Here is a 57671-nt window from a genome sequence, read left to right as displayed (position 1 = left end):
CCAGTCGCGACGCACGAGGTGATCGAGGATGCGGTGCACCGTCGAACGGGGCAACCCGGAGCGACAGGTGACCTCTTCGAGAGTGAGTGCGCCGCGGCTGTCGAAGGCCTCCAGGATGAGGGTCATCCGATCGACCATCGATGGTGGAAGTTCTCGTTTCGACGAGGTTCCGACGGGCTCGAGCGCGGAGTCGACGGCGGTCAACTGCACCTCCATAAGTCCTGGCCACGACCCTGCGCGCCTCATGAAACTGGAATCTGTTCCAGAACGTTAGCAGTAACAGAGGTCACACCGGAAGGGGTACACACAGACTGTAGGTACTCCGGAGTCAGTTTCCTGGCGAGAGCGAATTCCTACGAGTCTGGTCGGAATCGTGCGGACAGGTTATTGTCGGGACCGTGAGCAAGACGTACGAGCGCGCGAGCCGGTCGCCGCACCGTCGTGCCCAACTCTCGTGTATCCGCGGGTGCCTGGCCCGCTGACCGCCGCACCCGTTCCTGCCCTCTCCACACCGCCGTACGGTGATGTCGTGTGCGGGGCCCGAAGGTCAGCATGTCGACGATCAGAACACATCCCGAATCCGGAGCAGAGCCATGAGCGACACCACCCCTGAAGCAACCGATCCCAGCGCGAACTGGAGCTTCGAGACCAAGCAGATCCACGTGGGACAGCCTGCCGGCGGCGACACGAAGGCCCGGGCCCTGCCCATCTACCAGACCACCAGCTACACCTTCGACAACACCGATCACGCCGCGGCGCTGTTCGGTCTCGCCGAACCGGGCAACATCTACACCCGCATCATGAACCCGACGCAGGACGCGGTCGAGCAGCGCATCGCTGCCCTCGAAGGTGGCGTCGCCGCCCTCCTCCTCGCGTCCGGACAGGCCGCCGAGACCTTCGCGATCCTCAACCTGGCGCAGGCCGGCGATCACGTCGTGTCGAGCCCGTATCTCTACGGCGGCACGTACAACCTGTTCCACTACACGCTGCCCAAGCTCGGCATCGAGGTCACCTTCGTCCAGGATCCCGACAACCTCGACCAGTGGCGCGAGGCCGTCCGCGACAACACCCGCGCGTTCTTCGGCGAGACGATCGCCAACCCGAAGAACCACATCCTCGACCTGCCCGGCATCTCGGGTGTCGCCCACGAGAACGGGCTACCGCTGATCGTCGACAACACGGTCGCGACCCCCTACCTGCTCCGCCCGCTCGAGCACGGTGCCGACATCGTCGTGCACTCGGCCACCAAGTACCTCGGCGGCCACGGCACGGCCATCGCCGGTGTCATCGTCGACGGCGGCACGTTCGACTGGACGCAGGGCCGCCACGTCGGTTTCACGACCCCCGACCCGAGCTACCACGGTGTCGTCTTCGCCGACCTCGGCGCTCCGGCCTACGCACTCAAGGCGCGCGTGCAACTGCTGCGCGACATGGGCGCGGCGGTCTCCCCGTTCAACGCCTTCCTCATCTCGCAGGGCATCGAGACGCTGAGTCTGCGCATCGAGCGGCACGTGGAGAACGCACAGAAGGTCGCCGAGTTCCTCGAGGGACGCCCGGAGGTCACCTCCGTCGCCTACGCCGGCCTGAAGTCCTCGCCGTGGTACGACCGCGCCCAGCAGCTCACCCCGCGCGGCGCCGGTGCGATCGTGGTGTTCGAGCTCTCCGGCGGCATCGACGCCGGCAAGCGCTTCGTCAACGCGCTGACCCTGCACAGCCACGTCGCGAACATCGGCGACGTCCGTTCGCTGGTCATCCACCCCGCGTCGACCACCCACTCGCAGCTCACCGGCGAGGAGCAGATCGCCGCGGGTGTCACCCCGGGTCTCGTGCGACTCGCCGTGGGCATCGAGAACATCGACGACATCCTTGCCGACATCACCACCGGTCTCGAGGCTGCCGGCAGCTGATTCCGGCACATCGACAACGNAGTCGTTGCGTGCGAGCGCCTGCGCGATCCGCTCGGCCTGCGTGCTGCTCTCGAGCAACTGCCTGACCAGCCACAGACGCAGGACACGAGTGACTGCGGCGGCGAGATGGACCGCCACACCGATCAGAGTGACAGCCACGAAGCCGAGAGCGAGCAACTGGTAGGACAGCAGGTCACGGGTATCGGAGAGGGTCAGCGACGCAATGTAGACGACGAAGATCGCGATGGCGCCGATCACCATCAGGGCCAGGCCGACGATGCGGGCCTTTCCTCCCGAATCCGGACGGGGAGCGTCGAGACCCAGCGCTGCAACGTCCTTCTTGAACTGTTCACGTCGCTCGTCGGCGAGTGCGGTCATGGTCATCCTCCTAGATAGGTGGTGGAAAGTTCTTCTTCGATCTCCGCCGGATCGCCCGTGCGCACCACCCGGCCCTGCAACATCAGCGCGGCACTGGTGGCGATCGGGAGCACCGCTCGCGCGAACTGTTCGGCTACGAGAATCGACACCCCCTCGGCGGCGAGTTCGCCGACGATGTCGTAGATCCGGGAGACGATGCGCGGCGCCAGACCCATCGACAGTTCGTCGAGCAACAGCACCGTGGGATGGGTACCGAGCGCCCGCGACAGCGCAAGCATCTGCTGTTCGCCGCCGGACATCGAACCGGCCAGCTGTGATCGGCGCTCACCGAGAACGGGGAATCGCGTGTACGCCACCTCTTCGAGGTCTGCGAGAGGAACACCGGTGCCGGTTCCGATCCACAGGTTCTCGCGGACGGTGAGGTTGGGGAAGATGCCGCGTCCCTCGGGAATCGAGCACACCCCCAGACGTGCGAATTCCGCTGCGGACACACCGTTGACGACACGGCCGGCCAGCCGGAACTCACCCGACGAGACCGGATGGATACCCGAGCACACGCGCAGGGTCGTCGTCTTACCTCCGCCGTTGGGCCCGAGCAGGGCGACCACCGCGCCCGGTTCGAGTATGAGATCCACGCTGTGCAGCACCTCGATCGCACCGTATCCGGCCCGGACACCCGACAGTTCGAGCAACGGTTCGACGCTCATACCGCTTCCTCCTCGGTGCCGATGTAGGCGTTGATCACTGCCGGATCGTTCTTGATCTCGTCCGGGACGCCACTGGCCAGCACCGCGCCGTAGTCGAGCACGTGAATCCGGGAGCAGATCTTCATCACGAGCGGAATGTCGTGCTCGACGAGGCAGATCGCGAGATCCGAATCGGCCAGATCGCGGAGCAGGGCGGCGAACGCCTCCGTTTCCTGTTCCGTTTGCCCGGAGGCGGGTTCGTCGAGCAGCAGCACCCGCGGCGAGGTCATCAACGCGCGGGCGACCTCCACGACGCGGGCGCGGCCGGTGGGTACGTCCGAGACGTCGGTGCTCGCGATATCGGCCAGGCCGGTCAGCTCGAGGAGCCGGTCGACTTCCTCGTCCAGATCGATCTTGTTGCGTCCGTTGGCATTGTGGATGTCCCCGGCCACTCGGAGGTTGTCGCGCACGGACAGCGACACGAACAACTCGAGACGCTGGAACGTGCGGGCCATACCCATGCGGGCCCGCTTGTAGGGCGGTAGCGACGTGATGTCACGACCATCGAGGAAGACCTTGCCTACCGTCGGCCGTTGCAGGCCGGTGATCGTGTTGAACAGGGTCGTCTTCCCGGCCCCGTTGGGTCCGATCAGGCCCGTCACCGTTCCCGGTTCGATTCCGAGGCTCACGTCCTTGACCGCGACGTGTCCGCCGAATCGGACTGTGATTCCGCGTGTTTCCAGAATGGGTGTCTCAGCCATGAGGAATCAGTTCCTTCTCCGACCCGGTGGCACGTGCGGCCAGAAGTTCGTCGATGCCGAGTTCACGGTCGATCTCGTCCCGTGCCTGCTCGTTGTAGGGCTCGTCGATTCCGATCCGTTCGGGAACCAGCGGCGCGCGACGTTGCGCTTCCTCTGCGCCGAGCACAGCTTCGGGCATCAGCCACTGTCCCACGACCGGAAGCATGAACACCGTCGCGATGGTGATCGACGCGAACCACCAGTTGTCGAGCGCGCCGACGAGCGCGAGCAGGTAGGACACGAGCACCACCGCGGCACCCCCGACCAGCACGGGCTCCGCGTTCTTCAGGTGACGGTAGCCCTCCACCATCTGGTGGACGCTGCCGCTCGGGTTGGCCGCGACGCCGATACCGATGAGCGCGGGGCTCACTGCGGCGACGTGACCGAGGAAGGTCCACATTCCGGCCAGTTCCGGCTGTCCCGCAGCGAGATCGGAGAACGAAACCATGATGACGGCGAAGCCGATACCCGACATCAGACCACCGAACAGCGCACCGGAGACGTAACCGATACCGGCCACGACGGTGAGCATCAGCAGCGACAAGCTCACCATGATCGAGAAGCTTTCGTTCGACACCGAGCCCATCGCACTCGACATGAACAGCCCTCCCAGTCCGGCGATGCCCGCCGACAGGGTGAAGACTCCGAGCTTCAGACGCACCAGGCTCTGGCCGAGCATCGCCGCCGCGGCGGGGCTGTCCTTCATCGCTGCGAGCCGGCGGCCGTAGCCGCTGTTGCGCAGGGCGATGAGGCCCACGCCGAGAACGGCGAAGATCACCGTCACCGTCATGAGGAAGGCCGTCTCGTTCCGCAGGTCGAGTGGGCCGACCTTCAACGGCGGGATCGCGATGTTGCCGTCGGTGAACAGCGAGAACCTGATGCCGAACAGCTCGTGCTGGGCGGTGTCGCGCAGCACCATGTTCGACAGGAACACACCGAACGCCATCGTGGCCAGGGCGAGATAGAGGCCGCGCAACCGCAGGGCCGGAAGCGCAATGAGCCCGCCGATCACGGCCGTGACGGCGACGCCGAGCGCCACGCCCCACAGGTTCAGGTGGGCAGCCAGTCCGCTCCCGGAGATACCGAAGTGGAACGCCACGATCGTCGCGATGGCACCGAAAGATACCGGCGCGAGGTTCATCTCGCCCGCGTATCCGGTCAGCAGGGTCAGCGACAACGCGATGATCGCGAAGGCCATGCCGATCGTGAGGGTCGTGACCGCCGACGTCACCATGAGCAGGCGGATGGCATAGACGATGACGACGAGCGCGACCGCCCAGGCGATCGCCTTGCGCACCGACGGCACGTGGTAGCGCTCCCGGGTACGGGTGACGGCACCGCGCAACCGATCCTGCGGCAGTACGACGAGAACCACGAACAGCGCGATCATCGGCAGGGACACCCGCAGATTCGACGTCCACGTCCACGCGGTCGGGAAGTAGGCGAGCACGTATGTGGCTGCCAGGCCGAGGAACAGCGCACCGGCGAAGGTGCGCGGAATGCTGCGCAGCCGGCCGAACATCGCCGCCGCGAACGCGTCGATGACGAGCAGGGTCAGCATGTTCGCTTCGAGGGTGCCACCGTTGATCGGTGTCACGAGGACACCTGCCAGCACCGCGAGGGTCGAACCCATCATCCAGGACAGCGCGGCGAGCCGGTCGGGGTCGTGCCCGTTCAGGCGCAGCAGATCGGGATCATCGACCACACCTCGCATCGCCACTCCGACGCGGGTGCGCACGAACATGATTCGCAGTCCCACGGCGATGAGCACCGCGGCGGCGAGACAGATCAATTCGTGGTAGCGAATGGTGACGCCGAAGAGGTCGATCCTTGCCTGGTCGCCGAAGAACATCGTCATGGTGCGTGCGGTCTCCGGATGCCAGAACCAGTGCGACACCGAGACCATGCCGAGCAGGATCGACACGGTGACGACGATTTTGGTGACCTCGGCGGTGTCACGCATGCCGCGCATGATCACGACGTAGAGCAACAGGCCCGTCATCGGGCCGAGGACGCCGAGGACGAGAAGCAACGCGACGGGTGTGGGCAGCCCCCAGCCGTAGCGCAGTTGCCAGTAGGCGAACGCACCGAGCATCGCCTGTGCGCCGTGCGCGAAGTTGAAGATGCCGGACGTGTTGTAGGTGAGAACGAGGCCCGATGCAGCGATCGCGTAAACCGATCCGAGCACCAACCCCACGATCGTGAAGGTCAGAAAGGTGTCCATACGAGTACCTCTGGTCGGGGTGCCGGCGAGTGCGTGTCAGGCCTCGCCGGCACCGGGCGCTCGGATCAGACGGTCGGTCTGATGATGTTCGGGTTCAGGTATTTCGTCGCGACGCGGTCGGGTCCGAGTTCGGTGCCCCACGTGCTCGGATCGGTTGCGACGCGGTAGCGGTCGTCGCACTTGAAGGTGCCGGCCTCCGTGGGGAACGCCTGGGTGTATTCGGCGCCGGTGAGCCTCACGACGAGCCCGCAGGTTGCCGGCATGTTGTTCCCGGGATCGGTGACGGCGTGCAGCCCGCCTCCGTCCCACTCGTCGATTCGGGACAGTTCGTCGATGACGCACTGACGGGACAGGTCCGATCCGCAGGCGTCCGCAGCGGTCGCCCACAACAGGAACGAAGAGGTGGCCTGCATGCCGAGCAGCGCGGTCTTGCCGTCCTGCTCGGTGACCAGCTCGACGTACTTCTTCACGGCCGGTACGGCATCAGCGTTCTCGATCATCTGGAAGGTCATGCCGGCGTGGAGGTTGTCGAGCAGACCGCTCTCCCCGTTCCACGCCTGGGCGGCGTTGCCGTACCAGGTGGCCTCACCGAGCAGGATCGGGTCGATGCCGACCTGGTCGAGTGCCTTCACGAAGTTGAACTCGGCCGGCACCGGAGAACGGGACGTCCACAGGCCCTTGACGTCGCACTGCTTGAACTTCTCGGCGAAGGGCGCGTAACTCGACTCGCCCTCGTAGTTGAGCGTGACACCGCAGTTCTTCAGCGTGAAGCCGGCGGCCTCGGCGATGGACCGGATCTTGGTGCTCGCCGAGATGATCGTGGGCATCGTGCTGTCGATGACGTCGAACTCGCCGACCAGGTCCGGGTACATCTCGGCGATCTGGAACCACTGCGAGCCGTTCGCGTAGTCGACCGGGAACGGGACGCCCTGGTAGGTCATTGGACCGTTGGCCGCGTCGGGGGACACGGTGAAGGCGGGGACAGCGGCGAGATTGCACGCGACCCGAGTCTGCTCGGACGTCTGGTCCATGGCGAAGCCGTGACCGACCATCATGAACTCGCTCGCACACGCGTTCTGCATCACGGCGTTGGCCTGCGTCATCGCAGCGTCGTAGTGGGTACCGACGATCGTGCGACCGTTGATGCCACCCTGGGCATTGCACCAGTCGATCATCGCGGAGACGGCGTCACCGATCTCTTTGTTGAGTCCGGGACTTTTCGAGTAGCCCCGGTCGTCGCCGTATCCGATGCGGATCTCGGTATCCGACACTCCCTGGTCGGTGCTTCCTGCCGCATCCCCCGGCCCGCACGGAGACACGAGGGTTCCGAACGATTCCTCGGCCGTGGGGGCCGCCGCTGCGGCGGCTGCCGCCGGAGCGAGGGCGCCCGCCGACGGGTCGGCGCCGCGGTCCGACGCACAAGCGGACGTCGCCACTACGACGGCGAACAGACCCGCCATCGATTTCGAGGCAGCGCTGAGTTTCACGACGATGGACTCCTTGGTCTCGGTCTGGGCTGAAGCGCAATTCCGGGGCGTCGGACGGTAGGCCGGGTGTCGCGAAGGTAGCCACCCCACAGAGTGAGACCTGGGCCACTCTCACTCACCGGGACAAATCTGTGACAGTGAACACAGCGCCTAGGGTTCGATGCACTACATCACCCGAAACAGTTCTCCGATCCCCCTGTGTACGCCCTACTGCGCGACGAAACCGTGCGGGACCGAGAAAGGCGAATCCTTGACAGCACAAGCAGATCTGCAGCAGATGTTGCAGATGGTCGTTTCCCAGCTCACCGGCCCCGGTGGCCGATTCGAAATCGTCGAAGAGGACGTGCGCGGCAACCGGATGCAGGTCATGCGCAACCGCGACCGCCGCATCGGTGACCTCGTCGCCGCGTCCCGGCAATGGGGCGACCGCGACTACCTCGTGACGGCCGATCGCCGCCTCTCGTTCAGCGCGCACGCCGACGCCGTCGCCGCCCTGGCGACCGTCCTGCGCGACGAGCACGGCGTGAAGAAGGGCGACCGCGTCGCGCTTCTCGCGGCCAACTCCCCCGAATGGATCATCACCTTCTGGGCCGCTCAGTGCCTGGGTGCAATTGCAGTGGGCCTGAACTCCTGGTGGACGCCGCCCGAGATCGCGTACGGCGTGAACCTGGTGCGGCCCAAGGTGATCGTCGCCGACGCCAAACGCGCCGCGTTGCTGGCGAGAGCGGGGGTCTCCGGGTTCGATCTGCTCACCACCGAGCAGGACGTGCCCCGGATCGTGGCCGCGGCGTCCGGCGCCGAACTGCCGTCGGCGGACGTGGAGGAGGACGATCCCGCGGTCATCCTGTTCACGAGCGGTACCAGTGGGCGTCCCAAGGGGGCACTGCACTCCCACCGCAACGTGCTCGCCGTCGTCGACTATCACCGATACTCCGACGCGCTGGTTGCCGCGATGCAGCAGCGCCCCTATGACGACTCGGTGCCCAACGACAACCGGTATCTCCTGACCTCACCGTTGTTCCACATCGCGAGCCTGCACAACCTTGCGGTGCCGCGACTCGCAACGGGAAGCGCCGCTGTCATGACGGAAGGCGGGTTCGACGTCGACAAGGTCTTCACGCTCATCGAGCGCGAGAGGGTGACCAACTGGGGTGCGGTGCCGACGATGGCTTCGCGCATGCTCGAGCACGAGAACACCGACAAGTACGACCTCGGCTCGCTCACTGCGTTCGCGCTGGCTTCTGCTCCGTCCTCCCCCGAGTTCAAGCAACGCCTGCAGGCGAAGTTCCCCTTCGCGCGACAGGCTCTGGTGGACAGCTATGGGCTGACCGAGTGCAGCACCGCGATCGCCATGGCGACGGCCCCGGAAATCGAGGCCTTCCCCGGAACCCTCGGCTCCCCCATCATCACGGTGAGCATGGAGATCCGCGATCCGTTCGGCGAACGGGTGCCCGACGGCACCGAGGGTGAGATCTGCGTCCGCAGTCCCTACGTAATGCTCGGCTACTGGGAGGATCCGGCCGCAACGGACGCGGCCATCACCCCGGAGGGATGGTTGCGTACCGGCGACTACGGCGCGATCGAGAACGGACGTCTGCGGCTCACGGGCCGACGGTCCGATCTCATCCTGCGCGGCGGCGAGAACGTCTATCCCACGGAGATCGAACAGTGCCTCGACGAGCACCCCGGCGTCGTCGAGAGCGCCGTGATCGGCGTGGACCACGAGGATCTGGGACAGGAGATCGCCGCCGTCGTCGTGCTGCGACCCGGCAGCACGATCACCGAGGACGAGTTGCGAGCCTTCTGCGCCGAGCGACTGGCCTACTACAAGGTCCCTACCGTCTGGCGGATCACGCAGGATCTGCTCCCCCGCAACGCGACCGGCAAGATCGTCCGACGCTCGATCACCGTCTGACCGGCGAACCCGTCGATCACTCGCCGAGCCCGAACAGCGACGTGGCGTTGTCGCGGCACACCGCGCGGATCCACTCGCTGTCGGGCGCGACGCGCTCGAGCACCTCGAGCTGGTGCAGATAGTCGTACGGAATGTTCGGAAAATCCGTGCCGAGCAGGATCTTCCGACGCAGCGCGTCGAGACGCGGCAGCTGATCCCTCGGGAAGGGTGTGTCCTCCTCGACGAAATCGGTGAACGCCATCGTCGTGTCGAGATACACCCGCTCGTACTGTTCCGCGAGGTCGAGGAACTCGCGGTACTCGGGCAGACCCATGTGCGCGACGATCACCGTCAGCTGCGGGTACCGGCGCATGAGTTCCTGCATCGGAGCCGGACCGGTGTACGTGCCGGGCGCCGGGCCCGACCCGCAGTGCACGACGATGGGCACGCCCGAGTCCTCGAGCAGGCCCCACACGTCGTCGAGGAGCGGATCGAGCGGCGAGTAATCGCCGACCTGGATGTGGGATTTGAACACGCGCGCGCCCGCCTCGATCGCCGACGCGACGTACTCCTTCGCCTCGGCCTCCGGGTAGAAGGTGGCGGTGTGGAGACAGTCGGGGGTCCGGGCCGCGAAGTCAGCCGCCCACGAGTTGAGCCACGCCGCCATCTCCGGCTTGTGCGGGTACAGCATGGCGGTGAACCGGCGTACCCCGAAGTCGCGGAGACGCGCGACGCGTTCCTCCTCGTCGTGCCGGTAGGTGATCGGCCAGGGCCGTCCGACGAGCGGGCCTGCGGAGTCGAAGTACGCCCAGACCTTGTCCATGACCTGGCGGGGCATGAAGTGCGTGTGGACGTCGATCAGGTGATCGAGACCGTGGGTGCTCCGAAAGCGTGCGACCGACTCGACTTCGTTCATGCCGCGACCCTATCCGGCGACCCTCAGCAGGGGTGACGTGAGTAGTTGATATTCGCTCCGGGAGATCGTTGTCACATACCCCCAGCAGGACAAAGGTTTGCCTTACCAATACTATGTGAAACTTGAATTACCGATCCGCGAGCGTCTTGGCACATGTCAGCACGCCGTCCGACCCTTCCTCGGAGTCACCCGTGAAACTGAATCTCAAGCGCCTGCTCCTCGCACCGGCCCTCGCCGGGGCGCTCGTCCTGACCGCCTGCGGTGACAGCGGTATCGACAGCGCCGACGCCGAGAACGGCGCGACCGTCACCATCGAGACCAACAACGGTGAGATGGAAGTTCCTACGGACCCCGAGCGTGTGGTGGCCCTCGACAACAAGTCGTTCGAGATGCTGCGCGATTGGGGCATCACGCCCGTCGCCCTGCCGAAGACCCTCCTCCCCAACACGGGCTTCGACGAGTGGCGTGAGGACGACTCCATCCTCGATGTCGGCACGCACCGCGAGCCGAAGCTCGAACTGGTCAGCGAGGCCGAGCCGGATCTGATCATCGGTGGTTCGCGCTTCACCGAGTTCACCGGAGAACTGTCGAAGATCGCGCCGGTCGTCGACGTCTCCGCGCTGGACGATTCCGAGGGCGGCTACATCCAGGGACTGAAGGATCAGGCCCTCGCGCTCGGGCAGATCTTCGAGAAGGAAGCCGAGGCCGAGGAGATCGTCGCCGAGCTCGAGGCTGCCACCGAAGCTGCCCAGGACGCCACGAACGGTGAGAGCGTCTTCCTCGCGGTCGTCGCGGGCGGCAAGATCGACAACGGTGCAGGCCGTATCGGTCGCCTCCTCGAGGGCGTGAACCTGAAGGACGTCTTCGCCGGCGACGCCGGTGATGTCCACGGCGATTCCGGTCTCGCTCCCGAGACCATCGCGCAGGCGAACCCCGACTGGATGATCGTCCTGGACCGCGACTCCGCCACCGCCGTGCCGGGCGAGGAAGCCCCGCAGCCGGCCGCCGCGGTGATCGACGCGCAGGAAGCGTTCGCCAACACCACCTTCGCCACGAAGGACCAGATCATCTACCTGGACGGCGACTTCTACAAGCGTGAGGGCATCGAGTCCTACACCGAAGCGTTCCAGCAGATCACCGACGCGTTCGAAGCTGCGAACCAGTCGGCACAGTAAGTCCCTGTTGTTCGACGCTCCACAGCAGCCTGCCCCGACCCGAATCACGGGCCGGGGCAGGCTGCGTGTGTGAGCGCACCTTCTCCGGATCCGAGCCCCCATGACGAAGAACAAAGTGCTGCTGCCGGTGATCTCGGTGGTCGTTCTGGCACTGACCGTGGCGTCCCTGATGGTCGGCGGCTACGACATCACCCTCGAATCGCTGATCCACGACCCGGCGGCCCGCGAGATGTTCTTCATCTCCCGCGTGCCGCGAACCCTCGCCCTGATCTTCGCGGCCGTCGCGATGAGCATCTCGGGCGTGATCATGCAGTTGATCACCCAGAACAAGTTCGTCGAACCGACCACCGCGGGCACCGCGCAGTGGGCCGGTCTCGGCCTGCTGGCCACATTGATCGTCGTTCCCGACGCGTCGCCGATGGTCAAGATGGTGATCTCGGTGATCTTCGCGTTCGCGGGAACGATGGTGTTCATCGTCGTCCTGCGCCGGATCGCGCTGAAGTCGTCGATCATCGTGCCGCTCGTCGGCATCATGCTCGGTGCCGTGGTCGGCTCGATCACCACTTTCCTCGCCGGCAACTTCGACCTGCTGCAGTCGATGTCGGCGTGGCGTTCGGGTGGCTTCAGCAGCGTGGTTCGCGGCTTCTACGAACCGCTGTGGGCGGTGCTCGCCGTCGCCGTCCTCGCCTATCTCCTCGCCGACCGGTTCACCATCGCCGGTCTCGGTAGAGACCTCGCCACCAACGTGGGGCTGAAGTACGAGCAGGTCGTCTTCCTCGGCGTCATGCTCGTCGCGATCGCCACCGGCGTCACTACCGTGGTGGTGGGCTTCATCCCGTTCCTCGGCCTGATCGTCCCGAATCTCGTGTCGATGATGCTCGGCGACGACATGCACAAGAACCTGCCCTGGGTCGCCGTCATCGGCGCCGGACTACTTCTCGCGTGCGATCTCGTCGGCCGCACGATCGTCGCCCCCATGGAGATTCCCGCGTCCGTCGTCCTCGGCGTCGTCGGCGCCGTCGTCTTCATCACTCTCGTTCTGAGGCAGCGTCGTCATGTCAGTGCTTGATTCCGTACGCGCCCGGGCCGTCCCGACCGGCAAGGGTGAGCGCCGTCGCCTGTCGCCGGGAGTGCGCCTGGCCATCGTCGCCGCGATCGCCGCCGTAGCGGTCGCCTGCTATCTGTTCCTGTTCATCCGCGGCTCGTTCGACTTCACCTTCCCTCGCCGGCTCACCGTCCTGGGAGCCATGGTGGTCGCGGCGTTCGCGCACGGCATGGGGACCGTCGTGTTCCACACGGTCACCGACAACCGCATCCTCACGCCGTCCATCATCGGGTTCGATTCCCTGTACACGCTGATGCAGACGCTGACGGTCTTCTTCTTCGGAGCCACCGCGATCGCGACCTCCGAAGGCATCCCGAAGCTCGTCCTCCAGACCGGGCTCATGGTGGCACTGGCGACGCTGCTCTATCGCTGGTTGTTCTCCGGCCGTTTCGGCAGCCTGTTCCTGATGCTGCTCGTCGGCGTCGTACTCGGAATGGCGTTCGACAGTCTCTCGACGTTCATCCAGCGGGTGCTCTCCCCCACCGAGTACGACATGCTCTCGGTCGAGCTGATGGGTCGCCTGTCGTCCGTACCCGGCGACTATCTGCCCCTCGCATTCGGCATCTGCATCGTCGTGGGGGTGATCCTGTGGCGCCGTCGCCACCGTCTCGATGCGCTGCTGCTCGGCCGCGACACCGCAACCAACATCGGTGTCGCCTACAAGCGCGAGTTGACGCTGATGCTCGTCCTCATCGCGCTGCTCGTGGCGTTCGCGACCGCATTGGCCGGGCCCATGACCTTCTTCGGCTTCCTCGTCGCCACCCTCGCCTACCAGATCGCCGGTTCGTACAAGCACCAGTACGTCATGCCCATGGCGTTCCTGCTCGGCGTGATCACCCTCGCCTTCGGCCAGTTCTTCATGCAGCACGTCTTCTACGCGGGCGGGTTCCTGACGGTGATCATCGAGTTCGTCGGCGGCATCCTGTTCCTGTTCATGCTCCTGAGAAAGGGAACGCTGTGATCGAGTTCCACGACGTCTCGATGTCGTACCAGGACAAGCGGGTCCTCGGACCCGTCTCCGGCACGATCCGCGAGGGCGGCATCACCTCCCTGATCGGACCGAACGGTGCCGGCAAGTCGACGCTCATGACGATCATCGGCCGACTGCTGCAACCCACCAGCGGCACCGTCACCGTGGGCGGACTCGACGTGCATTCCACGAAGACCCGGGAGCTGGCCAAGCATCTGTCGATCCTGCGGCAGGAGAACCACATCACCGCGCGCCTGACGGTCCGCGAACTGGTCGGCTTCGGTCGATTCCCGCACTGCCAGGGCAGACTCACCGCGGAAGACGTGCGGCACGTCGACGAGGCGATGGAATTCCTCAACCTCACCGACCTCGCAGACCGCTTCCTCGACCAGCTCTCCGGCGGTCAGCGGCAGCGCACCTTCGTGGCGATGGTGCTGGCACAGGACACCAAGTACGTGCTGCTCGACGAGCCGCTCAACAACCTCGACATGAAGCACGCCGTGCTGATGATGCGTCAGCTGCGGCGGGCAGCGGACGAACTGGGCAAGACGATCGTGCTCGTCATCCACGACGTGAACATCGCCGCCGCGTACTCCGATCACATCATCGCGTTGCGCGACGGCCTGATCGTCACCAGCGGCACGTCCGACGAGATCATGCGGGACGAGATCCTCACCGACGTGTTCGATACCCCCGTGACCGTCCACGCGATCAACGGGCAACCCACCGCGGTCTACGCGCGCTGAGCGGAACTTCGCTCAGAACAAGGTCAATTCGGCGTCGTCGGCGCACTTCGGCGGCTTGTGCGCGACCACGGGCGTGCTCGGCACCTCGATCGGTCCGGGCTGCGCCGCGATCTCGCGGGCGGCCTGGCCGGCGAGCGTGTCGGCCATCTCGTTGAAGTGGTTGCCGACGTGGCCGCGCACCCAGCGGAACCGCACCGGACCGGTGCGGTCGGTGAGCTCGCGGTCGATGGCGCGCACGAGTTCGAGGTTCTTCACCGGCGCGCCGGTGGCCGTCTTCCAACCCTTGCGCTTCCATCCGGGCAGCCATTCGGAGGCGCACTTGATCGCGTACTGCGAATCGGATTCGATGATCATCGGCTCGGCGCCGGGATGCGCGCGCAGTGCCTCGAGCACCGCCCGGAGCTCGGCGATCTGATTCGTGCCCGAACGCTCACCGCCCGACGCGCTGGGCCCCTCGTGATTGACCCACGCCCACCCGATGGCGCCACCGGGATTGCGAAGGCAGGATCCGTCGGTGCTCACGATGATCATGCGCCCGACCATAGCCGCACCCTCCGACACCACGAAAGTCGGCTCGAGCGCACAGAGTCGCGAAAGTCGGCTCCAGCGCACAGAGTACGGTAGGACGGTGACCGTGTCCGACGAGCGAGGCCGTCGCATCGCGAGCGTGGCGGACGAAGCACCCCTCGACACCCGCGTGCGCGTGCCGTGGCCGGTCGACGTGGTGCGCACCCTGCGCCCGCTGCAGCGCGGGCCGTGGGATCCGTGTCATCGCGTCGTCGCCGGCGCCGTCTGGCGTACCTCCCGGATGAACACCGGTGCCGTGACGTACCGACTCACCCAGGACGGTCCGCACGGCGCGCGGTGTCTGGCGTGGGGTCCGGGCGCATCCGAGTTGGTCGATCGGCTTCCGGCGCTGCTCGGCGCCGACGACGACCCATCCGGCTTCGTACCCGAGCATCCCCTGCTCGTCGAGGCGCACCGACGCATGCCTGCCCTGCGCATCACCCGCACGGGCCGGGTGCTCGAATCCCTGGTGCCGGCCATCCTGGAACAGCGGGTGCACGGGGTGGCGGCGTTCGCGTCCTGGCGTCGTCTCGTCACGTGGTTCGGCGATCCGGCGCCCGGTCCGGCCCCGGAGGGCATGCGCGTGCCGCCCTCCGCGGCGACCTGGCGGACCGTGCCGTCCTGGGAGTTCCATCGGGCGAACGTCGACCCCGGCCGCGCACGCACTGTGGTGCGGTGCGCGCAGGTCGCCGACTCCCTCGAGCGCCTCGTGCATGAACCGGCCGCCGACGCCCGACGGAAGTTGCGGGTCGTGCCGGGGGTGGGCGTGTGGACGGCCGCGGAGGTCGCCCAGCGCGCGTTCGGCGACACCGATGCGCTTTCCGTCGGCGACTATCACCTCGCGAAGGTCGTCGGATGGGCGCTGCTCGGTAAGCCCCTCGACGATCCCGGCATGATCGAATACCTCGAACCCCTGCGCCCGCAACGCTATCGGGCGGTTCGACTGATCGTGGAGTCCGGTGGGTACGCGCAGGTTCCGAAACGCGGCCCTCGCACCCCCATCACCGACCACCGTCGGCGGTGACGGGGTCTCGATCCACAGGGCCCGTAATCGTAGACTCGGTCACATGTCCGCCACCCACGACGCGGCCGGCCCCGATCGGCTCGGACACCTCCCGAGCTATCTGATGACCCTGGCGGCGCGACACGTGCATCGCGTCGTGTTCGACCGCCTCGATTCCGCCGATGCCCGAGGTCACCACTACCGGATCCTGGCCGCCCTCGAGGTACACGGTCCGTCCAGTCAGATCGACCTCGCCCGTCGCTGCGGACTCGATCGCAGCGACGTCGCCGCCGCCGTCGACGCACTCGTCGACCGGCGTTTCGTCGAACGAGCACCCGACCCGACCGATCGGCGACGCAACATCATCACCCTCCCCCAGCGCGGGCGCCGGCGACTGTTCGATCTCGACCGGATGCTCACCTCGGCGCAGGACGAGGCGTTCGCTCCCCTCGACGCGGCCGAACGCGCACAGCTCACCGCCATGCTGACCAGAATTGTCGAGTATCACACCAGGCCTGCGCCGATTTCCGCGCAGCAGTCGTAGGCTTGTAGAGGTGCATCCGGCGGAGATCCAGCCGTGAGCACGATCTACGAAAGGACCATCGGCGTGCAGGCCAAACCTTGCCGAGAATCGCGAGTCGTCAAGACCAGCAGGGTGTTTCCCAACGACGTCAACGACCACAACACGTTGTTCGGCGGGAAGCTGATGAGCGACATCGACATGACCGCGTCGATCTCGGCGACCCGTCACAGTCGTGCCTCGGTTGTGACGGCGTCGACCGATTCCGTGGCCTTCCTCGAACCCGTCCGTCCGTCCGATTCGGTGTGCCTCGAGTCGTTCGTGACGTGGACCGGACGTAGCTCGATGGAGGTCTTCGTCAAGGTCACCGCCGAAGATCTGCGCAGCGGGGAGCGGCGCATCGCCGCCACCGCCTTCCTCACCTTCGTCGCCGTCGACGACGGCGGTCGAACCATGCAGGTCCCACCGGTGCTACCCGAATCCGACGAGGAACGCAAGCTGAACGAGTCCGGTGACGAGCGGGCGGAGCACCGCCGCATGCACCGCGCGCAGAGTCAGGAGATGGCGAAGTATCTCACCACGAGCCGGCCGTGGTAGGTGCCTTCACCCGGTGAAGGTCCGTCAACGGCCCGTCGCGAAGGCCGGCGAGCAGCCTCGTGAGGTAGATCGGGCAGTGGGACACTGCGCGGACGACATTCGCAGCATCCTCGGGTGGTATGGCGTCGAGTCGCCGGCTCGCGTTCCGGAGGATCGGTCGTTGGAGCCGTGCCCAGGCCCGCTCACCGAGCACCCGCGCCGCTGCCGCCAACGGAAACTGCGCAATGAACGACAAGCCGATACGGAACTCCCTCCATGACAAACGTTTCCGACCGCGACTCGGACTGACAGCAGCCGGCGAACGTGCACGGCCATGGCGTTCGAGTTCGAACCCGACCTGTCCACGGAGGGAGTTCCCGACGATGTGGCAGGTGCCCCAGCCCGATGCGTAGAGTTCACGCTCGATACCGTCGGCGATTCCGCGGACCCGACCTCATGCACCCTGACACGTTCCCGACGACGAGAAAGGAGCATCGTGACCGAGTATTGGAATCACAACACGGTCTTCCACTCGGAGTTGCTCGCAGCGGTTCCGCACCGTGACAGCAGCGTCCTCGATATCGGCTGCGGCGACGGACTTCTCCTTCGGAAACTCGCCACGGCAGCTGCATCGGTCACCGGCATCGATTCGGATCACTCGGCTGTCGCCCGAGCGCGCGCACGCCTTGCCGACACCCCCGACGCGCACGTCGTCGAGGGAGATGTCCTCACCTCGTCGGAACTCGATGATCGGCGCTTCGACCTGATCACGTGCGTCGCCACCCTCCATCACATGCCGCTGATCATCGCGCTCGAACGCATGCGAGAACTTCTGGCCCCGGAAGGGAGCCTGTGCATCGTGGGGCTGTCTGCCAACAAGACCGTGATCGATCGGCTCGTCGCCGGGGCCCTTGTTCTTCCCGTTCGCGTAGCGAGCACCATCCACCGCGAATCCGGCTACCCCGGCATGACGACCGAACAACCCCGCGAGTCACTCGCCGATATCCGTCGCGCGGCCGCGATGGTGCTGCCCGGAAGCCGTATCCATCGACGCTTCTACTACCGCTACACGCTGGACTGGACCAAGCCCCTCTGAGGGAATCAGTGAAATCCCGGTGATCGGCGTCGAACTGTGGAAGTATCTCGACGACTCGACGCGAAGGGGGATCGCGTGTTCGACATCGAGCTTTCGGCAGGAACGATCGAGTACGAGGACACCGGTGGCGACGGACCGATTCTCGTGTTCATCCACGGTCTACTGATGGACGGAACCGCGTGGCGAAACGTCGTGGAACAACTCCGCGGCACCTACCGCTGCATCGCGCCGACCTGGCCTCTCGGCTCGCACCGCATACCGATGCGCCCGGAGGCAGACCTCACCCTCGTCGGCATGGGCCATCTCATCGGGGAGTTCCTCGACGCTCTCGACCTGCGTGACGTCACGCTGATCCAGAACGATTGGGGCGGCGCCCAGGCCTTCTTCGCCGTGTCGAATCCCGAACGGGTCTCGCGACTCGTGCTCGCCGCGTGCGAGGCATTCGACAACTACCCTCCCGGCCCGGTGAAACGACTCCTGCCGCTGGTCAAGCTTCCGGGTGGGGTACGCCTGCTCATGGCGGTGCTCGGCACGAAGTTCGGCCGGCGTGGCCCCGGCACCTGGGGATGGATGAGCAAACGTCCGGTACCCGGCCCCGTCATGGACGCCTGGTTCCGCCCGGCCACCGTCGACCGGAACATCCGGCGTGATCTGGCCAAGTACGCACTCTCGGCCCCGCCCAAGCAACAGCTGCTCGAGATCGCTGCGAAAGCGGCGCAATTCTCCGGGCCGGTGCTGGTCGTGTGGGCCACCGAGGACCGCATGATGCCGCGCGATCACGGGCGACGCCTCGCCGAGGCCTTCCCCGACGCGCGGCTGGTCGAAATCGACGACAGCTACACCCTGCTGGCCGAAGACCAGCCCGAGAAGCTCACGGCGGCGATCGAAGAGTTCTTGACCGCCACAGCACGCTGAGACGTCCCGCATCCGGATACGACTCGGCGGTTACAGCGCCCGCGCGATGATCTGCTTCATGACCTCGTTCGCGCCGGCGTAGATCCGCTGGACGCGCGCGTCCTCGTACATCCGCGCGATGAGGTATTCGCGCATGTAGCCGTAGCCGCCGTGCAACTGCACGCACCGGTCGATGACCTCGCACTGCTTGTCGGTCAGCCAGTACTTGACCATCGCGGCATCGGACGGATCGAGTTGGCCCTTCAGGTGCTGCTCGATGCAGTGGTCGAGGAAGATGCGGCAGGTGCGGGCGATGGTTTGACACTCGGCGAGTTCGAAGGCCGTGTTCTGGAACTCGAACAGGCTGTGCCCGAACGCCTGTCGCGCCTTGGTGTAGCGGACGGTCTCCTCGACGGCCCGGTCCATCGCACCGGCGGCCTGCGCGCCGATGATCAGACGTTCCTGCACGAGCTGTGCCATGAGCTGACCGAAGCCGAGACCTTCGGATTCGCCGAGCAGGTTCGTCACGGGCACGCGCACGTCGACGAACGACAGCTCGGAGGTGTCGGCGGCGTGCTGGCCGACCTTGTCGAGCACACGGCCCACCGAGAAGCCCGGGGCGTCACGGAGATCCACGATGACCAGCGACACACCCTTGGCGCCTGCCTTCGGGTCGGTTTTGACGGCGAGGACGATGACGTCGGCCGAAGAACCGTTGGTGATGAAGGTCTTCGAGCCGTTGACGACGTAGTGGTCGCCGTCGCGCACCGCGGTGGTCTTGATCGCTTTGAGGTCCGAACCCGCGCCGGGTTCGGTCATGCCGATGGCACCGAGGATCTCGCCGGTGGCCATGCCCGGCAGCCACGTCTTCTTCTGCTCCTCGTTGCCGTATTCGAGGATGTAGTGCGCGACGATGCCGCTGTGCACGGAGTTGCCGAACGCGAGATCGCCGGAGTAGCCCTGCGCGTCGAACACCGCGAGGTCGTGCGCGAAGGTACCGCCGCCACCCCCGTATTCCTCGGGGATCGAGCAGCACAGCAGACCGAGTTTGCCGGCCTCGAGCCACACCTCACGATCGATACGACGCTGCGAATCCCACTTCTCGGCCTTGCCCATGACCTCGCGATCGAAGAACTCGCGCGCGAGATCGTAGACGGCAGAGACCTCGTCGTCGTACCAGGAGGCGACGTGCTTCTTCGGCATCGGGTTCGGATTTCCTTTTCGCAGTGTTCGGTCGGAGTGGTCAGGATCCGCGCAGTTCGCGCTTGAGGAGCTTGCCGCTCTGGTTACGCGGCAGGACGTCGGCGAAGCGAACGGCCTTGGGCACCTTGAACGGTGCGAGGCGCTGCTTGACGTGGTCGATCAAGGTGGGCTCGTCGAGCTCGTGACCGTCCTTGAGGACGACCACCGCGGTCACCGCTTCGATCCATTTCTCGTCCGGAGTACCGATCACCGCGACCTCCGCGACGGCCGAATGCGTGTAGATCGCGTCCTCGACCTCACGTGAGGCGACGAGGATGCCACCGGTGTTGATGACGTCCTTGATGCGATCGACGACGGTGATGAAGCCTTCGGCGTCGCGGGTGACGAGGTCGCCGGAGTGGAACCAGCCGTCGCGAAAGGCCTCCTCCGTCGTGGCGGGATTCTCCCAATAGCCCAGGCACAGTTGCGGTGAGCGGTACAGGATCTCACCGGGTTCACCGTCGGGGACGTCGTTGCCGTCGGCGTCGACGACGCGGGTTTCGACGAACAGCACGGCCCGGCCGCACGAGGCGGGACGCGCGTCGTGTTCCTCGGGGCGGAGGACGGTGGCGAGCGGACCGATCTCGGATTGGCCGAAACAGTTGTAGAAGCCGAGCTCCGGGTAGCGGCCGCGGAGTCGCTCGAGGACGGTGACGGGCATGATCGACGCTCCGTACTGCGCCTTGCGCAGCGACGACAGGTCGCGCTCGTCGAGGTCGGGATGGTTGGTCAGCGGCACCCACACCGTCGGGGCGAGGAACAGCGATCCGATGCGCTCCTCCTCCACCAGCCGCAGGATCTCGGCGACGTCGGGTGCGGGCAGCAGCCGCACGGTCGCACCGACCGCGAAGTACGGGATGAGGAAGACGTGCATCGCCGCGGAGTGGTAGAGCGGCATGCACACGAGCGGGTCGTCGCCGGCCGACAGGTCGAGCGCCTCGATCGACGACATGTATTCGAAGGTGAGCGCCTGGTGGGTCATCATGGCGCCCTTGGGCTTCGACGTCGTGCCCGAGGTGTAGAGGAGCTGGACGAGGTCGGTGTCGGCCACGGCGACGTCGAGCGCCGGCACGTCGCCGGTCTGCGCGACCGTCACCAGGGAGTCGTCGGCGTCGCGGAGCGGGACGACGGTCTCGGCCGGCACGTCGGCCAGGACGGCGTCGAGATTGTCGCGCAACACGGGGTCGACGAGCACGGCTTTCGCGCCCGACTGACCGAGCAGGTACGACAGTTCCTCGCCGCGCAGTGCGTAGTTGATCGGCACGTGCACCAGGCCGGCGCGGGCAGCGGCGAGATATCCGATCGCGTAGCCGTCGGAGTTGGTGCCGTAGGCGGCCACGCGGTCGCCCTTGGACAGGCCCAACGAGAGCAGGTGCGCAGCGGCACGGGTGACGGCGTCGTCGAGTTCCCGGTAGGTGAACTGCCGGTCGCCGAAGCGGAGTGCGACGCGGGCGGGATAGCGCGCGGCGGTGCGGTGGAGGATGCCGTCGACGGTGCTCTGACGCGGGTCGGGGGTCATGCAGTGAACTTTATAGGACGTCCAACCAACTAGTCCAGACCTAGCGATCGCTCGGGATCAGCGGTCCTTCCAGACCGGTGCCCGCTTCTCGAGGAAGGCCGTCATCCCCTCCTGCGCGTCGTCGATCATCGCGTTCGACGCCATCGTCTCCGCCATTGCGGCATAGGCCGTCTCTTGCGGCAGATCGATCTGCCGGTAGAACGCCTCCTTGCCGATCCGCATCGTCTCGGGGGACGACGTGGCGATCTTCAGGGCGAGCTCGGTGGTCGCGGTCTCCAGCGTCTCCGGTTCGACGACGTAGTTCACCAGGCCCCAGTCGGCGGCGGTCTGCGCGTCGATGGTGTCGCCGGTCAGCAGCATCTGCAGCGCCCGCTTGCGGCCGATCGCGCGGCTGACCGCGACCATCGGCGTCGAGCAGAACAACCCGATCCGCACACCCGGGGTACCGAAGCGAGCGTCGCCGGCAGCGACGGCGAGATCGCACGCAGCGACGAGCTGGCATCCCGCCGCGAGCGCCGTGCCCTGCACCGATGCGATCACCGGTTGAGGGATCGACTGCACGGTCCGCATCATCTCGTTGCACGTCTCGAAGATCGCGCGTTCCTCGTCGAGCGTGCGTCCGATCATCTGCCGCAGGTCGTGCCCGGCCGAGAACACCGGGCCTTCCGCGCGGACCACGATCACCTTCGTGTCGGCCGCGAGCGCCGTCAGACCGGCGATGACCTCGCGCATCGTCTCCACCGACAGCGGGTTGCGCTGCTCCGGGCGGTCGAGGGTGAGCACCCCGATACCGCTGGCCTCGTCGACAGCGATGAGCACGGGCGGGGGCAGGGTGTCGACGGCGTCGGGGCCGTCCGCAGAGCGATCCGTCACGTTCCCTTTCCTACACCACCGGCGGGTTACCGGCGCGGCATCGACGAGACGAGATCCGCGACGCGGGCGGGCGCCCGACCGAGCAGCGCCGCCGTCACGGCGCTTCCCGCGACGAAGCCGTGATCGTCGTAGAAGTCGAACATCGCCGCCAGACGCTCCCGGGTATCCGCGGGCAGGTCGCGGCCGTGGCGCTCCATCCACACCGGGACGGACACCTGCTCGATCTCCACCGACCGCCCGGCGACCGCGCACAGCTGCCGCACACTCACCGAGTCCGGTCCCCCGAGCTCGTAGGTGGCGCCGTGGTGGATGTCCGTACCCTCGACGAGGACACGGGCCGCCACCGTCGCGACGTCCGACAGGGCGACGAACGAGAACGGCGCGTCGGGGTCGTAGGGGACGTCGAGTGCATCGACCGAGCCGTCGAGGACGGATGCGAAGTTCTCCGTGTACGCGCAGGGCTGCAGAACGGTCCACCGCACCCCGGAAGCGTGCAGGATGTCCTCGCAACGCGCCTTGTCGAGGTGGTGCGGCATCGCCGGCGTGTACGGCCAGGCGACGGAGTGGTAGACGACGTGATCGACACCTGCCTCGGCCACCGCCGCGAGGAACCGTTCGAACAGCGCCGGTTCGTCGGGGTGCATGTTCGGGGCGATGAAGTAGACGCCACGGCAGCCCGACAGGGCGTCGACGAGCCCGGCACCGGTCTCGAGGTCGACAGCACGATCCCCCGCCTGCCGAGCGGTGTGCACCACTCGGCGGACGGGGGTCGTGTCTGCTGTCTCCAGCGCCGCGATGACAGCCGTTCCGGTCTTCCCCGCGGCACCGATCACTGCGAGATCGGTGCCGCGGGAGAAAGTGGCCGTCGTCGACATCAGTTGCCGATGAAGTCGTACTCGGCGAACTCGGCACCACCCGACAGGCGGGCGTAACCGGGACCGCGGTCGAAGAAGGGCTCTTCCTCGCCGCGCTCGGCGCGCATCTGCGCACGCAGCGCCTCGGTGGCCTCGACGTCGGCGACGGGCTCCTCCGCCGAGGTGTCCTTCAGGATCACGCCGTAGTCGTCGCGGGCGCCCTCGACGGACACCTTGCGCCACAGCACGTCCCGGACCACCTCGTCGATCGGACGATCGAGCGGGTCGCCCCAGCCACCGCCACCGGTGGTGCGGATGCGCACGACCTCGCCGGCCTTGATCGGCTCGGCGTCCGTGAGGGCGTCGAACTCGCGCTCGTTCGGGCCGCCGGGATCGAGGGTGACGGAGAACGGCTTGCCGGCCTTGCCGCCCTTGACGCCCCAGCAGGCGAGGATCGAACGGTCCGCGATGGACATGAAGTTCGCGTCCTTGAGCATGCGGATGTGCTTCTCGTAGCCGAGACCACCGCGGTAGCGGCCGGCCCCACCGGAATCGATTGCCAGACCCAGCTTCTCGACGATGAACGGGAAACGGCTCTCGGTGAACTCCGTGGGCAGGTTCCGCGAGTCGGGCACCACGTGGATGGTGTCCTCACCGTCGGCGTAGTGCCGGCCGCCGGAGCCGCCGCCGAGCACCTCACGCATGAGGTAGGAGTGGCCGTCGAAGTCCTCGCCGTACACACCGGTGTAGCGGATGGTCTCCTGGTCGGCGGGCATGTTGCCGTCGACCGCCTTGGCGACCACACCGGAGAGCACACCGAGCAGACGCAGGATCACGAACGTGCGAGCGTTGGTGGGAGCGGGGAAGATCGGCGTGATGAGCGTGCCCGGCTCCGGGAACCTCATCTCGATCAGCGGCACGACACCTTCGTTGACGTCCAGTTCCGCCATGCGGTCCGGGGTGTCGGCCAGGTTGCGGAGGATCGGCGCCAGCCACTTGATGAGGAAGTTGCCGTCGGCGTAGTCACCGCAGTGGTTGATCGGGCCCTTCGCCTGCGGACCGGTGCCGTTGAAGTCCAGGATCAGGCGCTCGCCGCCCTCGTCCTCCGGGGAGGTCTTGGTGAGGGTGATGCGCTGCACGTGCAGCATGGGCTCGTCCACACCGTCGTGCTCGGCGTAGTCCTCCCAGGTGTACGTGCCCACCGGGATCTTGCTGAGGATCTCGCGGCGGTAGGTCTCCGTGGTGGCGTCGAGGATCGCGTCGAAGCAGGCCTCGACGGTCTCGACACCGTAGCGTTCGAACAGTTCCGACAGTCGACGCGCACCCATGAGGCACGCCGAGCACTCGGCGTCGAGGTCGGCGGCGAGCGAATCGGGCATGCGGGAGTTGCGGGTCATGATCCGCAGCGCCGCCTCGTTGGGAACGCCCTGGTCCCACAGCTTGATCGGCGGGACCATCAGTCCCTCCTCGTACACGGTGGTCGCACCCGAGGGCATGGAGCCCGGGCAGCAACCGCCGATGTCGTCGTGGTGGCCGAAGGCCTGCACGAACGCGACCACCGAAGGCTCGGTGTCGCCGGGGCGGGTCGCGAAGACCGGGACCGTGACGCACAGGTCGGGCAGGTGCCCGATGCCGCCTTCGGAGAGGTAGACGTCGTTGTGGAAGAAGACGTCGCCGGGCTTCATCGTCTCGAGCGGGAAGTCCCGCGCCACCGGATGCACGAGCGCCGAGTACGAACGACCGGTGAGCTTGCGCAGGTTGCGGTCGTGGATGCCGGCACGGAAGTCGTGGGCGTCGCGGATCATCGGCGAGCGCGAGGTCCGGGAGATGGAGGTCTCCACCTCCATCTCGACACTGGCGAGGTAGCCGGCGACGATCTCGACCAGCACCGGATCGGGAGCGCTACCCGAAGCGTCGGTCAGCCGGAAGGGCTTGCGGGTCGTGGCCGCGGCGGGTTCGAGAGTCGCAGTCATCGGGTGGCTCCGTTCGAGTCGGACGTCTTGCTGAGGCGGATGTTGCCGAAAGTGTCGATGCGAGCGCGGAATCCGGGATGAACCGGGATGGTCGAGCTGAATTCCTCGATCACGGCGGGACCTTCGAGTTCGTCGCCGGCGCCGAGGCGGGCGCGGTCGTACACGCGGGTGGTGACCCACTCGTCGAAGTACGCCTGACGGGTGCCGGTGAGCGCGTCGTCCGCCCCCGTGCCCGGGGCGATCTCGGCGAGTTCCGGTCGCTTGATGGGGCCGATACCGCTGACGCGGAGGTTGACCCATTCCACGTGCTGGTGGGGATCGTTGCGGAAGTCGTAGCCGTAGAGCTCGCGATGGGCCTGGTGGAAGCGTTCGGCCGCCTCGTCCATCAGTTCCTGGGTGATGGGGCCGTCGCCGACCGGCACACGCACCTCGAAGGCCTGGCCGAAATAGCGCAGGTCCGCCGAGCGGGCGTACTGCCGCTGATCGGGCCCGAATCCCTCGTCCTCCAGGGCACGTTCGGCCTCGGCCGCGAGGGCGTCGAGTCCGGCCTGTAGTTCCTCGATCTCCAACCGGTCGTGGCGGCTGACGTGCGTCTGCACATAGTCGTTGCGGACATCGACGGTCAGCAGCCCGAAGGCCGAGACGTTGCCGGGCTCGAGCGGCACGAGGACGTCCTTGAGACCGAGGATGTCGATGAGGCGACAGGCCAGCAGCGACCCGGAGCCGCCGAAGGTCACCAAGGTGAAGTCGCGGACGTCGAGACCACGCTTGACGGTGATCTGGCGCAGCGCGTTGGCCTGGTTCCAGGCCGACACTTCGAGAATGCCCGTGGCGCACGCCTCGAATTCGAGGCCGAGACGGTGTGCGAGCTCCTCGACGCCCTTGCGGGCGAGTTCGGTGTCGAGCGGGATCTCACCGCCGAGCAGGTGGGGAGGGATGCGACCGAGCAGGACGTGGGCGTCGGTGATGGTCGGCTCGTTGCCACCCTTGGCGTAGCACAGGGGTCCGGGATCGGCGCCCGCCGACTGCGGGCCGACGCGCAGGGTGCCCTCGGGGGTCATCCACGCGATGGAGCCACCGCCGGCGCCGACGGTCACCACGTCGATCATGGGGATCTTGGACGGGTAGACACCCACGCGACCTTCCGTGGTGAGTGCCGGCTCGCCGCCGACGACCACGGTGACGTCCGTGGAGGTGCCGCCACCGTCGCAGGTCAGCACCTGGTCGACACCGGCGACGCCGGCAATCAGGGCCGCACCCAGGGCACCGGCTGCAGGGCCGGAGAGCACGGTCGTGATCGGCTGGTGCACGACCTCCTTCGCCGACAGCACGCCACCGTTGGACTTCATCACGTAGAACGGGATGTCGCGCTGTTCGCCCTCGGCGGAGGAGAACTCGCGGAGCCGGTTCGCGATGTTGTTGACGTAGTTGCGGATGTTGGGCTTGACCGCGGCGTCGACGAGGGTCGTGATGGACCGCTCGTACTCGCGGTACTCGCGCAGCACCTCGCTGGAGATGCTCACGGTCGCCTCCGGGTACTCCTCCATGAGGATGTCGCGGACGCGGCGCTCGTGCTCGGGGTTGGCGTAAGAGTGCATGAGGCACACGCCGACGGTGCGGATCTCGCGGTCCTTGAAGAAGCGGGCGGCGGCGCGGACGTCGTCCTCGTTCAGGGGACGAATCTCGCTGCCGTTGTAGGCGAGACGACCGCGGATGGTGCGGACACGGTCGGCCGGCACGATGCGGTCGGGCTTGACCCAGAAGTAGGAGTTGCCGTAGCCGTCGGGGACCGACTGGCGGGCGATCTCGAGGACGTGTTCGTAGCCCTCGGTGGTGATGAATCCGAGGGTGCCGACCTTGCCCTCGAGGAGCTTGTTGGTCGCGACGGTGGTGCCGTGACTGACGGCGTCGATCGCGTCGCCGGTCTCGCCGAGCTGCGCGAGGACCTTCTCGATGCCTGCGAGGAAGCCGATGGCCGGATCCTGCGGTGTCGACGGGGTCTTCGTGGTGACGATGGCGCCGGACTCGTCGTCCACCGCGACCACGTCCGTGAATGTTCCGCCGGTATCGATACCGACCCGAATCTTCCTGGATCCCATGTTTCCTCCTGGGTTCGTCTCGCCGGTGTCCCACCTGACGTCTGATGACATTCCACCCCCTGAGCGGCGGTGTTTCTTTGTCACATCTCGCCGANCCCCCGGGCCGTGATGGCCCGGGGGTGCCGTGGAGATTCGACGAGAAGGTCAGCGTCGGGCGAGGATCGCTCCCAGGGCGACGCCCGCCAGCGCGATACCGGCGCCCACTCCCGCGGACAGCAGAACGGTTGCTACCGAAGGTGTTCCGGCCGGTACCGGTGCAGCGGACGCAGCGGCCACGGGCAGCGCGGTGGTCTTCACACCCGCACCCTCGGCGACCTCGGCCACTTCGGCTCCGTTCATGCCCGCGACAACTTCGGCTTCAGCCGCACTCGGCGCCGCCGGCAGACCGTCGGCGATCACACCGTCGATGCCGTTGAAGAACACACCGGCCATCTTCTTGGCGACACCGGTGATCATCCGTTGTCCGACACCACCGACCATGCCGCCGACGACCGCGTCCGCGTCGTAGGTGAGCACGGTGCCGCCGTCGCGTTCTTCGAGACGCACCGTCACATCGGCCTTGACCGTTCCCGGGGCACCGGATCCCGATGCCGTCATCACGAACGATTCGGGGCGATTCTGCTGCGACAGAACCACTTCCCCGTCGTAGGTGCCCTTGATGGAGGCCACTCCGGCGGTGATGGACAGCTTGTAGTGGTTGTCGTTGATCTGCTCGAGCGACTGCACGCCCGGGATCGTCGCCGCGAGAACACGGCCGTCCTGCAGGCTGTCGTACACCACGTCGGGAGGTGCCTGCAGTTGCGCGGTACCGGCGATTCTCATTCGTTCTCCTTGTTTCGGGACGCCGCGTGGGTCAGACGCAGCTCGAACAACTCCGAGGGGGAAATCGGCATGCTGGTGATCGGGATACCCTCCGCGTCCTCGACGGCCGCGGCGATCACCGCCGAGGTCGGGATGACACCGGCCTCACCGGCGCCCTTCATCCCGAGGGGATTGAGTGCGGACGGGGTGACGGTGTGGTCCATCTCGAGAGAGTCGGGCATCTCCGTCACGAAGGGCATGAGGAAGTCCATGTACGACGCGTTGAGCATCTGCCCGTGCTCGTCGTAGACGATCTTCTCGTAGAGTGCGCCGCCGATGCCCTGCGCAACCGCGCCCTGCACCTGGCCTTCGACGATGCGCGGGTTGATGACGTTGCCGCAGTCGTGCACCACCGCGTACCGGAGCACCCGGATCTCGGCGGTGACGGGATCGGTCTCGACGATCGCCGCGTGGATTCCCGACGCGAACGTCGAGGTGGGCGGCGAGTAGTAGCCGGTCGCCTCCAGGCCGGGCTGCTCACCCTCGAGGACGGGCGGCACCGACATGTCGGTCTCGGCGTTCGCGAATCCCGTTGCGCGACGGGATGCGTCGTCGAAGGCGTAGCGGAGCGGGTTCGACAGTACGGCCACGACACCGAGTGGGATCGAGGTGCCCTCCGCGCCGGGTTCGGTGCCCACCACGCACACGTGCCCCTCGCGCAGTTCGAGATCGGCGACATCGGCGTGGAGGTGGTCCGCGGCGATCTTCTTCGCCTTCTCCGCCACCATCTGCGCGGCGACGTGGAATGCGGATCCGGACATCACGGCACCGCGCGAGGCGAACGTGCCGACCGCGTACCCGAATCGGCGGGTGTCGCCGGTGACGATCTCGACATCGGAGACCGGCACACCGAGATCGTCCGCGACGATCTGCGCGAAGGAGGTCTGGTGTCCCTGGCCCTGGGTGGTCAGGCCCGTGGCGGCCTTGACCTTGCCCGATGTCTCGATGAGCACGTGTGCGCCCTCGTACGGGCCCGGTCCCGTGCCCTCGACGTACGCTCCAACACCGATTCCGACGCGGCGGCCCTCGGCGCGGGCACGTTCCTTGTACTCGGCGAACTCGTCCCAGCCGATGAGCTTCTTGAGCTTGTCCATTCCGGCCTGGTAGTCGCCGGTGTCGTAGATGAGGGGACGGCCGTCCTGGAAGATCAGGTGGAAGTCGTAGGGCATCTCCTCGGGGCGGATGAAGTTGGTCTCGCGGACCTCGAGGACATCCTTGCCGAGATGCTTGGCGATGGCGTCCATCGCCCGCTCCATTGCGAACACGCCCTGGGGTCGTCCCGCGCCGCGGTAGGGCGTGACGATGACCGTGTTGGTGTACAGCGAATAGGCGTCCACCCGGAAGGCGCGCGGTTTGTAGGGGCCGAGCACCTGGGTGGAGGTGTTGAGCAGCACGATGATTCCGTACGGCAGGTACGCGCCGTTGTCGTGCCAGATCGAGAAGTCGAAGGCCAGCAGCCTGCCGTCGTCGTCGAACCCGACGGTGACCTCGTGGACCTGCCCGCGCTCGTGGGCGCTCGAGATGAAATGTTCGCGCCGGTCCTCGACCCACTTGACCTCGCTGGAGATCCCGGCCTGCCCCAGCTTGCGGGCGGCCCAGGTGACCATGACCTCCTCGGGCCACGGGTGGACGATCTTCACACCGAAACCACCACCGACGTCGGGGGCGATGCAATGGACCTTGTTGTGCGCCATGCCCAGTCGCGCGGCGATCGCAGCACGGGCGGACGTCGAGGTTTGGGTGGACGTCCAGAAGGTCAGCACCTTCTCGTCGTCGTCCCAGCGGGCGTAGACGCCCTTGCCCTCCATCGGCATCGACGCCGAACGTTCGATCTCGAGGTCGAGGGTCAACGTGTGCGGTGCCGCGGCGAGTTCCGCCTCGATGTCGCCGAACCCGTGCTGGAGGTGCGCCGCGACGTTGTCGGGCACATCCGGATGGACGACGTGCTCGGCGTTGCGTGCGGTGTCGACACCGACCACGGCCGGAAGGGCCTCGTAGGTGATGTCGATCAGCGCGCAGGCGTCCTCGGCGATGTACCGGTTGTCGGCCACGACCATCACGATCGCCTCACCGACATGGTTCACCTCGTCCTTGGCGAGCGGATATCCGTTGCGCGGAGCGGTGATCGCGGGGTGCGGGATGAGCAGTGGGAGATTCTCGGCCATCTCGGGCGAGTCGGCCTCGAGATCGTCGTAGGTGTAGATGGCGTGCACGCCCGGCAGTTCGAGAGCCGCATCGACGGCGATGTCGAGGATGCGGGCGTGCGCGTGCGGCGACCGGACGAAGGCCGCGGCGAGCGCGCCGTGCCCGAGATCGTCGAGATAGCGGCCGTTACCGCTGACGAGCCGGTTGTCCTCGACACGCGGGATGGGCTTGCCGAACGACTTGCCCGACTCGGTGGCACCACCGATGTCGGCGGGGGCGAGGTCGGTTGCCGTGCTCGTCGAGACCGAGGTGGAGACGGGCGAATCGGAGACGCTGGTCATGCTCGTCCTGCCTTTCCTCCGACCGGAGCGGTGGCGCCGCGGACCTTGGCGTCGAGCGAGGCGCGTGCCGCCTCGCTGTCGGGGCCGAGCGGTGACCCTCCGGACCGTTCGCGCTTGATCTCGGCGGCGCGCAGCACGGCCGCCCGGATGTTCTGGTAGCCCGTGCACCGGCAGAGGTTGCCGGCGATCGCATCGGTCGCCTCCTCGTGGGTGGGCGACGGGTTCTCCTCGAGGAAAGCGGCGATCGTGGTGACGAATCCCGGTGTGCAGAAACCGCATTGCAGACCGTGGCAGTCGACGAACGCCTCCTGCACGGGATGCAGGGTGCCGTCCGGTTCGACGAGCCCTTCGACCGTCGTCACCGAGCGGCCCTCGAGGCTCGCAGCGAGCACGAGGCACGACCGCACCGGCTTGCCGTCGAGCAGAACCGTGCACGCGCCGCACACACCGTGCTCGCATCCCACATGGGTCCCGGTCTGGCGGAGGTGATGACGGATCGCGTCCGATGCCAGCGTGCGCGAGGGCAGCACCACGGTCTGCGTCACGCCGTTGAGGGTGAAGGTCACGGCGACGTGGTGCTCGCCGGTCTCCGCCTGCAGCTCGTCGACCTGTTCGGCGACGGTCCGCCGCGAGGCATCGCGACCACCCTTGTGGATCGAGCTCGTCATCGACTTCCTCCCGTGTGCATCGGTACCCGTGTGTCGTCGCGGATCGCGTCCTGCGCGGCCGCGAAGCCGACACGGCCGGTCAGTGCCGCCACCAGCTGCGACCGGTAGCGGTCGGTGGCGTGGATGTCCGCCTCCGTCTCGACGGTCTCGCGTGCCTTCTCCGCGACCTGCTGCCAGAGCGGGTCGCGCTCGTCGTGCGCCGAGGCTCCGCGCAGGATGTCGGTGTAGTCGACGACCTGCCCGAGTTCTCCCGCGGAGACGTAGGTCATCCGGGCGGACGTCACCGCGCCGTCCTCGACCTCCACCTGCGCGACCACGCCGACGAGTGCGTAGTCGCCGTGGCGTCGTGCGATCTCGTCGATGGCGGTGCCGGTGCCCGGCCGCGCAGCCGGCACCGTCACGCTGGTGGCGATCTCGTCGGCCTCGAGGGTCGATTCGAGCGGCCCGGCGAACAGCTCGGCGGCGGGGATCTGCCGGACTCCGCGGACGGAGCGAACCGTGAGCGTTCCCCCGAGCAGCGACAGCACGGCCGGCATCTCCGCGGACGGATCGGCGTGGACGATCGATCCCACGGTCGTTCCGCGATTGCGGATGGTCGGGTGTGCGACCAACCGGAGCGCGCGGCCCAGCAGGGGCTGGACCTGCGCGACCGTCGAATCGGATTCGAGCGCTGTGTGGGTGGTGAGAGCGTCGAAGGTGACGCCGAGTTCCGGTGAAGCGGAGATCGCGTCGAGGCGCGGGATCGAGCCGATGTCGACGAGGTGAGCCGGTGCCGCCAGGCGCATCGACAGCAGTGGAATCAGTGACTGGCCGCCGGCGAGCACTTTGCCCTCGTGCGCGACCCCCGCGAGGATCTCGCAGGCTTCATCGATCGACCGCGGTCGGTGGTAGGTGAGTGGCGACGGTTTCATTGAACAGATCCTGCCCGCATAGTGTGATCGGCGTTTCGTGGAGAAGTGACAAAGCTCACCGGTCGACAATGTCAGATGTAATAGAGGTCACGCGAACTCCTTCAGCCTCCCGGCGCCGCTCTCCCCGTCGGGATCGGGCTCCGTCCGGACCGGTTGTCCCTGATCGGAGGGGGTATCGGGATCCTCGGGGGCGATGTCCTTGGGGGCGATGACCCGGCACAGGTGGTAGAGACCGATAACGACGATGGTGCCCAGCGCGATGCCGCTCAGCGAGAACGTGTCGGTGAACTCGAGGCTGGTGTCGCCGATGGCGATGATCAGGCCGGCCGCGACGGGCATGAGGTTGCGCGGGTCGCCGAAGTCGACGCCGTTCTCCTTCCAGATCTTGGCGCCGAGCAGGCCGATGATGCCGTAGAGGACCACGGTGATGCCGCCGAGCACGCCGCCGGGGGTCGCGGAGATGACCGCGCCGAACTTCGGGGAGAAGCCGAGGAGCATCGCGATGACACCGGCCGCGGCGTAGGCGGCCGTCGAGTACACGCGGGTCGCGGCCATGACGCCGATGTTCTCCGCGTAGGTCGTCGTCGGGGAACCGCCGACACCGGTGGCGAGGGCCGTGGCGAGACCGTCACCGGCCAGCGCGCGTCCCATCATGGGGTCGAGATCGGTCTTGGTGATCTCGGCGACCGCTTTGACGTGTCCGGCGTTCTCCGCGATCAGGGCGATGACGCCGGGCAGCACGAGCACGATGAAGGTGAGGCTGAACGACGGGGCATGGATGCCGACGACACCGGCGGCTTCGTCCGTGAACGGCGGCAGACCGAACCACGGCGCGGACGCGACGCCGTCCCAGTTCACGCGGAAGTGTTCGGTGACGGCGTCGGCACCGGCGTCGTAGGAGGTGATCGGTCCGCTGATCCGGTCGAGGATCCACGACAGTGCGTAGCCGAACAGCAATGCCAGGAAGATGGCGACGCGGCCGAGGAAGCCGCGCAGCACGACACTGCCCACGATCAGCGCGATCATCACCGTCAGCGCGACCCACTGATCCTGCGGCCAGTAGGTACCGGCCACCACCGGCGCCAGGTTGAAGCCGATGAGCATGACCACCGCGCCGGTGACGACCGGCGGCAGGATCTTGAAGACCAGCGAGCCGCCGAGGAAGTGGATCACCACACCGATCGCGGCGAGCACGAGCCCGGAGACCATGATCGCACCGGTGACCTCCGACGGCGAGCCGCCCTGGGCGTAGATCGCGGCGATGCCGCCGACGAAGGCCGCGGAGGTACCGAGATAGCTGGGGATCCGGCCCTTGACGACAGCGAGGAAGAACAGGGTGCAGAAGCCCGAAAGCATGACTGCGAGTTGCGGGTTGAGTCCCATGATGATGGGGAAGACGAAGGTGGCGCCGAACATCGACACCACGTGCTGGCCGCCCAGGCCGATGGTGCGGCCCCAACTCAGGCGCTCCATCGGCGCCACGACCTGTCCCGGTTCTATGTTCTTGCCGTCTCCGTGCACTGTCCAGATGGGCATATCGGACCTTTCAGCAGAGTGTGGGTGCCGATAGCGTTCACGTGGATCGTTACGCCTGTGTTGCCGATCACACGTGTACTTCGGTAGCCGCAAACGCTAACGGAGCAGCTCCGGCCCGGCGTGGGAGGAATCTGCCAGGAGCGACCTTCCGAAATTGGCAAGATCGGTGGTTGATCGTCAGGAATCGATCCCGCGCATCGCGATGATCTTGAGGGCGAGCGAAAGGTCCAGCCGCAGTTCGGGCTGCTCGGTGAAGGGACCGAGGATCTTTTCGAGTTTCGCCACACGATAGCGCAGAGTGTTGTAATGAAAATGTAACTGGCGCGCGGCTTCTGCGATGTTGATGTTGGTGGCGAGGAGCACCTCGAGGGTACGGCACATGTCCTGCGCCTCGGCCGTGCCGTCGGTCAGTTCCTTGAGCGTCTCGCGCGCGAACGACTCGAGTTCCTCGGTGTCCTCGACGAGGCTCAGCAACCGGTACACACCCAGATCGTCGAAATGGGTCACCGCCCACGGCCCGGAGATCTTGCGCCCCACTTCGAGTGCCGTGCGCGCCTGGGCGTAGAGCACCGGCAGGTCGTCGGTGGACGACGACGCACGCGAGACCCCCACACCGAACGGGCGACGTCCTCCCCCACCGGCTCCGCGCACCTGGGCGACGAGTTCGTGCACGAGGGTCATCGTGTCGCTGCCCTCACCCATGAGCACGACGGTCTCGGTCGCCAGGGCCGTGACGGACGCTCCGGAATCGCGGCCGGCGAGCGCACCCGCGAACGCGCGGGCCTGCCGTTCCACGACGGGCAGTCGCGCCGGTGCCGCCGAGGAATCGTCGTCCACGCGATCGGGTTCGACGGCGACCACCACCACCGGGCGGTCGAGATTCCAGCCGAACATCTGGGCGTGCACGATCACCTGTTCGGGTTCCCCGGCGCGGCCGCGCAACAGGTCCCGGACGAAGTTGGCCCGGTGCTTCTCCTCGACCGCCGACACTGCGAGTTCACGACTGACGACGAGCGCACACACCGTCGCCGCCTGCTCCACGAGATACAGATCCGGCGCGGAGAGATCGCGTGCGGGACAGAAGAACACGAGCCGGCCGTGGTCTATGCCATTGGCGGAGATCGCGGCGATCGCCACGTACTCGTTGCCGAATCGGTGCAGACCGAGCCCGCCCTCGATCGAATCGGTCCGCACCCGGCCAGTCGCGTCGACAGCCGCCGTCGAGGACAGCCAGGCGAAATCGGACTCTTTTCCGGCCCTGTAGGTCTGGCGTCCGTCGGGCGTGGTGATCAGAACCGCCCCGCCGAGCCGGCGCGAGATGCCTTCGGCGAGCGCCCTGTGCCCACCACCCGCCATGACGATCTCGAGCAGCCCGCGACGGAGGTGATCCGCCTCGAAGACCGCTTCCACCTGAGCGACAGCCATGTCGCGGAGATCCCGCGCGAGACGGTGATCCGCGACGACCTCCTCCGGCGTCGTCAGCACAGGGAGGGGAACGTCGTCCGTGAGACCCTGCGGCAGCGGGTGTCCGGTGTCGAGTCGGACCACCAGAGCCGAGACCTCGCTCCGGTCCAGCCGCGCCAGGAAGTCGGCGATCGGCACGGCGAGTCGCGCGAGCACGGTGGTGGAGGTGACGAGCAGCAGTCCCGGACGCAACCAGGGACCGATCTCGGGGAGCATCATCACCGCGACCCCGGTGACGGCTCGCGCCGTGGAGACGTCACCGGCGATCACCGTCGGTGCGACGAGGAAGCCCGAGGAGACGACGTCCGTGAGCGGGCAGGGTTCGAATGCGACCGCTGCGCTGTCCTCCGGATCCGCTGCGCTGCGATCCGGTTCGGCTGCGCTGGGCCCCGGTTTCTCAGCCTTGCGCACCGTCACAGCAATACCCGTCCACCTGCCAGTCGTTCACCCCTGCGTGGGAGACACGTGACATTAGAGGGCTGTGGCAACACCGTCAATCGCAGGCGGACAAGCCGCAGGTCGGGCAGCACGTCCCGCCGGGACCCGGTGGATGGGTCCGCGCAGTGTCGCGAGGCTGCGTCCGGTGGCACCGCGCGTGCTCACGAGGACCTCGGCGAAGATCGACACGGCCGTTTCCTCCGGGGTGCGCGCCCCGAGGTCGAGTCCGATCGGCGAGTGCAGCCGTCCCAGTTCGTCGGCGGACAGACCGGCCTCGCGCAACAGGGCGACCCGGCGCTCGTGCGTGGAGCGGCTGCCCATCGCCCCGATGTATCCGGCCTCGCAGCGGAGGGCCCGTTCGAGCAGTGGGATGTCGAACTTCTCGTCGTGGGTGAGCACCGCGACGACCGTGGTGGGGTCGATCGGCGCCGACTCGAGGAAGACGTGCGGCCACGCCACCACGACCTCGTCGGCGTCGGGGAATCGGGCGGGCGTCGCGAAGACGGGCCGGGCGTCGATCACCGTCACGCGGTAACCGGCAAACTTCCCCAGCGTGCACAGGGCGGACGCGAAGTCGATGGCACCGAAGACGTACATCCTCGGTCGCGGCGCGAAGATCGCCACGATCTGCGCACGCCCCTCGTCGACATAGACCTCCGAATCGCCGTAGGACAGGCGCAGGCGCACCTCGTCCCCGACGTCGGTGCCGTCGTCCCCGTCGAGGGTGACCACACGATGGTCGGCGGACTCCCGATCGGTAACGACGGCGACCGGCTCTCCAGCCCCGATCCGCCGTGCCACCTCGGGGAACTCGGGATAGGTCGCGGCATCGACCCGCTGCACGAACACCTCGATGGTGCCGCCGCAGGTCAGACCCACTCCGAAGGCGTCGTCGTCAGTGACGCGGAAGACCTCGGTCCGTGCACGCCCGTCGGCGAGCACGTCACCCGCGATGTCGTACAGCGCGCCTTCGATGCACCCTCCCGAGACACTGCCCACCACCTCGCCCGACCGCGAGACGGCCATCGCGGCGCCGGGTTCGCGCGGCGACGACTTCCAGGTGCGCACGACGGTTGCGAGCGCGAACGTCTCACCGTCGTCGAACCATCGCGACAGCTCGTCGAGAATGTCCCGCACAGCGGTCTCCTTACCGGTGTGTCACAGACGCGCGGCGACGGCCAGCGCGACGTGGTCGTGGAAGGGGCGCGCGACGACCTGCACGCCGATGGGCATGCCGTCACTCGTCCGCCCGACAGGGACGACGACGGACGGGAGGCCGGTGACGCTGATCGTGCGGCAGCTCGCCAGTGCCTCCTGCCAGGTGAGCAGCCGGTCGCCGACAGCGAAACGATCGTCGCTGAGCGGAGGCGCCCCGATGGACGCGACCGGCAGCACCAGCACGTCGCCCATCTCGTCGAGCAGGCGATGGATCAGCGCGGTGCGCCACGCCCAGAGGCCCTCCACCTCCCGATGTTCGGCGCGACCGGCCGTGGACAGCAGGTCGCGGATGACAGCACCGAAGCGGTCGGTCCTCGCCAGCGCGTCGATGTCGGCGTGGGTCTGGGTGGCCCTCAGCCGCCCGAACAACTCGTTCCCCTCTACCAGGGCCGACCCGCGGTATTCACGGGCACCGAGGCGCCGCGCGCTCTCGCGGACGACGTCCTCGATCTCTTCGTCGACGGGCACGGTGCCCTCCCCGGGCGCCCAGGTGATCGTCAGCGTGTCGACGTCGACGGTCGCCGGGTCGGTCCACGCGACGTGCGGTTCGGAGATCATGCGCAGGGCGAGGACGAGGTCGTCGAGGTTCCGTGTCATGGGCCCGACGGTCTGCAGCGCGCCGTGCACCGTCGTCGGATTGGCACGTACATGATCGCCGACGAGCACCCCCGGGTACTGGCCGTCCGCGGACACCCGGCCGACGGTGGGGCGGATCGAGCACAGGCCGGTGCAGTGCGCGGGCCAGCGCACGGACCCGCCGAAATCGGTGCCCAATCCGAGGACGCTCATGCCCGACGCGATCGACGCGGCTTCGCCCCCGCTGGATCCGCCGGGTGAGCGCGGCGACTCGGGGCTGCCGAGCGGGTTCACGGCCGGTCCGAACATCTCGTTGTCCGTGAGCCCGGAGGTCCCGAATTCGGGCGTGTTGGTCTTGCCGACGAGGATCGCGCCGGCCGCCTTCATCGCGGCGACGGCCGGTGCATCGACGACGGGGACGTTGTCGGCCAGCGCCCTCGAGGCGGCCGTCGTGCGCACGCCTGCGGTGGCGATGAGGTCCTTGACGGTGAACGGCACCCCGGCGAGCGGACCGGCCACCTCGCCGCGGTCGAGGCGTCGGTCGAGGGCGTCGGCCTCGGCGAGGGCACTCTCCGCCGCGACGGTGACGATCGCGTTGAGGCGCGTGTTCTGCTCGGCGATCAGGGCGAGATGGTCCTCGACGACCCGACGGGCGGTGACCTCGCGGTTGCGGACCACGGCGGCGATCGACCGCGCGTCGGCGCCGGTCCACGTGCCGGTGCGCTCGGTGTCGAGCGTCGGGGATCGACCGTCTACCGCCACTGGCCCTCCTTGGTCTGCGTTCGACGAGAACGCTATGGCCGGCTCCGGGGCCCTCCTACGTCCACACTCCACAGGAAGCCGGTCGCCGCGGTGTGAAGAGTTGATACTTTCCCGCCGGAACGGGCCTGAGAGGATCGGGGAATGATTCCGTCCTGGGCTCGTCTCGCGTTCGCCGTATTCGCGGTGAGCTGGGGCGCCAATCAGTTCGCTCCGATGCAGCTCGTCTACCGCGACCACCTGGGACTCGGCAGCGACTCGTTCACCGCCATGCTCGGCTCCTACATCGTCGGGTTGATCCCCGCCCTGCTCTACTTCGGGCGCGTGGCCGACCGGATCGGGCGTCGTCCGGTGATCCGGGCGATGATCCCGGTGAGCATCGTGTCGTCGATCGTCCTGCTTCTCGGCGCCGATATCCCGGCGTTGCTGTATCTCGGCCGGGTCCTCGCCGGATCGGCATCCGGGATGGCGTTCGGAGCCGGCACCGCGTGGATGAAGGAACTGAGCGAAGGTCCAGGTGTGGGAGCGCGCCGAGCCGCCGTCTCACTGTCGGCGGGATTCGGCAGCGGCGCCCTGTTCGCCGGTCTCATCGCGCAGTGGCTGCCCGCCCCCGACCGTCTGCCCTATCTCGTGCACATCGCTCTGATGGTGGTCGCGCTGGTACTGGTGTGGACCGTCCCCGACGCCCACCGGCCCCGCACCGTGCAGGGCTCGTGGCGCCTGTCGACGCTGTCGTCCCCGCGCTTCCGCTGGGGTGTCGTGCCGTGGGCCCCGTGGGTCTTCGGATGCGCGACCGTCTCGTTCGCCACGATGCCGCCGATCGTCTCGGGCCGCGTGGACAGCGTGGCCGTCGCGTTCACCGGCGTGGTCGCCGCCCTGACCCTGCTCACCGGTGCGTTGATCCAGCCCGTGGCCCGGCGCATCACCCGGCACGGTGAGGACCGTGGCGTCTGGACGGGGGTGGGTCTCGGTGTGCTGGGCTTCGTGACCGCCGGCGTCGCAGTGCTCGTCGACGGCCCGGTATCGGTGCTTGCCGTCCTCGTCACCGCCGTCCTTCTCGGCGGGGGTTACGGCATGCTGCTCGTCTCCGGTCTCGTCACCGTCGAGCACATCGCTCCGCCGGACGAGCTGGCGCAGACCGTCGCCGTCTTCTACTGCCTGATCTATCTGGGTTTCGCGGTGCCCTTCGTCATCTCGCTCGCCGCACCCCACGTCGGGTTCGTCGCATGCTTCGCGGTCGCCGTGGCACTGCTCGTGCTCGCGCTCGTCCCCCGGAAGTTGCTCGCCGATCAGGAAGCGACCCTCGTCGGCTCGCGCTGAGCGAGGCCGACGGGGTCCAGGCCGACGGGGTCCAGGGCGCGCACGTGCCCGAGCAGATCCGACAGCGCACCGGCGACCTCCTGGGGACGGTCGGCGAGCACGCGGTGACCGGCACCGACGAACCGCACGAGGTTCGCGTGCGGCAGCCGCGCCGTCATCATCTCCGACAACGACAAGGGCACGAAGACGTCCTCCGTGCCCGCCGCGACGACCACCGGCACTCTGGCGAGCACATCGAGGGCGGCGGACTCGTCGAGCACCGCGAAGTCGGCCAGCAGTCGCGACCAGGTGACGACGGAGGTCTCGTTCGACAGCGCCGATCCGACCACCCGCAGCCACGATTCCTCCGTGCGCCTGCGTGCGGCAACCGTGCACACCCGGCCCCCGGCGCGTTTCGACAACTCCATGACGCGCGGTGCACGCGACACCGCCCGGTGCACGATGGAGGCGGCCGGATGCCGCAGATAGCGTCCGATACCGCCGTCCGCGAGCCCCGATGCTGCGGTGGCGAACAGGCCGACACCCACGATGCGGTCGCCGACGGCGTCAGGGTGACGACGGACGTAGGACAGTGCGACCATGCCGCCCATCGAATATCCCGCCAGCACCACCGGTCCGTCCGGCGCGAGGGTCCGGAGCACCGCGTCGAGGTCGTCGGCCATCCCGGAGACCGTGCACGCCGTGACGTCGCCGGTCCCGGAACGACCGTGTCCTCGCTGGTCGTAGCGGACGATGCGCAGACCCGGCAGGTCCACCGATTCGCAGACGGCATCCCAGCTCGCGGCGTCCTGGCAGTGGCCGTGCAGGCACACGAGGGTCAGACCCGCATCCCGCGATCCGGTCACCGTGGTGGCCAACGGCACTCCGTCGTCGGCAACCACGGTCACACGAGCGATCGTGTTCGGGTCCGTACTCGACGTCGGCTCGGCCATCTCGCCTCCTGCACAGCGCATCTGCAGGAGTTGTCGCGTCGCCCTCGGGTGCCGTTAACCGCCGACATCGAATCGTGACGTCCGGTCGTCAGCGCGGGGCGAGCGCCCGGATCATCGGTGCGGGATCGCCCGAGGGCACCAGGGCGATGGCCGGGGTGGTCACACCTGCCTCGACGTAGCGCTCCACATGCTCGCGGCAGGCCTCGGGTTCGCCGTGGATCACGAGGGCGTCCACGACGTGGTCCGGGATCGCTTCGAGGGCGGCCTTGCGGTCGCCTTCCGCCCACGCCTTCCACATGCCGGCGAAATCGTCCGAACGGCCGAGGAATTCGTGGAAGGCCCGATAGACGGGGACGTTCATGTAGGCGGCGATCATGCGGCGGCCGATGGCGCGGGCGGTCTCGGTGTCGAAGCCGGGGAGCACGAAGATCCGCGCGACGATCTCCTTGTTCTCGCCGCCCTCGTGGACGTAGGGCGCCACGGTGCGGACGTCGTCGGCGGACAGCCAGTTGATGATGGCGCCGTCGGCCTCACGCCCGGCCAGACGCAGCATGCCCGGGCGCAGTGCCGCCAGCAGCACCGGCGGCGCCGGGTCGGGTACGACGCCGGCCCGGAAGCCGTCGACGGCGAAGGTGTCGTACTTCTCGGAGACCTTTTCCCCCGCCAGCGCCGCACGCAGGAACCGCAGGGTGTCACGGGCACGCTTGAACGGTTCCTCGAAGGGGATGCCGTTCCACTTCTCCACGATGACGTCGGAGGAGGTGCCCACCCCGAGCACGAAGCGGCCGGGTGCGGCGGCGGCGAGGCTCGCGGCCGACATGGCCAGCGTCGCGGGGCCGCGAGTGTAGACGGGGACGATCGCGGTACCCAGGCGCAGGCCGGGAGCCCACACGCTCGCGAGGGTCAGCGGGGTGAACGCATCGGCAGCGCCGGCCTCGGACGACCACACGTCCGTGTACCCGAGATCGGGGAGCTCTTCGATGATGCGTCGCTGGTCGGGCAGGGGGATGCCGTCGAGCGGGACGGTCAGGCCCCATCGTCGTGTCGTGTTCTCCGTCATGACCGTCACCCTAGCCACACTGTGGTTCAGGTCATATCCGGGCGTGTCCCGCCCCGGGCGATCGAGCCCGCCCCGCGCCCACTCCGGTCCTCGGTGTCCGGTCAGCTGTGTCCAGACTCTGTCCGAAGGTGCGCAAAGGAAGTCACGACGACCGCATCAGCCGATCGGTGCATTGAGGCTAAATCCTGTTGACGGCGCTCGGAAGTCGGACAGCTCCGACCACGCTGATGCCGTCCCGACGGAGGTCCGCGATCTGGATCCGCTAGTCTTCGGGCAGACAGAGGGAACTGATCTCGCGGACGACGAGGCGGTCGAGTGGGGCGACGGTCGTGATCGATCTGCCGTCCCACTCGAGGATTTAGCCGTCGGCCCAACTCCCCGGCGGCAGGTCGGGCTCCAACCTGTCGAGCGACGGTGCGTACGCCCTATCGGCGGGCACACAGCTCGAGGAATCGTCGGGGTTTGGCAGACAGTGGGCGCCGCCCCGCGCCCTATTGACATCTCGAGTCGACGGCACAGCCTCCAGATGTGTAGGTGCGTGTCGCACACGATGGAGTGCGACCACCTCGGGGCCAGCTGCTCACTTTTCGACCGGACCCAACAACGAAGCTCAGGGATGCTCCCCGAATCATCCCTGACACGTCTCATTTCCGGTGCAGCCGAAAATGTCCCGACGATTCACCCTTTCCGTTCGGCTATCCCGAACAGTGCGACGCACAGCCGACGATTCCGACCATCCTCGTGACATCAGACACAAACCGACGCGGTTCGGTGAAGTTGGGAAGCCGGATCCTGCGGGCTCATGCCCGACGCTATTCGTGTGCGCGCCGCCACCCGCCGGCCGCCACACCACCTCTCACTCCGCCGCAGGTGACGAAGGAGAACGACGCATGAGTGACCGCCGCGACCGGTTCGATATCCAATCTCTGGCGCACGCGAAACCACTGAGCCTCCAACCCCGGGGAACTGAGATCGTCTTTACGCGGTTTCTAGGCGTGGACGGGGCCCCATAGTGAGGTCCGAGCAGCTTGTCTGCGCTGCTACGAAGATCCGCGCCAGTGACGTCCGAGGATGAACGAGGCCCCTGACATACGACTCGACCGTGCAGCACTTCGTACCAGCTCTCTCGACGCTCTCGAGCGCAGCACACGCTAGCGATCAGGCCCCATCAGACATCCCGATAATCGGCACACCCAACTGACGTTTGTCGCGGCCAGCTCACACAGACATTTACCAGCGCTTCGCTGACCCGACGATCACCTCCGCCTGGCCAACCGAAGCAGCTCACAGCCGCCTCAGCCCGCCTCCCGGCTCAAAGCACCCGAAATCAGAAGGAGCATGATGACTTCCACCCGCAGCTTCATCGACGAAATCACCATCGAGGAGCTCGAGGCCGATCCATACCCGTTCTACGAGCGCCTCCGCAAAGAGGCACCCATTGCCTACGTTCCCGCCCTCGGCATGCACATCGTCTCGACGAAAGAACTGTGTGCTGAGATCTCCAAAGACGACACAACCTGGCCTGCGGTGATCTCCGCTGCCGGCGGCCGCACCTTCGGCCCTCAGGCATTGCTGAATACCAACGGAGACGAGCACCGCAATCTGAGGGACATGGTCGAACCACACCTGCAGCCCTCAGCCGTCGACAAGTACATCGACGATCTCGTCCGACCGTTTGCGCGACAGCGCATTGCCGAGTTCGAGAACGACGGGCACGCGGATATCGTCGCCGCCTACTGCGAGCCGGTGAGTGTCCGCGCACTGGGCGACCTGCTCGGTCTCGGGGATGTCAGCACCGAAAAACTGCGCGAGTGGTTCCACAATCTGAGCGTGTCGTTCACCAATGCGGCAGTCGACGAAAACGGTGAGTTCGCCAACCCCGAAGGGTTCGCCCCCGGCGACCGCGCCAAAGCGGAAATCATCGCGCATGTCGACCCGAAGATCGACAAATGGATCGTCGAACCGGACCATTCAGCCATCTCGCACTGGCTGCACGACGGGATGCCGGAGGGCCAGACCCGCAGTCGCGACGTCATCTACCCCAACCTGTATGTCTTCCTGCTCGGAGCAATGCAGGAGCCCGGTCATGCCATGGCCACGACCTTGGCCGGACTGTTCAGCCGACCGGACCAGCTCGAACGTGTCATCGACGATCCGACTCTGATCCCCCGCGCCGCATCCGAGGGCATGCGCTGGGTTGCCCCGATCTGGTCCGCCGCGGTCAAGCGCGCCGCGAGAGAAGTTACCGTGGGCGGGGTCACGCTTCCTGAGGGTTCAATCGTGATGCTGTCGTACGGTTCGGCCAATCAGGACGAAAACGCGTACAACGCCCCCACCGAATACGACCTCGATCGTGCCCTGGTGCCGAACATGACCTTCGGCGGCGGAAAACACGCATGCGCCGGAACCTATTTCGCCAATGCAGTCGTCCGAATCGGACTCGAAGAATTGCTCGAGGCAATTCCGAACATCGAACGAGACGAAACCCACGAGGTGGACTTTTGGGGATGGGGTTTCCGCGGCCCCAAGCAGCTGTTTGTCGAATGGGAAGTGTAGGCGACCTCGACCTCACCCCTCCTGAATCATCTGCACAGATACGGCGAGCATCGGGAACACCCGAGGTTATCGATATTGAATTGGAGCGCTACCGGAAATGTCTGATCAATATTTGGTCCGTATAGAGGGAAAGAACACGGACATTGCCGTTGAAGAAACCCAATCCATTCTCGATGCTGCCCTGCGGGCCAACGAGTGGCTGCCCCACTCGTGCACTCAGGGAACCTGCGGGACATGCAAACTCAAGGTGCTGCGCGGTGAGGTCGACCACCGCCAGACTCCGGAGTACACCCTGACCGTCGAGGAAAGGGCCGAAGGACTGGCTCTGGGGTGTATGGCCACTCCCCGCTCGGACTTGACCGTCGAGCCGCTCGGCAACGTCAGCGATGACGGCGTGCCTCGTCATCCTCTACGCGACTATGAAGGCACCGTCGTCGTGTTGGACGACATCGCTGCCAACACGCGCAGACTGGTGATCGAGTTGGACACTCCGATGCAGTTCAATGCCGGTCAGTACGCCGAACTCATCGTTCCTGAGCACGCAGGGGCGCGGCAGTACTCGATGGCTAATCCTCCGACCGAGACTCGGCGGCTGGAATTTCACATCAAGCTCACCGCGGGCGGGTTGTCGACCGATGGGTGGATCTTCCGCTCAATGACGCTCGGGGAACGAGTCTCGCTGCGCGGCCCCCTCGGGCAGTTCAATCTCGTCGCGAAACAGGATGAACCGGCGATCTTGATCGGCGGTGGGACGGGGTTGGCTCCACTGAAATCGATCGTCCAACACGCCCTCGTCGAGGACCTCGTCCCAGAACTGTTCCTCTACCACGGCGGCCGCCGGCGGGAAGACCTCTACGATGTCGAATTCTTCCGCGATCTCGAACACCGGCACCCGCATTTCCACTACCGACCCGTTCTCAGCGAGGAGCAGTGGGAAGGGGCAACCGGGCTGGTCACCGATGTCGTGGTCAGCGACTTTCCCTCGTGCAAGGGGATGAGCGCATTCCTTTGCGGCCCACCCGCGATGGTCGATGCGGCGGTCAAGGCACTCAAGCGCAGGCGTATAGCTCCTCGATTGATCTTCCGCGAGGAGTTCGCCATCACGCCCGCAACCAGCACAGCGCCGGCAGTGCTCTGACCTTCAGGATCCACCACGACAAGAGTCTGGGGCAGCGCGTATGTACTCGCTGCCCCAGACTTTGTTCGTTGCCAGTTCATTCGCCCGGGGACGTAACCCGCAGATCTTCCGCAAAGCTGGACCCGAAGGCCGTTCTGTAACCCCGCCCCCGTGAACCGCCGAGCATGCAAGAACCCCAATTGCGCGACTTCAGTGACGTCGGCGGATGCACGGTCCTGCGCGGTTAGGCGTCACCGTATCCAGCTCGCGTCCTCGGATGTTCCGAGTCCCGATTTATCGAGCATGGCAAGTGGCGGGAAATATTGCCTTCAGCCCGAGTAATCCGAGGAGGCTGGCTCGCCCGGCAGCTCGCTCTGCGCTCTGCTGCAGTTCACCAACGGCATCGGTCCATCAGTCTTGACCACCGTGTTCACAGGGAATCGCCCCCCGAACCAGGGGCGGCCATCACCTCGGCCTTCGTCACAATCCTTGGTATCGCGACTGCCGGCCTTTTTCGCATTCCTACCCCTGCCCGCCACAGCTCTAGGCGAGCACAAGCATCTCGTACAGGCCAGTTCTACTGTGCACCAGAGCAATGCACCATCGAATTCGACAGTATGTCTTCACAACTGATGCGGGATACCCACACGAGACATCCTCTCGAGGTCGAGAGCAGACTCGACAGCCTCGATATCAACGGCCTCCATAGGGCGACCGGTCAGCGCTTGCAGCACTACCTCGAGATCGCGTGCGGTCACCGATTCGGTCGTCGAATCTGATACTCGATAACGAATGGGATATTCCATGACATCTCCTGACAGGATAGGGAGACAAGACATCTGGTAGCACTGCTCAACGGACCCAGCTGGGCTGCGACGGTATCCCTGCGAACTTCGCCATCAGCGCCAGCATCCCTTCCCAGGTTGGAGTTGACGCTCAATGCCGTCATCCCGAACCGACACCGATTTCCTTCACAGCAGAGGAAGAACTCGACCGCCCCGGACCTCATTCGAGACCACCCGCCGATGGACATCGCCCCTCAGTCCGTCGATTCGACTACACCAACGGCAATTCTGTATGGGAAGCGCTCCTGTACACACAAAGGTCTCCGATGTGGAGAGTTGTTCAACTCGCTGTCCACATCGGAGACCTCAGGCTCTCAACAACAATCACACGATTGCGGTTGAGCGGGTGCACGATCCCAATCAGGCGGGCGAACCGGAAACCGCCCGCGAGTGGTCGATGTCGTCCGGGATGGCCTGCTCGGCAGCAGCCACATCCGGATCCTCGATCGGCGCGCCGGGACCGAAGTGGGCGAACTTCTCGATGTGCTGATCCAGCGCGAGCGGATTGGGAGTGCCATACGTAAAGTACGTTTCCCACGGCAGCTTCGCACCGCCAACAGCGAGACCGGTATCGATGTCGGACATCTGCCAGGTCTTGGTCTCAGCGTCAGGATCCAGATGCAGATAGCCGGCTTCACCGAACAGCTCGATACGGTTTCCACCGGGCTCGAACACGTACAGGAACTGCCCCTGGGTGATGCCGTGCTTATCCGGACCAGCCTCGATCTGGATGTCATAGTCACGGAACATCTCGACCGCGTCGGCCAGGTGCTGTCCGGTGCCGTAGTAGAACGCCACGTGATGAAGCTTGCCGTTCCCACCGGTCATGTCGCGCATACAGGCAACTTCGTGACCGAGCAGGTTCGAGCTCATCCACGCCCCGATTTCGACGTTGCCGTCGACGACACGTTCAGTGGTCCGGAACCCGAGGTGCTGCTCGAACGATTCCTTGAGCGCGGTGACATTCGACGCCATCAGGTTGAGGTGATCGATGCGCTTGACCGGAATACCCGACAGCGGCTTCTTGGAAGGACGCGAAAGGATCTTGCTCTGCAGTGCCGTCGGGGCGACGTACTTCTCGACCTCCCACAACAACTGCAGGTTGTGTCCATCCGGGGACTGGAACTCGAAGGTCTTGCCGTAACCGAACTGGTCCTCGCTCCACTTACCGTCGACGTTGCCCTGCTCGAGCGATGCCACCCGACGTTCGAGTGCTTCCGGAGAGCTCGCGCGCAGCGCGGCGTGACCCATTCCTGCCTCGGGTGCCTCGGTGACCTTCAAGCTCCACTGGTACGGATCCTCGTAGCCTCGAAGGTATACGGACTGACCCTCCCGATGAGTGACATACATGCCGAGGAACTTGGTGAAGAAGTCGAGCGTCTCCTGCGGCTTGGGAGTGAACAGTTCGGTGCGAGCGAGATGCGCGATATCGAATCGAGCAGTGAGTTCGGTCATGGCTACTCCTGATCTGAGCTGTCCGGGCGAGCTGCACCGGGCTGTGGTGGTGACCACGAGCTTGCGGCGATGTAAACCAGGCAGTCGCTGACATCCGGGATAACCGAACAGGGACGTTCCCGACCGCGCACATGTTCAGGACCACGGGATTTCCGCCTTCCGACCAGCAACCCCTTCCTAGCGTCGAGCCCATTACCCGAGAGTTCAGGGAAGGCCGCACAGATGAGTCGATTGAAAGCTGCGATCGTCGGATCCGGCAACATCGGAACAGACCTGATGTACAAGTTGCTGCGATCCGAGCACGTCGATCCCATGTACATGATCGGTATCGATCCGACCAGCGAGGGGCTCGAACGAGCCCGACAGGAAGGCCTCGAGGCCTCCGCAAAGGGAATCGACTGGTTACTCAACCGGCCCGACCTTCCCGACGTGGTCTTCGAAGCGACATCAGCGAAAGTCCACGCCGCCGCTGCCCCGCGCTACGCCGAAGCCGGCATCCGCGCGATCGATCTGACACCTGCCTCAGTGGGCCCGTACGTGGTGCCGGCCGTGAACCTCAGCACGCACCTGGACGCGCCGAACGTGAACATGGTCAGTTGCGCCGGCCAGGCCACCATCCCGATCCTGTATGCCATCAACGAGGTCGCCGACGCGTCCTACGGCGAGATCGTCGCTGCCATCGCCTCGCACAGCGCCGGACCCGGCACCCGGCAGAACCTCAGCGAGTTCAGCGAGAAAACCGGCAAGGCACTTGCCCAGGTCGCCGGAGCCGATCGCGCCAAGGCCATCTCGGTGATCAACCCAGCCGAACCACCGATGAACATGCGCGACACGGTCTACGCCAAAGTCCGCAACCCCGACCCGGCCGCGATCGAGCGCGCAGTGATCGACATGGTCGCCAAGGTCCAGCAGTACGTCCCCGGCTACACCCTGCGCCTGGTCGACGTCGACGGCGACCAGGTCACCGTCATGCTCGAGGTCGTCGGCGCCGGCGACTTCTTGCCCACCTACGCCGGAAATCTCGACATCATCACCGCCGCCGCCGTGCAGGTCGCCGACGTCATGGCCCAGCGCACCCTCGTCAAGGAAGCAATCCAGTGACCACCACCGCCACCACCGATACACCCCGCAAGGTCACCCTCGTCGACACCACACTGCGCGACGGCATGTCGTCGGTCTCGCATCAGTTCACCACGCAGAACGTCGCCGATATCGCCCGCGGACTCGATCAGGCCGGCATCCCGACCATCGAGGTCGCCCACGGCATCGGCCTCGGCGCCTCGTCCATCCAGTACGGCTTCGCCGCCGCCACCGACCCCGAGTACGTGCGCGCCGCGGTCGACGCCGTCGACAACGCCGACATCGCCGCGCTCTACGTGCCAGGCATCGCTACCCTCGCCGAACTGCAAAGAGCGATCGACGCGGGCATCAAAACCGTCCGGGTAGCGGTGCACTGCACCGAAGCCGACTGCGGCCAGCAACCCATCGAATGGGCGAAAGAACACGGCCTCAACGTCATGACGTTCCTGATGATGAGCCACAAACTCGACCCCGAGCCGCTCGCCGAGCAAGCCGCCAAGCTCGATTCCTACGGCGCCGACGTCGTCTACGTCGTCGACTCTGCCGGCGCCATGGTGCCGCAGCACGCCGGCGAGCGCGTCGCCGCGCTGCGGCAGGCGATCTCCGCCGACATCGGCTTCCACGCCCACAACAACCTCGGGGTCGGTATCGCCAACGCTTTGGCCGCCGCGGAGAACGGGGCGACATTCATCGACGGATCTCTGCGCGGGCTCGGCGCCAGCGCCGGCAACGCCCAGACCGAGGTATTGGCCGCCGCGTTCGAACGAGCCGGCTGGGACACCGGCGTCGACCTGTTCACACTCATCGACACCGCCGAGCACATCGTCGCGCCGCTGATGAAAGAACCCCAGATCGTCGACGAGACCGCACTGATCCTCGGCTACGCCGGTGTCTACTCGACATTCTTCCACCCCACCAAACGCGCCGCGAAGAAATTCGGTGTCTCCACCCGCGACATCCTGATCGAACTCGGCCGACGCGGTGTCATCGGCGGCCAGGAGGACATGATCATCGACGTCGCTTCCGAGCTCGCCGGCCGCACCTACGAACTCCCGGCCCGCGCCGGAGTCTGACACAGGAGACTGTCATGACCCACACCCACAACGCACCGTCGACCACACAGGTCCGTCATCTCATCGGCGGCGAATGGAAGCACGCATCGGACGGAGCAACTTTCGAATCGATCGATCCGCACGACGGGTCGCTACTCGGTGTCGTACCCAAGGGCACCGCCGAAGACGGACAAGCTGCGATCACCGCCGCCCGCCACGCCTTCGACAGCGGGCCCTGGCCACAGATGTCGCCGAAGGAACGCGCAAAGATCCTGCACGCGGTCGCCGACAAGGTCGACGAGCACCGCGAAGAACTCGCCCAGCTCGAAACCCGCGACGGCGGTAAGGGCATCAACCAGTCCCTGCACGCCGAAATCCCGCGCGTGGCGCACAACCTGCGGTTCTTCGCCGACTACGCGTCGATGGCCGCCAACGAGGCCTACCCCGACGGGGATCTGCTGTCCTACGTGCTCTACCCGCCTGCCGGCGTGGTCTCGGCGATCAGCCCCTGGAACGCACCCCTGATGCTGGCCACCTGGAAGATCGCGCCCGCCCTGGCGTTCGGTAACACCGCAATCCTCAAACCGGCACCCCAAACCCCACTGACTGCACACCGCTTCGCCGAACTCGCACTCGAAGCCGGACTGCCCGACGGAGTACTCAACGTAGTACACGGTTTCGGTGGCGAAGCCGTCGCCGGCCCGCTGACCTCCGATCCGCGAGTCGACCGGATCACCTTCACCGGGTCGAGTGCCACAGGAGTCAAGATCCTTCAGGCAGCAGCACCCAACCACACGCCGGTCTCGGCCGAGATGGGCGGAAAGTCCGCAAACATCATCTTCGCCGACGCCGACCTCGACGTGGCCGTACCGATGTCGATCCGTGCGATCTTCGGCGGCAACGGACAGGTGTGCCTGGCCGGATCCCGACTGCTCGTGCAGAACAGCATCATGGACGAGTTCCTCGAGCGGTTCGTCGACGAGGCGAACAAGCTCAGCGTCGGCGATCCGAAGGATCCGTCGAACTTCATCGGCCCGCTCATCGAACAACGCCATCTCGACAAAGTCCACGGCTATGTCGAACTCGCGCAGCAGGAAGGCGGGAAAGTCGTCACCGGCGGCGCCCGTCTGGCCGGCGACGCCCACGCCAAGGGCTTCTACTATCCCCCCACCGTCATCACTGGGCTGACCAATGACTCCCGGACCGCGCAAGAGGAGATCTTCGGGCCCGTCGAAACCGTCCTGGGTTTCGACACAGAAGACGAGGCACTGCGCATCGCCAACGACTCACGCTATGGCCTGGCCGGGATGCTGTTCACCCAGAACCTCGACCGCGCCCACCGGATGGCCGCGCGCTGGAAGGCCGGCACCGTATGGATCAACTGCTTCTTCGAACGCGACCTGCGTCTCCCCTTCGGAGGCGAAGGCGCCAGCGGCCTGGGACGTGAAGGCGGTCAGTACTCCCGCGACTTCTTCACCGAACCGCGCGCCGTGACCCTTCGGCTGCGCGGCTGATCCGGTCCTTNGCGGCCGGTGCAGTAGGTGCTGCACCGGCCGTCCCCGCTTCTCCCCGAGGAGTAATCACCCGTGACCTGCCCCAAGTTGTGTGTCGTCGTCGGCGCCACCGGTGCGATGGGCACCGAGTTCACCCGACGCCTGGTCCGTCGAGGCCTACGCGTGATCGCGGTCGCGCGCAACGCCGAAGACCTCAAAACCCTTGCAGCCGAAAACAACCTGATCATCCCCTGTGTCACCGACATCAGCGACGACAGTGCGATCGAGGCGATCTCCGCCTATGTCGACGCGCCGATCCGGCTGGCCGTGTTCGCCGCGGGTCTGCCGGTACGTGGTTCCGCCGACACCATCAGCCCCGGCGAGCTTGCTGTAGGGGCGAACATCAAGGTCGGCGGGCTGGTACGGCTGCTGCACGCAGTCCGCGGCCAGCTGGTCCCCGGATCGCGATTCGTCGCCGTCGCCGGATCGCTCGGTTTCGAACCCGGCCCGCTCGACGCCGCGCCGGGCACCGTCAACGCCGCAGTGTTCAATCTGATGCGCCAGCTCAGCGCCCTGTACGGACCGAAGGGCATCACCACACACACCATCGCGCCCGGCCCGGTCGACACGCCACGGCTCCGCAAATTCGTCGAAACCGAAGCAGCCGAGACCGGCCGCGATCTCGACACCATTTGGGAGCGCTACCGCGCCAAGACCACGCTCGGCCGGTTACCGACGCTGGACGAGCTCGGCTGGGTCCTCGAGATGCTGCTCGCCCCCGAGGCGAGCGTGCTGCACGGCAGCGTCCTCAACGTCGACGCCGGCACACGCCACGGCGTCCAATAGAGCACCACTCCCGAAAGGCCCTCTCATGCCTGTTGCACATTTCCATCTGCTCGACGGACGGTTCACCGTCGAGCAGCGGCACCGTCTGCTTGTCGAGGCGAGCCACTGCTATTCGGAGGTTCTCGACTCCCCGCTCGAGCGAGTTCGGACCTTCATCGTCCGCTACACCACCGATGATGTCGCGGTCGCCGGCGCGGTTGCCTCCGAGAGCAGCACGGCTGCACCGTACTTTACAGCCATCGTGCTGGCGGGTCGTCCTCGCGCACAGCGCGAGGAGCTCGCGGCCCGGTTCACCGACCTGATCGTCGATGTACTCGGGGTGCCGCGTTCGGCCGTCCGTGGTCGGATCATCGAGGTGGACCCGGCGAACTGGTTCATCGGCGGCCACTCAGCAGCGGGGGTACGCGCCGACGAGATCGCCGCTCGCGCGGACAGCGGATCGTCCATCTGATCTACCCGACACCGCAAGGGGGTGGGATCGACCTTCGGCAATCCCACCCCCTGTCCGAGGGGTTTACTCAGAACCCCCACGGGTCGTCGCGCAGCAACTCGAGCGACCGGAAGCTACCGGTGTAGAAGACGAGCGGATGTCCGTCGTCATACCACAGTTGCTCCACTCGGCCCACGTACAACATGTGGTCACCGGCGGGATACGAGGCGTCCACCGAACAGGCCAGGTGCACCAGCGCGCCTTCGAGGAGAGGAACCTCCCGGCGCCAGACGAATCGCACCAGATCGGGTTGATGGGCAGCTCCTGCGAAGTGCAGTGACAACGGCTCCTGATCTGTCGCCAGGATCGAAACACCGTACTTGCCGGTCTTGTTGATCCGCTCGTTCATCTTGGCTCGGTTCGCGATGGATATCAGAACAAGCGGGGGGTCGAGCGAAACGGAGGTGAATGCGTTGGCCGTCATACCGTGCACCGACGCGTCGTCCTCGCTTTCGGCGGTGGTGACGATGGTGACGCCGCTGGCGAACCGGCCGAGGGCCTTCCGCATCTGTAGGGGTGTGACCTCGATTCCGCCGTTCGGGGTGTTGTCGGTCATGGTCGTGCTCGTCATCGTCGCGTCCCGTTCAACCACGCACGATCTTCAGATCATCATTGCTGATCAAGTCCGGACGTGTCCACCCGTCGACGTTGTACTCGGACATGCACTTCTCGGCGAAGCCCTTGAGCTCGGTATCCAGTCCCTGGGCCTGGTAGGCGAACAATGTCTGGAAGCGGACGGCCTCGTGGTCGCCACCGTAGTTGCGCTCGTACAGCTCGTGCCGACCTCCGAACTCGGTGCCCACGGCATCCCACAGCAGCTTGAGCAGCTGCACACGATCGATCGCGGTGATGCCGTTGGACCCGCGCACGTACTGGTCGAGGTAGGGCCGGATGTCGGGGTTACCCCAGTCGCTCGAATGCGAATTCAGGTAGATCAAGCTGCTACCGAGCGTCTGCTGGATGATCTCCTTGATCCGCGGATAGCCCACCCCCATGAACGTGCGATAGGCCAGACCGTAGTTCAGGTTCGGCTGCACAGCCCCGTTCACCCACTCATCGGGAGACTTGGCCATCGCATCCGACAAGCCCCAGAACATATCGCGCCAGTTGAGGATCTCGCCGATCTGCATCTGGACACCACGAAAATTGTTGGTACCTGTCGTCTCCACCGCCTTCAGAACACAGCCGGCGATGAAGTCGAGCTTGACCGCCAAGCGTGCACAACCATGGAACATGAACCGAGCCATGAACCCGGACTTCGTCACAAATCCGTTCGTGGTGTCCGCGTCATAGGCAAACACGTTCTCCCACGGAACCAGCACACGATCGAACACCATGATCGCGTCGTTCTCGTCGAAGCGGCTCGACAAGGGATTATCGAACGGGCTGCCCATCACTGCAGCGTTCATCTCGTAGGACGTCCGACAGAACAGCTTCAAGCCCGGCGAGTCCATCGGAATAGTGAAGATCAACCCGAACTTCTTGTTGCGCAGCGGAAGTCCATAATGGGCGATGAAATTGGCATTGGTGATCGCAGACCCGGTCGCCACCACTTTGGCGCCGGAAACGATCACGCCGGCGTCGGTTTCCTCCACCACATGTACGCAGATGTCCGCGGTCTCGTCGGCAGGCTTATCACGGTCGATGGGCGGATTGACGATCGCGTGATTGAGATAGAGCACCCGCTCCTGCGCCTTCTTGTACCAGTCGAGTGCGTTCTGCCTGTACTCACCGTAGAAGTCCGCGTTGGCACCGAGGGTCCCGAGGAAAGAGGCCTTGTAGTCGGGCGACCGGCCCATCCACCCGTACACCTCACGTTGCCACGCGACGATCGCGTCGCGGGACAGAAGAAGATCGTCGGAACTGTGGGCGGTCTTGAAGAACGGGTGCGTGAATCCACCGTTACCCGTATCGGTCGGCACCGCCAGCACCCCCTGGGCTTCGGGGGTATGAAGCGCGTCGTACATCCGAGCGATCGAGCGAACCGAATTCCGGAAAGCCGGATGAGTCGTGACATCCGGGACACGTTCTCCGCGGAAATACACTTCGCGTCCATCCTTCAAGGACTCGATGTACTCCGCGCCGGTCATCGGCCGGACATCGTTGGGGGTTCCGGTGGAGGTCTCGAGAATAGTTGGCGTCGTCACGTGCTCACTCCTGTTGTCGAGCTCAGACCGAGACGGTGTTCTCGGCCGATGCGAATCCAGGCGCCGCTCCGAGGCAATTCCGCACTCGACGGTCCGTACAGAGCCAGCTCCCTGTGACACGGAACACTAGATTCCGGAGGTACCGATAAACATGACTGAGCGCGAACGATGGAGTGACTCCACGCGTAAATCCACCAAACCCACTGTGGTATCTCTCGATACGCGAGGGCTCGACTCCACGGAAGGCCGTAATCTGTGGGCGAACACAGTCGGCACCCTCTATTGCGAGTCGGACGTGGCATGGCCCAATCCACGCCAACCGTTCATCGCAGAATGGGGCGGTCATCCCATCGGAGAACTGCATGTCAGCACGATGCGCGCGGACGTCCACTCGGTCATCCGTTCGCCGGCGATGGTGCGTTCGGACGACGCGGGAGACTTCCTCGTGTTGGTGGTGACCGACGGTAACGTCCGCGTCACCCAAAACGGACGCAGCGGAGTTCTCGAGCAGGGATCGTTCGCGTTACTGGACTGCGCCGCCCCGTTCGAATTCGAAGCCGAGTCGAATTTTCGTCAGGTCGTCATCGACACTCCCAGACCCCTGCTCGAAGCGCGGTTACCCCAGCGAGTACTCGAGCAGGGAACCGGGCTGCCCATCAGTGGGATCTCGGGAACGGGCCGACTCGTGAGCAGGTTCCTCCTCGACGTCGCCGAACAGGACCGGACACTGCCGACGAGGTCAGCGGTCTCGATATCATCCGTCGCTCTCGACCTGCTGGTCACCGCCCTCACCGACAGCGCCACCGAGACCGACCCGACGAAGATCAGTCACGCGCGTGATCTGGCCGAAGTGCAGCGGATCGTCGAGCGACAGCTACACGATCCCGCTTTATCACTATCCAGGGTCGCTGCAGAAGTGGGGATGTCTGTGCGACACATTCAGAACCTCTTCCGTGAGCAAGGCACGGCCCCTCGCGCCTGGCTGTACCGCACACGGGTGGAGCGAGCACGTAAGTACCTCCTGAGCACCGATCTGACAGTCGCCGAAGTGAGTGAGCAATCAGGCTTTCGCGATGTGTCCCATTTCAGCCGCACATTCCGCGCCGCATACGGTTCCAGCCCTGGCCGTTATCGAACCGAACACCGCTGACCTACACAGGTGGCCCGATTCGCTCCGGGTCACCTCCGCGGCTCATGCCGACAGTCGAGCCGGTCCTGCGCCCTCTACCGCGAACTCTTCCGTCGAGACAGTTCGCGAGATCGACACCAGATGCATGCCGACTACGCGGACGTAGGACACGGGTGCTTCGCGGCGAAGTCGAGCGTCATGGGGTTCCGGTCGGTGTCACTCCTTCAGGTGATCCAATCGCCCCAGGCGGAGCAGCGCGGGTCACGATCTACTCCGTTCGGGACGAGTGCGGACGCGGAAGCTGTGGGCGTGACTCCGGGGAGCGAATACCTCCTATATTCGAAGCCGGTGTGATCTGCAACACTAGGATATGGAGGTGAGCAGCGACATGACCGACAGTGCACAGAACAATGACTCCGATTGCACCGACAAGGGCAGCGCCAAGGTCGTAATCAGCACACGCGAGCTCGAATCGAGCGAGGTACGTTCGCGGTGGGTAGACACACTCGACTCGACATACTGCGAACTCGACGTCGACTGGCCTGACATATCGGACTCGTTCGGGGCGGAACTATCGGTGCGTCCCTTCGTCGACGTCACAGTCAGTGTCGTACGCGCAGACCCACACACAGTAATCCGCACCCCGAACATGATCTCGTCCGATCCCAACGACGACTACCTACTGTGCTTGATCACGAGCGGTACAGCGGTCATCGGTCAACACTCTCGGTCCGCAAAGCTCGAAAGCGGGGCGTTCGGAATCCTCGACTCATCGGCGCCGTTCATCGTCGACGCCCAGACCGAGTTCGAGCAGATTGTCGTCCGCGCGCCGCGCGCGGTGTTTGCGCCACATCTTCCCCTGGAAGCCGTAGCGGAGATTACCGGTGAAGGTTTTTCCGGCCACAGCGGCATCAGCCGATACGTCTCTCGCCTATTCGTCGACATGGCAACTGACGACTCCCTTCTTTCGCCCAACTCCTCAGCCTCCGTTGCCGCGTGCGCGATGGACCTACTCGTATCCGCCATCAGTGAACGCACAACTCCGTTCAACACCACCAAACGAGTTCACAACAAGGACTTTCGAGTCATACAGCAGGCAATGCAACGACACATGACAGACCCCGACTACTCGATCAGCGACCTTGCAGCCGAACTGGGAATGTCCGTGCGGTACATCCACAAACTATTCAGCGCAGCAGGCACGACACCACGCACATGGCTGAATCAACAGCGGCTCGAGCGAGCTCGCAAACTCTTGCTGAGCACCGACGCCACGATCTCTACCATCAGCGTCCGCGTAGGTTTCCGCGATGTCTCGCATTTCAGTCGAGCGTTCCGACGTCGCTTCGGGACCAGCCCACTGCATTTCCGCATGCAGCAACTCGGCACCAGCACCAGCAGCGACAACGGGTGACCAGACCGCCACGTTCTGACCTGTAGCCGTCATCGTGTATTCAATAGCGGTTTTCGAACTCCCGCAACGGTGTTCAGCAACCGCCGGTAAGCTGTTGAGCAATNGCTGGCGCGTCCGCAAATCGGACGCGCCAGCACCAGCGTTGAATCTCGCCGACTCCCTCGTAGATTTCCGACGGTCTCGCCTGCGACGTCCAACCGCAGCCATCTGCGACGTTGCTCGTCTGTCCCCGGTCAAGGCATTGCCGGCGACGACGTGCCGTCGTCATAGCGGCTCTTCGCACTTGGTAGGGGCGGGTGTCGATCGACCCCGTT

General features: G+C 66.0%; 49 protein-coding genes (1 of these 49 running past the window's edge). 21 read left to right on the top strand and 28 right to left on the bottom strand.

From position 1 onward, the window contains the following. On the bottom strand, nucleotides 1–216 hold the 5' portion of the coding sequence (locus QR64_RS17810) for an IclR family transcriptional regulator (RefSeq protein WP_006550999.1). The gene continues 624 nt to the left of window position 1, outside the view; only the first 216 of its 840 coding nucleotides appear in the window; the start codon lies at nucleotides 214–216; its stop codon lies off the left edge, out of view. Between the two features lie 377 nt (nucleotides 217–593). Between QR64_RS17810 and QR64_RS17805 the strand changes: the two genes are divergently transcribed. Then, complete coding sequence (locus tag QR64_RS17805; RefSeq protein WP_039586519.1) at nucleotides 594–1907, top strand: bifunctional o-acetylhomoserine/o-acetylserine sulfhydrylase; 1314 nt, start codon at nucleotides 594–596, stop codon at nucleotides 1905–1907. Nucleotides 1908–1927: 20 nt separating this feature from the next. On the opposite strand, the gene QR64_RS28145 is transcribed toward QR64_RS17805, so the two are convergent. The 5 genes from QR64_RS28145 to QR64_RS17785 all read right to left on the bottom strand — a co-directional run. Continuing rightward, on the bottom strand, nucleotides 1928–2291 hold a 364-nt coding region (locus QR64_RS28145; RefSeq protein ID WP_019290778.1), incomplete at its 3' end, for a hypothetical protein. Further along, nucleotides 2288–2992: an ABC transporter ATP-binding protein gene (locus QR64_RS17800; RefSeq protein WP_006551002.1), complete on the bottom strand. Its 705-nt coding sequence runs from the start codon at nucleotides 2990–2992 to the stop codon at nucleotides 2288–2290. The genes QR64_RS28145 and QR64_RS17800, both read right to left, overlap by 4 nt. Then, entirely contained in the window at nucleotides 2989–3732 is a 744-nt protein-coding gene (locus QR64_RS17795) for an ABC transporter ATP-binding protein (protein WP_039586515.1), read from the bottom strand. Before QR64_RS17795 ends, QR64_RS17800 begins: the two co-directional genes overlap by 4 nt. Then, entirely contained in the window at nucleotides 3725–5995 is a 2271-nt protein-coding gene (locus tag QR64_RS17790) for an ABC transporter permease (protein WP_039586513.1), read from the bottom strand. The genes QR64_RS17795 and QR64_RS17790 overlap by 8 nt, the downstream gene beginning before the upstream one ends. Before the next feature lie 65 nt (nucleotides 5996–6060). Beyond that, nucleotides 6061–7455, bottom strand: a complete 1395-nt coding sequence (locus QR64_RS17785) for an ABC transporter substrate-binding protein (RefSeq protein ID WP_174556304.1) — start codon at nucleotides 7453–7455, stop codon at nucleotides 6061–6063. A gap of 304 nt (nucleotides 7456–7759) precedes the next feature. Here QR64_RS17785 and QR64_RS17780 point away from each other — a divergent pair, with 304 nt between their 5' ends. Then, nucleotides 7760–9397, top strand: a complete 1638-nt coding sequence (locus tag QR64_RS17780; RefSeq protein WP_198040676.1) for a class I adenylate-forming enzyme family protein — start codon at nucleotides 7760–7762, stop codon at nucleotides 9395–9397. A 16-nt stretch (nucleotides 9398–9413) separates the two neighbouring features. Here the strand turns inward: QR64_RS17780 and QR64_RS17775 are convergent, their stop codons facing one another. Further along, nucleotides 9414–10292 carry an amidohydrolase family protein gene (locus QR64_RS17775; RefSeq protein ID WP_006551007.1) on the bottom strand — a complete coding sequence of 293 codons (879 nt, stop codon included), beginning with the start codon at nucleotides 10290–10292 and terminating at the stop codon, nucleotides 9414–9416. A 191-nt stretch (nucleotides 10293–10483) separates the two neighbouring features. Between QR64_RS17775 and QR64_RS17770 the strand changes: the two genes are divergently transcribed. From QR64_RS17770 to QR64_RS17755, 4 genes are all read left to right on the top strand, one after another. Then, nucleotides 10484–11467 (top strand): ABC transporter substrate-binding protein, encoded by a 984-nt coding sequence (locus QR64_RS17770; RefSeq protein WP_052227353.1) that lies wholly within the window; start codon nucleotides 10484–10486, stop codon nucleotides 11465–11467. A 100-nt stretch (nucleotides 11468–11567) separates the two neighbouring features. Next, nucleotides 11568–12536 (top strand): ABC transporter permease, encoded by a 969-nt coding sequence (locus tag QR64_RS17765; RefSeq protein WP_033098431.1) that lies wholly within the window; start codon nucleotides 11568–11570, stop codon nucleotides 12534–12536. After that, nucleotides 12523–13533 carry an iron chelate uptake ABC transporter family permease subunit gene (locus QR64_RS17760; protein ID WP_232333396.1) on the top strand — a complete coding sequence of 337 codons (1011 nt, stop codon included), beginning with the start codon at nucleotides 12523–12525 and terminating at the stop codon, nucleotides 13531–13533. Before QR64_RS17765 ends, QR64_RS17760 begins: the two co-directional genes overlap by 14 nt. Continuing rightward, nucleotides 13530–14288: an ABC transporter ATP-binding protein gene (locus QR64_RS17755; RefSeq protein WP_033098433.1), complete on the top strand. Its 759-nt coding sequence runs from the start codon at nucleotides 13530–13532 to the stop codon at nucleotides 14286–14288. The genes QR64_RS17760 and QR64_RS17755 overlap by 4 nt, the downstream gene beginning before the upstream one ends. Before the next feature lie 12 nt (nucleotides 14289–14300). On the opposite strand, the gene QR64_RS17750 is transcribed toward QR64_RS17755, so the two are convergent. Further along, nucleotides 14301–14819 (bottom strand): ribonuclease H, encoded by a 519-nt coding sequence (locus QR64_RS17750; protein ID WP_033098456.1) that lies wholly within the window; start codon nucleotides 14817–14819, stop codon nucleotides 14301–14303. A gap of 97 nt (nucleotides 14820–14916) precedes the next feature. On the opposite strand from QR64_RS17750, the gene QR64_RS17745 reads away from it, so the two are divergent. From QR64_RS17745 to QR64_RS17720, 5 genes are all read left to right on the top strand, one after another. Continuing rightward, on the top strand, nucleotides 14917–15879 hold the full coding sequence (locus QR64_RS17745) for a DNA-3-methyladenine glycosylase family protein (RefSeq protein WP_006551013.1): 963 nt from the start codon (nucleotides 14917–14919) through the stop codon (nucleotides 15877–15879). Nucleotides 15880–15922: 43 nt separating this feature from the next. Next, nucleotides 15923–16402, top strand: coding sequence for a MarR family winged helix-turn-helix transcriptional regulator (locus QR64_RS17740; protein ID WP_039586507.1), 480 nt, complete (start codon nucleotides 15923–15925; stop codon nucleotides 16400–16402). A 63-nt stretch (nucleotides 16403–16465) separates the two neighbouring features. Then, nucleotides 16466–16975 carry an acyl-CoA thioesterase gene (locus QR64_RS17735; protein ID WP_006551015.1) on the top strand — a complete coding sequence of 170 codons (510 nt, stop codon included), beginning with the start codon at nucleotides 16466–16468 and terminating at the stop codon, nucleotides 16973–16975. 475 nt (nucleotides 16976–17450) lie between these two features. Continuing rightward, nucleotides 17451–18050: a class I SAM-dependent methyltransferase gene (locus QR64_RS17725; protein WP_084222359.1), complete on the top strand. Its 600-nt coding sequence runs from the start codon at nucleotides 17451–17453 to the stop codon at nucleotides 18048–18050. A 75-nt stretch (nucleotides 18051–18125) separates the two neighbouring features. Then, entirely contained in the window at nucleotides 18126–18965 is an 840-nt protein-coding gene (locus QR64_RS17720; protein WP_039586503.1) for an alpha/beta fold hydrolase, read from the top strand. Nucleotides 18966–18995: 30 nt separating this feature from the next. Here QR64_RS17720 and QR64_RS17715 read toward each other — a convergent pair whose 3' ends face one another. The 14 genes from QR64_RS17715 to QR64_RS17650 form a co-directional block, all read right to left on the bottom strand. After that, nucleotides 18996–20147, bottom strand: coding sequence for an acyl-CoA dehydrogenase family protein (locus QR64_RS17715; RefSeq protein WP_039586501.1), 1152 nt, complete (start codon nucleotides 20145–20147; stop codon nucleotides 18996–18998). 40 nt (nucleotides 20148–20187) lie between these two features. After that, nucleotides 20188–21705, bottom strand: coding sequence for an acyl-CoA synthetase (locus tag QR64_RS17710; RefSeq protein WP_039586500.1), 1518 nt, complete (start codon nucleotides 21703–21705; stop codon nucleotides 20188–20190). Nucleotides 21706–21762: 57 nt separating this feature from the next. Next, the gene (locus QR64_RS17705) at nucleotides 21763–22578 is read right to left on the bottom strand and encodes an enoyl-CoA hydratase (RefSeq protein ID WP_006551020.1); all 816 of its coding nucleotides are present in this window, start codon (nucleotides 22576–22578) and stop codon (nucleotides 21763–21765) included. A gap of 26 nt (nucleotides 22579–22604) precedes the next feature. Further along, a complete protein-coding gene (locus tag QR64_RS17700; protein ID WP_039586499.1) occupies nucleotides 22605–23453 on the bottom strand; it encodes an SDR family oxidoreductase in 849 nt (282 codons plus the stop codon). Continuing rightward, a complete protein-coding gene (locus QR64_RS17695; protein WP_006551022.1) occupies nucleotides 23453–25405 on the bottom strand; it encodes a hydantoinase B/oxoprolinase family protein in 1953 nt (650 codons plus the stop codon). Before QR64_RS17695 ends, QR64_RS17700 begins: the two co-directional genes overlap by 1 nt. Further along, on the bottom strand, nucleotides 25402–27504 hold the full coding sequence (locus QR64_RS17690; RefSeq protein ID WP_039586498.1) for a hydantoinase/oxoprolinase family protein: 2103 nt from the start codon (nucleotides 27502–27504) through the stop codon (nucleotides 25402–25404). The genes QR64_RS17695 and QR64_RS17690 overlap by 4 nt, the downstream gene beginning before the upstream one ends. Nucleotides 27505–27648: 144 nt before the next feature. Beyond that, complete coding sequence (locus QR64_RS17685; RefSeq protein ID WP_039586497.1) at nucleotides 27649–28326, bottom strand: SRPBCC family protein; 678 nt, start codon at nucleotides 28324–28326, stop codon at nucleotides 27649–27651. Next, nucleotides 28323–30851: an aerobic carbon-monoxide dehydrogenase large subunit gene (gene cutA / locus QR64_RS17680; RefSeq protein WP_006551026.1), complete on the bottom strand. Its 2529-nt coding sequence runs from the start codon at nucleotides 30849–30851 to the stop codon at nucleotides 28323–28325. Before cutA ends, QR64_RS17685 begins: the two co-directional genes overlap by 4 nt. Continuing rightward, nucleotides 30848–31519 carry a (2Fe-2S)-binding protein gene (locus tag QR64_RS17675; protein WP_006551027.1) on the bottom strand — a complete coding sequence of 224 codons (672 nt, stop codon included), beginning with the start codon at nucleotides 31517–31519 and terminating at the stop codon, nucleotides 30848–30850. Before QR64_RS17675 ends, cutA begins: the two co-directional genes overlap by 4 nt. Then, the gene (locus QR64_RS17670) at nucleotides 31516–32430 is read right to left on the bottom strand and encodes an FAD binding domain-containing protein (RefSeq protein WP_019290758.1); all 915 of its coding nucleotides are present in this window, start codon (nucleotides 32428–32430) and stop codon (nucleotides 31516–31518) included. The genes QR64_RS17675 and QR64_RS17670 overlap by 4 nt, the downstream gene beginning before the upstream one ends. Nucleotides 32431–32517: 87 nt before the next feature. Beyond that, the gene (locus QR64_RS17665) at nucleotides 32518–33966 is read right to left on the bottom strand and encodes a uracil-xanthine permease family protein (protein WP_039586495.1); all 1449 of its coding nucleotides are present in this window, start codon (nucleotides 33964–33966) and stop codon (nucleotides 32518–32520) included. 177 nt (nucleotides 33967–34143) lie between these two features. Further along, nucleotides 34144–35847: a helix-turn-helix domain-containing protein gene (locus tag QR64_RS17660; protein WP_033098441.1), complete on the bottom strand. Its 1704-nt coding sequence runs from the start codon at nucleotides 35845–35847 to the stop codon at nucleotides 34144–34146. 54 nt (nucleotides 35848–35901) lie between these two features. After that, on the bottom strand, nucleotides 35902–37005 hold the full coding sequence (locus QR64_RS17655) for an XdhC family protein (protein ID WP_006551033.1): 1104 nt from the start codon (nucleotides 37003–37005) through the stop codon (nucleotides 35902–35904). Nucleotides 37006–37026: 21 nt separating this feature from the next. Further along, complete coding sequence (locus QR64_RS17650) at nucleotides 37027–38424, bottom strand: amidase (protein WP_039586493.1); 1398 nt, start codon at nucleotides 38422–38424, stop codon at nucleotides 37027–37029. A 141-nt stretch (nucleotides 38425–38565) separates the two neighbouring features. Here QR64_RS17650 and QR64_RS17645 point away from each other — a divergent pair, with 141 nt between their 5' ends. Further along, nucleotides 38566–39741 carry an MFS transporter gene (locus QR64_RS17645; RefSeq protein WP_039586490.1) on the top strand — a complete coding sequence of 392 codons (1176 nt, stop codon included), beginning with the start codon at nucleotides 38566–38568 and terminating at the stop codon, nucleotides 39739–39741. Here QR64_RS17645 and QR64_RS17640 read toward each other — a convergent pair. Together QR64_RS17640 and QR64_RS17635 are read right to left on the bottom strand one after the other, a co-directional pair. Then, nucleotides 39711–40628 (bottom strand): alpha/beta fold hydrolase, encoded by a 918-nt coding sequence (locus QR64_RS17640; protein ID WP_052227354.1) that lies wholly within the window; start codon nucleotides 40626–40628, stop codon nucleotides 39711–39713. The two genes, QR64_RS17645 and QR64_RS17640, sit on opposite strands and share 31 nt — an antisense overlap. 133 nt (nucleotides 40629–40761) lie before the next feature. After that, nucleotides 40762–41733, bottom strand: a complete 972-nt coding sequence (locus QR64_RS17635) for an LLM class F420-dependent oxidoreductase (RefSeq protein WP_019290753.1) — start codon at nucleotides 41731–41733, stop codon at nucleotides 40762–40764. 1341 nt (nucleotides 41734–43074) lie between these two features. Between QR64_RS17635 and QR64_RS17630 the strand changes: the two genes are divergently transcribed. Then, a complete protein-coding gene (locus tag QR64_RS17630) occupies nucleotides 43075–44289 on the top strand; it encodes a cytochrome P450 (RefSeq protein ID WP_024102186.1) in 1215 nt (404 codons plus the stop codon). A 97-nt stretch (nucleotides 44290–44386) separates the two neighbouring features. Further along, nucleotides 44387–45427, top strand: a complete 1041-nt coding sequence (locus tag QR64_RS17625; RefSeq protein WP_039586484.1) for an NADH:ubiquinone reductase (Na(+)-transporting) subunit F — start codon at nucleotides 44387–44389, stop codon at nucleotides 45425–45427. A gap of 602 nt (nucleotides 45428–46029) precedes the next feature. Here QR64_RS17625 and QR64_RS26590 read toward each other — a convergent pair. Both QR64_RS26590 and QR64_RS17620 read right to left on the bottom strand, forming a co-directional pair. Next, nucleotides 46030–46212, bottom strand: coding sequence for a hypothetical protein (locus QR64_RS26590; protein WP_138941515.1), 183 nt, complete (start codon nucleotides 46210–46212; stop codon nucleotides 46030–46032). A gap of 399 nt (nucleotides 46213–46611) precedes the next feature. After that, nucleotides 46612–47706: a VOC family protein gene (locus tag QR64_RS17620; protein WP_039586482.1), complete on the bottom strand. Its 1095-nt coding sequence runs from the start codon at nucleotides 47704–47706 to the stop codon at nucleotides 46612–46614. Between the two features lie 222 nt (nucleotides 47707–47928). Here QR64_RS17620 and QR64_RS17615 point away from each other — a divergent pair, with 222 nt between their 5' ends. From QR64_RS17615 to QR64_RS17595, 5 genes are all read left to right on the top strand, one after another. Then, nucleotides 47929–48807 carry an acetaldehyde dehydrogenase (acetylating) gene (locus QR64_RS17615; RefSeq protein ID WP_006551041.1) on the top strand — a complete coding sequence of 293 codons (879 nt, stop codon included), beginning with the start codon at nucleotides 47929–47931 and terminating at the stop codon, nucleotides 48805–48807. Next, nucleotides 48804–49859 (top strand): 4-hydroxy-2-oxovalerate aldolase, encoded by a 1056-nt coding sequence (dmpG, locus tag QR64_RS17610; protein WP_006551042.1) that lies wholly within the window; start codon nucleotides 48804–48806, stop codon nucleotides 49857–49859. The genes QR64_RS17615 and dmpG overlap by 4 nt, the downstream gene beginning before the upstream one ends. Before the next feature lie 14 nt (nucleotides 49860–49873). Beyond that, nucleotides 49874–51352: an aldehyde dehydrogenase gene (locus tag QR64_RS17605; protein ID WP_019290744.1), complete on the top strand. Its 1479-nt coding sequence runs from the start codon at nucleotides 49874–49876 to the stop codon at nucleotides 51350–51352. A 72-nt stretch (nucleotides 51353–51424) separates the two neighbouring features. Then, the gene (locus QR64_RS17600; RefSeq protein WP_039586480.1) at nucleotides 51425–52177 is read left to right on the top strand and encodes an SDR family NAD(P)-dependent oxidoreductase; all 753 of its coding nucleotides are present in this window, start codon (nucleotides 51425–51427) and stop codon (nucleotides 52175–52177) included. Nucleotides 52178–52202: 25 nt separating this feature from the next. After that, complete coding sequence (locus QR64_RS17595) at nucleotides 52203–52628, top strand: tautomerase family protein (RefSeq protein ID WP_006551045.1); 426 nt, start codon at nucleotides 52203–52205, stop codon at nucleotides 52626–52628. A gap of 67 nt (nucleotides 52629–52695) precedes the next feature. On the opposite strand, the gene nphA is transcribed toward QR64_RS17595, so the two are convergent. Beyond that, the gene (nphA, locus tag QR64_RS17590; RefSeq protein WP_039586529.1) at nucleotides 52696–53223 is read right to left on the bottom strand and encodes an NADH-dependent flavin reductase; all 528 of its coding nucleotides are present in this window, start codon (nucleotides 53221–53223) and stop codon (nucleotides 52696–52698) included. 28 nt (nucleotides 53224–53251) lie between these two features. Then, the gene (locus QR64_RS17585; protein ID WP_139192999.1) at nucleotides 53252–54757 is read right to left on the bottom strand and encodes a 4-hydroxyphenylacetate 3-hydroxylase family protein; all 1506 of its coding nucleotides are present in this window, start codon (nucleotides 54755–54757) and stop codon (nucleotides 53252–53254) included. A gap of 208 nt (nucleotides 54758–54965) precedes the next feature. Here QR64_RS17585 and QR64_RS17580 point away from each other — a divergent pair, with 208 nt between their 5' ends. Continuing rightward, nucleotides 54966–55964 carry a helix-turn-helix domain-containing protein gene (locus tag QR64_RS17580; RefSeq protein WP_039586476.1) on the top strand — a complete coding sequence of 333 codons (999 nt, stop codon included), beginning with the start codon at nucleotides 54966–54968 and terminating at the stop codon, nucleotides 55962–55964. A 367-nt stretch (nucleotides 55965–56331) separates the two neighbouring features. Further along, entirely contained in the window at nucleotides 56332–57357 is a 1026-nt protein-coding gene (locus QR64_RS17570; protein WP_039586527.1) for a helix-turn-helix domain-containing protein, read from the top strand. Nucleotides 57358–57671 lie beyond the last annotated feature (314 nt).

The organism is Rhodococcus sp. Chr-9, from assembly GCF_000801125.1.
GTDB lineage: Bacteria > Actinomycetota > Actinomycetes > Mycobacteriales > Mycobacteriaceae > Rhodococcus > Rhodococcus pyridinivorans.
This window is presented reverse-complemented; position numbering and strand designations above follow the sequence as displayed.

Excerpts from the sequence above, each read along its gene's own strand:
- QR64_RS17595 (WP_006551045.1), top strand. The coding sequence starts at position 52,203 with ATGCCTGTTGCACATTTCCATCTGCTCGACGGACGGTTCACCGTCGAG.
- QR64_RS17710 (WP_039586500.1), bottom strand. The coding sequence starts at position 21,705 with ATGACCCCCGACCCGCGTCAGAGCACCGTCGACGGCATCCTCCACCGC.
- QR64_RS17585 (WP_139192999.1), bottom strand. The coding sequence starts at position 54,757 with ATGACCGGCGCGGAGTACATCGAGTCCTTGAAGGATGGACGCGAAGTG.
- QR64_RS17695 (WP_006551022.1), bottom strand. The coding sequence starts at position 25,405 with ATGACTGCGACTCTCGAACCCGCCGCGGCCACGACCCGCAAGCCCTTC.
- QR64_RS17775 (WP_006551007.1), bottom strand. The coding sequence starts at position 10,292 with ATGAACGAAGTCGAGTCGGTCGCACGCTTTCGGAGCACCCACGGTCTC.
- QR64_RS17795 (WP_039586515.1), bottom strand. The coding sequence starts at position 3,732 with ATGGCTGAGACACCCATTCTGGAAACACGCGGAATCACAGTCCGATTC.
- QR64_RS17620 (WP_039586482.1), bottom strand. The coding sequence starts at position 47,706 with ATGACCGAACTCACTGCTCGATTCGATATCGCGCATCTCGCTCGCACC.
- QR64_RS17670 (WP_019290758.1), bottom strand. The coding sequence starts at position 32,430 with ATGAAACCGTCGCCACTCACCTACCACCGACCGCGGTCGATCGATGAA.
- nphA (WP_039586529.1), bottom strand. The coding sequence starts at position 53,223 with ATGACCGACAACACCCCGAACGGCGGAATCGAGGTCACACCCCTACAG.
- QR64_RS17780 (WP_198040676.1), top strand. The coding sequence starts at position 7,760 with ATGTTGCAGATGGTCGTTTCCCAGCTCACCGGCCCCGGTGGCCGATTC.
- QR64_RS17700 (WP_039586499.1), bottom strand. The coding sequence starts at position 23,453 with ATGTCGACGACGGCCACTTTCTCCCGCGGCACCGATCTCGCAGTGATC.
- QR64_RS17785 (WP_174556304.1), bottom strand. The coding sequence starts at position 7,455 with ATGGCGGGTCTGTTCGCCGTCGTAGTGGCGACGTCCGCTTGTGCGTCG.
- QR64_RS17675 (WP_006551027.1), bottom strand. The coding sequence starts at position 31,519 with ATGACGAGCTCGATCCACAAGGGTGGTCGCGATGCCTCGCGGCGGACC.
- QR64_RS17570 (WP_039586527.1), top strand. The coding sequence starts at position 56,332 with ATGACCGACAGTGCACAGAACAATGACTCCGATTGCACCGACAAGGGC.
- QR64_RS17790 (WP_039586513.1), bottom strand. The coding sequence starts at position 5,995 with ATGGACACCTTTCTGACCTTCACGATCGTGGGGTTGGTGCTCGGATCG.
- QR64_RS17625 (WP_039586484.1), top strand. The coding sequence starts at position 44,387 with ATGTCTGATCAATATTTGGTCCGTATAGAGGGAAAGAACACGGACATT.
- QR64_RS17715 (WP_039586501.1), bottom strand. The coding sequence starts at position 20,147 with ATGCCGAAGAAGCACGTCGCCTCCTGGTACGACGACGAGGTCTCTGCC.
- QR64_RS17665 (WP_039586495.1), bottom strand. The coding sequence starts at position 33,966 with ATGCCCATCTGGACAGTGCACGGAGACGGCAAGAACATAGAACCGGGA.
- QR64_RS17645 (WP_039586490.1), top strand. The coding sequence starts at position 38,566 with ATGATTCCGTCCTGGGCTCGTCTCGCGTTCGCCGTATTCGCGGTGAGC.
- QR64_RS17750 (WP_033098456.1), bottom strand. The coding sequence starts at position 14,819 with ATGATCATCGTGAGCACCGACGGATCCTGCCTTCGCAATCCCGGTGGC.
- QR64_RS17605 (WP_019290744.1), top strand. The coding sequence starts at position 49,874 with ATGACCCACACCCACAACGCACCGTCGACCACACAGGTCCGTCATCTC.
- QR64_RS17580 (WP_039586476.1), top strand. The coding sequence starts at position 54,966 with ATGACTGAGCGCGAACGATGGAGTGACTCCACGCGTAAATCCACCAAA.
- QR64_RS17800 (WP_006551002.1), bottom strand. The coding sequence starts at position 2,992 with ATGAGCGTCGAACCGTTGCTCGAACTGTCGGGTGTCCGGGCCGGATAC.
- QR64_RS17805 (WP_039586519.1), top strand. The coding sequence starts at position 594 with ATGAGCGACACCACCCCTGAAGCAACCGATCCCAGCGCGAACTGGAGC.
- QR64_RS17765 (WP_033098431.1), top strand. The coding sequence starts at position 11,568 with ATGACGAAGAACAAAGTGCTGCTGCCGGTGATCTCGGTGGTCGTTCTG.
- QR64_RS17615 (WP_006551041.1), top strand. The coding sequence starts at position 47,929 with ATGAGTCGATTGAAAGCTGCGATCGTCGGATCCGGCAACATCGGAACA.
- QR64_RS17630 (WP_024102186.1), top strand. The coding sequence starts at position 43,075 with ATGACTTCCACCCGCAGCTTCATCGACGAAATCACCATCGAGGAGCTC.
- QR64_RS17635 (WP_019290753.1), bottom strand. The coding sequence starts at position 41,733 with ATGACGGAGAACACGACACGACGATGGGGCCTGACCGTCCCGCTCGAC.
- QR64_RS17690 (WP_039586498.1), bottom strand. The coding sequence starts at position 27,504 with ATGGGATCCAGGAAGATTCGGGTCGGTATCGATACCGGCGGAACATTC.
- QR64_RS26590 (WP_138941515.1), bottom strand. The coding sequence starts at position 46,212 with ATGGAATATCCCATTCGTTATCGAGTATCAGATTCGACGACCGAATCG.
- QR64_RS17760 (WP_232333396.1), top strand. The coding sequence starts at position 12,523 with ATGTCAGTGCTTGATTCCGTACGCGCCCGGGCCGTCCCGACCGGCAAG.
- QR64_RS17740 (WP_039586507.1), top strand. The coding sequence starts at position 15,923 with ATGTCCGCCACCCACGACGCGGCCGGCCCCGATCGGCTCGGACACCTC.
- QR64_RS17685 (WP_039586497.1), bottom strand. The coding sequence starts at position 28,326 with ATGAGAATCGCCGGTACCGCGCAACTGCAGGCACCTCCCGACGTGGTG.
- cutA (WP_006551026.1), bottom strand. The coding sequence starts at position 30,851 with ATGACCAGCGTCTCCGATTCGCCCGTCTCCACCTCGGTCTCGACGAGC.